Source organism: Psychroserpens sp. BH13MA-6, from assembly GCF_052983595.1.
The window spans coordinates 115,343-173,013 of record NZ_JBRJGE010000002.1 but is presented as its reverse complement, the minus strand read 5'-3'; the positions used below and the strand labels follow the sequence as shown (position 1 = coordinate 173,013).

The 57,671-nt window shown below is 37.0% G+C and carries 47 protein-coding genes (2 of these 47 running past the window's edge); 12 read left to right on the top strand and 35 right to left on the bottom strand.

The features are described from left to right. From ACU8DI_RS05320 to ACU8DI_RS05310, 3 genes are all read right to left on the bottom strand, one after another. Nucleotides 1-858, bottom strand: partial view of a glycosyltransferase family 9 protein gene (locus tag ACU8DI_RS05320; RefSeq protein ID WP_447111715.1) — the 5' portion only. The gene continues 198 nt to the left of window position 1, outside the view; the window shows 858 of its 1,056 coding nt (coding positions 1-858); it begins with the start codon at nucleotides 856-858; its stop codon lies beyond the left edge, outside the window. 65 nt (nucleotides 859-923) lie between these two features. Further along, on the bottom strand, nucleotides 924-2,054 hold the full coding sequence (locus ACU8DI_RS05315; protein WP_447111714.1) for a chorismate-binding protein: 1,131 nt from the start codon (nucleotides 2,052-2,054) through the stop codon (nucleotides 924-926). A 2-nt stretch (nucleotides 2,055-2,056) separates the two neighbouring features. After that, nucleotides 2,057-2,482, bottom strand: coding sequence for a PaaI family thioesterase (locus ACU8DI_RS05310; protein ID WP_447111713.1), 426 nt, complete (start codon nucleotides 2,480-2,482; stop codon nucleotides 2,057-2,059). Nucleotides 2,483-2,522: 40 nt separating this feature from the next. Between ACU8DI_RS05310 and ACU8DI_RS05305 the strand changes: the two genes are divergently transcribed. Further along, nucleotides 2,523-3,158, top strand: a complete 636-nt coding sequence (locus ACU8DI_RS05305) for an alpha/beta hydrolase (protein ID WP_447111712.1) — start codon at nucleotides 2,523-2,525, stop codon at nucleotides 3,156-3,158. A gap of 2 nt (nucleotides 3,159-3,160) precedes the next feature. After that, on the top strand, nucleotides 3,161-3,736 hold the full coding sequence (locus tag ACU8DI_RS05300; protein WP_447111711.1) for a GNAT family N-acetyltransferase: 576 nt from the start codon (nucleotides 3,161-3,163) through the stop codon (nucleotides 3,734-3,736). A gap of 14 nt (nucleotides 3,737-3,750) precedes the next feature. Here ACU8DI_RS05300 and ACU8DI_RS05295 read toward each other — a convergent pair whose 3' ends face one another. From ACU8DI_RS05295 to ACU8DI_RS05285, 3 genes are all read right to left on the bottom strand, one after another. Beyond that, the gene (locus tag ACU8DI_RS05295; protein ID WP_447111710.1) at nucleotides 3,751-5,022 is read right to left on the bottom strand and encodes a hypothetical protein; all 1,272 of its coding nucleotides are present in this window, start codon (nucleotides 5,020-5,022) and stop codon (nucleotides 3,751-3,753) included. A gap of 112 nt (nucleotides 5,023-5,134) precedes the next feature. Further along, complete coding sequence (locus tag ACU8DI_RS05290) at nucleotides 5,135-6,106, bottom strand: NAD(P)H-dependent flavin oxidoreductase (RefSeq protein WP_447112061.1); 972 nt, start codon at nucleotides 6,104-6,106, stop codon at nucleotides 5,135-5,137. 42 nt (nucleotides 6,107-6,148) lie between these two features. After that, entirely contained in the window at nucleotides 6,149-7,378 is a 1,230-nt protein-coding gene (locus ACU8DI_RS05285; RefSeq protein ID WP_447111709.1) for a class I SAM-dependent rRNA methyltransferase, read from the bottom strand. 215 nt (nucleotides 7,379-7,593) lie between these two features. On the opposite strand from ACU8DI_RS05285, the gene ACU8DI_RS05280 reads away from it, so the two are divergent. Further along, nucleotides 7,594-8,589 (top strand): hypothetical protein, encoded by a 996-nt coding sequence (locus ACU8DI_RS05280; RefSeq protein WP_447111708.1) that lies wholly within the window; start codon nucleotides 7,594-7,596, stop codon nucleotides 8,587-8,589. A 78-nt stretch (nucleotides 8,590-8,667) separates the two neighbouring features. Here the strand turns inward: ACU8DI_RS05280 and dnaK are convergent, their stop codons facing one another. Beyond that, a complete protein-coding gene (gene dnaK / locus ACU8DI_RS05275; protein WP_447111707.1) occupies nucleotides 8,668-10,584 on the bottom strand; it encodes a molecular chaperone DnaK in 1,917 nt (638 codons plus the stop codon). A 197-nt stretch (nucleotides 10,585-10,781) separates the two neighbouring features. On the opposite strand from dnaK, the gene ACU8DI_RS05270 reads away from it, so the two are divergent. Then, entirely contained in the window at nucleotides 10,782-12,206 is a 1,425-nt protein-coding gene (locus ACU8DI_RS05270; protein WP_447111706.1) for an L-serine ammonia-lyase, read from the top strand. Between the two features lie 12 nt (nucleotides 12,207-12,218). Here the strand turns inward: ACU8DI_RS05270 and ACU8DI_RS05265 are convergent, their stop codons facing one another. Next, complete coding sequence (locus ACU8DI_RS05265; protein ID WP_447111705.1) at nucleotides 12,219-12,674, bottom strand: nuclear transport factor 2 family protein; 456 nt, start codon at nucleotides 12,672-12,674, stop codon at nucleotides 12,219-12,221. A gap of 105 nt (nucleotides 12,675-12,779) precedes the next feature. On the opposite strand from ACU8DI_RS05265, the gene panB reads away from it, so the two are divergent. Both panB and ACU8DI_RS05255 read left to right on the top strand, forming a co-directional pair. After that, a complete protein-coding gene (panB, locus tag ACU8DI_RS05260; protein ID WP_447111704.1) occupies nucleotides 12,780-13,598 on the top strand; it encodes a 3-methyl-2-oxobutanoate hydroxymethyltransferase in 819 nt (272 codons plus the stop codon). 16 nt (nucleotides 13,599-13,614) lie between these two features. Further along, the gene (locus tag ACU8DI_RS05255; protein WP_447111703.1) at nucleotides 13,615-14,319 is read left to right on the top strand and encodes an RluA family pseudouridine synthase; all 705 of its coding nucleotides are present in this window, start codon (nucleotides 13,615-13,617) and stop codon (nucleotides 14,317-14,319) included. Here the strand turns inward: ACU8DI_RS05255 and ACU8DI_RS05250 are convergent. The 8 genes from ACU8DI_RS05250 to ACU8DI_RS05215 form a co-directional block, all read right to left on the bottom strand. After that, nucleotides 14,316-15,155 (bottom strand): sensor histidine kinase, encoded by an 840-nt coding sequence (locus ACU8DI_RS05250; protein WP_447111702.1) that lies wholly within the window; start codon nucleotides 15,153-15,155, stop codon nucleotides 14,316-14,318. The genes ACU8DI_RS05255 and ACU8DI_RS05250 overlap by 4 nt on opposite strands. After that, entirely contained in the window at nucleotides 15,089-15,805 is a 717-nt protein-coding gene (locus ACU8DI_RS05245; protein ID WP_447111701.1) for a hypothetical protein, read from the bottom strand. Before ACU8DI_RS05245 ends, ACU8DI_RS05250 begins: the two co-directional genes overlap by 67 nt. A gap of 7 nt (nucleotides 15,806-15,812) precedes the next feature. Beyond that, entirely contained in the window at nucleotides 15,813-16,331 is a 519-nt protein-coding gene (locus ACU8DI_RS05240; RefSeq protein WP_447111700.1) for a hypothetical protein, read from the bottom strand. A 91-nt stretch (nucleotides 16,332-16,422) separates the two neighbouring features. Further along, nucleotides 16,423-17,271, bottom strand: a complete 849-nt coding sequence (locus ACU8DI_RS05235; RefSeq protein ID WP_447111699.1) for a 5-oxoprolinase subunit C family protein — start codon at nucleotides 17,269-17,271, stop codon at nucleotides 16,423-16,425. Beyond that, complete coding sequence (gene pxpB, locus ACU8DI_RS05230) at nucleotides 17,264-17,995, bottom strand: 5-oxoprolinase subunit PxpB (RefSeq protein WP_447111698.1); 732 nt, start codon at nucleotides 17,993-17,995, stop codon at nucleotides 17,264-17,266. Before pxpB ends, ACU8DI_RS05235 begins: the two co-directional genes overlap by 8 nt. Next, nucleotides 17,992-18,726 carry a 5-oxoprolinase subunit PxpA gene (gene pxpA / locus ACU8DI_RS05225; RefSeq protein ID WP_447111697.1) on the bottom strand — a complete coding sequence of 245 codons (735 nt, stop codon included), beginning with the start codon at nucleotides 18,724-18,726 and terminating at the stop codon, nucleotides 17,992-17,994. Before pxpA ends, pxpB begins: the two co-directional genes overlap by 4 nt. Continuing rightward, a complete protein-coding gene (locus ACU8DI_RS05220) occupies nucleotides 18,723-19,934 on the bottom strand; it encodes an Nramp family divalent metal transporter (RefSeq protein WP_447111696.1) in 1,212 nt (403 codons plus the stop codon). Before ACU8DI_RS05220 ends, pxpA begins: the two co-directional genes overlap by 4 nt. Continuing rightward, nucleotides 19,927-21,054: a DUF2891 domain-containing protein gene (locus ACU8DI_RS05215; RefSeq protein WP_447111695.1), complete on the bottom strand. Its 1,128-nt coding sequence runs from the start codon at nucleotides 21,052-21,054 to the stop codon at nucleotides 19,927-19,929. Before ACU8DI_RS05215 ends, ACU8DI_RS05220 begins: the two co-directional genes overlap by 8 nt. Nucleotides 21,055-21,212: 158 nt before the next feature. On the opposite strand from ACU8DI_RS05215, the gene ACU8DI_RS05210 reads away from it, so the two are divergent. Continuing rightward, entirely contained in the window at nucleotides 21,213-23,366 is a 2,154-nt protein-coding gene (locus tag ACU8DI_RS05210; protein WP_447111694.1) for a tetratricopeptide repeat protein, read from the top strand. Nucleotides 23,367-23,379: 13 nt separating this feature from the next. Here ACU8DI_RS05210 and ACU8DI_RS05205 read toward each other — a convergent pair whose 3' ends face one another. The 8 genes from ACU8DI_RS05205 to ACU8DI_RS05170 form a co-directional block, all read right to left on the bottom strand. Then, complete coding sequence (locus tag ACU8DI_RS05205; protein ID WP_447111693.1) at nucleotides 23,380-28,581, bottom strand: SDR family NAD(P)-dependent oxidoreductase; 5,202 nt, start codon at nucleotides 28,579-28,581, stop codon at nucleotides 23,380-23,382. 11 nt (nucleotides 28,582-28,592) lie between these two features. Then, a complete protein-coding gene (locus tag ACU8DI_RS05200; RefSeq protein WP_447111692.1) occupies nucleotides 28,593-30,911 on the bottom strand; it encodes a pentapeptide repeat-containing protein in 2,319 nt (772 codons plus the stop codon). Nucleotides 30,912-30,914: 3 nt separating this feature from the next. After that, on the bottom strand, nucleotides 30,915-31,598 hold the full coding sequence (locus tag ACU8DI_RS05195) for a hypothetical protein (RefSeq protein ID WP_447111691.1): 684 nt from the start codon (nucleotides 31,596-31,598) through the stop codon (nucleotides 30,915-30,917). A 19-nt stretch (nucleotides 31,599-31,617) separates the two neighbouring features. Then, the gene (locus tag ACU8DI_RS05190) at nucleotides 31,618-32,841 is read right to left on the bottom strand and encodes a hypothetical protein (RefSeq protein ID WP_447111690.1); all 1,224 of its coding nucleotides are present in this window, start codon (nucleotides 32,839-32,841) and stop codon (nucleotides 31,618-31,620) included. A gap of 36 nt (nucleotides 32,842-32,877) precedes the next feature. After that, entirely contained in the window at nucleotides 32,878-33,225 is a 348-nt protein-coding gene (locus tag ACU8DI_RS05185; protein WP_447111689.1) for a hypothetical protein, read from the bottom strand. A gap of 48 nt (nucleotides 33,226-33,273) precedes the next feature. Beyond that, entirely contained in the window at nucleotides 33,274-37,311 is a 4,038-nt protein-coding gene (locus tag ACU8DI_RS05180) for a hypothetical protein (RefSeq protein ID WP_447111688.1), read from the bottom strand. Nucleotides 37,312-37,555: 244 nt separating this feature from the next. Further along, nucleotides 37,556-39,094, bottom strand: a complete 1,539-nt coding sequence (locus ACU8DI_RS05175) for a YifB family Mg chelatase-like AAA ATPase (RefSeq protein WP_447111687.1) — start codon at nucleotides 39,092-39,094, stop codon at nucleotides 37,556-37,558. Nucleotides 39,095-39,168: 74 nt separating this feature from the next. Then, nucleotides 39,169-40,698, bottom strand: coding sequence for a hypothetical protein (locus ACU8DI_RS05170; protein WP_447111686.1), 1,530 nt, complete (start codon nucleotides 40,696-40,698; stop codon nucleotides 39,169-39,171). A 199-nt stretch (nucleotides 40,699-40,897) separates the two neighbouring features. On the opposite strand from ACU8DI_RS05170, the gene ACU8DI_RS05165 reads away from it, so the two are divergent. Then, entirely contained in the window at nucleotides 40,898-42,367 is a 1,470-nt protein-coding gene (locus tag ACU8DI_RS05165; RefSeq protein WP_447111685.1) for an SLC13 family permease, read from the top strand. On the opposite strand, the gene ACU8DI_RS05160 is transcribed toward ACU8DI_RS05165, so the two are convergent. The 6 genes from ACU8DI_RS05160 to pabB form a co-directional block, all read right to left on the bottom strand. Continuing rightward, nucleotides 42,356-43,345, bottom strand: coding sequence for an aldose epimerase family protein (locus ACU8DI_RS05160; RefSeq protein ID WP_447111684.1), 990 nt, complete (start codon nucleotides 43,343-43,345; stop codon nucleotides 42,356-42,358). The two genes, ACU8DI_RS05165 and ACU8DI_RS05160, sit on opposite strands and share 12 nt — an antisense overlap. 6 nt (nucleotides 43,346-43,351) lie before the next feature. Beyond that, nucleotides 43,352-44,314 carry a YheT family hydrolase gene (locus ACU8DI_RS05155; protein ID WP_447111683.1) on the bottom strand — a complete coding sequence of 321 codons (963 nt, stop codon included), beginning with the start codon at nucleotides 44,312-44,314 and terminating at the stop codon, nucleotides 43,352-43,354. Between the two features lie 10 nt (nucleotides 44,315-44,324). Continuing rightward, entirely contained in the window at nucleotides 44,325-46,235 is a 1,911-nt protein-coding gene (locus ACU8DI_RS05150; RefSeq protein ID WP_447111682.1) for a CocE/NonD family hydrolase, read from the bottom strand. 63 nt (nucleotides 46,236-46,298) lie between these two features. After that, on the bottom strand, nucleotides 46,299-47,927 hold the full coding sequence (gene ade, locus ACU8DI_RS05145) for an adenine deaminase (RefSeq protein ID WP_447111681.1): 1,629 nt from the start codon (nucleotides 47,925-47,927) through the stop codon (nucleotides 46,299-46,301). Next, nucleotides 47,917-49,239, bottom strand: coding sequence for a tRNA lysidine(34) synthetase TilS (tilS, locus tag ACU8DI_RS05140; protein ID WP_447111680.1), 1,323 nt, complete (start codon nucleotides 49,237-49,239; stop codon nucleotides 47,917-47,919). The genes ade and tilS overlap by 11 nt, the downstream gene beginning before the upstream one ends. Nucleotides 49,240-49,285: 46 nt before the next feature. Further along, the gene (pabB, locus tag ACU8DI_RS05135) at nucleotides 49,286-50,578 is read right to left on the bottom strand and encodes an aminodeoxychorismate synthase component I (protein ID WP_447111679.1); all 1,293 of its coding nucleotides are present in this window, start codon (nucleotides 50,576-50,578) and stop codon (nucleotides 49,286-49,288) included. Nucleotides 50,579-50,663: 85 nt separating this feature from the next. Between pabB and ACU8DI_RS05130 the strand changes: the two genes are divergently transcribed. Beyond that, nucleotides 50,664-52,028 (top strand): DEAD/DEAH box helicase, encoded by a 1,365-nt coding sequence (locus ACU8DI_RS05130; protein ID WP_447111678.1) that lies wholly within the window; start codon nucleotides 50,664-50,666, stop codon nucleotides 52,026-52,028. 116 nt (nucleotides 52,029-52,144) lie between these two features. Here ACU8DI_RS05130 and ACU8DI_RS05125 read toward each other — a convergent pair whose 3' ends face one another. The 4 genes from ACU8DI_RS05125 to ACU8DI_RS05110 form a co-directional block, all read right to left on the bottom strand. Further along, nucleotides 52,145-52,975 (bottom strand): mechanosensitive ion channel family protein, encoded by an 831-nt coding sequence (locus tag ACU8DI_RS05125; RefSeq protein WP_447111677.1) that lies wholly within the window; start codon nucleotides 52,973-52,975, stop codon nucleotides 52,145-52,147. A gap of 18 nt (nucleotides 52,976-52,993) precedes the next feature. Continuing rightward, nucleotides 52,994-53,170, bottom strand: coding sequence for a hypothetical protein (locus ACU8DI_RS05120; RefSeq protein ID WP_447111676.1), 177 nt, complete (start codon nucleotides 53,168-53,170; stop codon nucleotides 52,994-52,996). Then, nucleotides 53,170-53,721, bottom strand: a complete 552-nt coding sequence (locus ACU8DI_RS05115; protein WP_447111675.1) for an RNA polymerase sigma factor — start codon at nucleotides 53,719-53,721, stop codon at nucleotides 53,170-53,172. The genes ACU8DI_RS05120 and ACU8DI_RS05115 overlap by 1 nt, the downstream gene beginning before the upstream one ends. A gap of 281 nt (nucleotides 53,722-54,002) precedes the next feature. Then, on the bottom strand, nucleotides 54,003-54,422 hold the full coding sequence (locus ACU8DI_RS05110) for a MotA/TolQ/ExbB proton channel family protein (RefSeq protein WP_447111674.1): 420 nt from the start codon (nucleotides 54,420-54,422) through the stop codon (nucleotides 54,003-54,005). A 189-nt stretch (nucleotides 54,423-54,611) separates the two neighbouring features. Here ACU8DI_RS05110 and ACU8DI_RS05105 point away from each other — a divergent pair, with 189 nt between their 5' ends. The 3 genes from ACU8DI_RS05105 (at nucleotide 54,612) to ACU8DI_RS05095 (ending at nucleotide 57,046) form a co-directional block, all read left to right on the top strand. After that, nucleotides 54,612-55,670, top strand: coding sequence for a sensor histidine kinase (locus ACU8DI_RS05105; protein WP_447111673.1), 1,059 nt, complete (start codon nucleotides 54,612-54,614; stop codon nucleotides 55,668-55,670). Then, nucleotides 55,667-56,383 carry a LytR/AlgR family response regulator transcription factor gene (locus ACU8DI_RS05100; RefSeq protein ID WP_447111672.1) on the top strand — a complete coding sequence of 239 codons (717 nt, stop codon included), beginning with the start codon at nucleotides 55,667-55,669 and terminating at the stop codon, nucleotides 56,381-56,383. The genes ACU8DI_RS05105 and ACU8DI_RS05100 overlap by 4 nt, the downstream gene beginning before the upstream one ends. A gap of 69 nt (nucleotides 56,384-56,452) precedes the next feature. Further along, a complete protein-coding gene (locus tag ACU8DI_RS05095; protein WP_447111671.1) occupies nucleotides 56,453-57,046 on the top strand; it encodes a hypothetical protein in 594 nt (197 codons plus the stop codon). Nucleotides 57,047-57,114: 68 nt separating this feature from the next. Here ACU8DI_RS05095 and lpdA read toward each other — a convergent pair whose 3' ends face one another. Continuing rightward, a protein-coding gene (lpdA, locus tag ACU8DI_RS05090; RefSeq protein ID WP_447111670.1) for a dihydrolipoyl dehydrogenase crosses the window boundary here: on the bottom strand, nucleotides 57,115-57,671 show its 3' end. The gene runs 844 nt beyond the window's last position; the window shows 557 of its 1,401 coding nt (coding positions 845-1,401); its start codon lies beyond the right edge, outside the window; the stop codon is at nucleotides 57,115-57,117.

Genomic DNA, 57,671 nt, shown 5'->3' with positions numbered 1-57,671 from the left:
CATTACGGAAGCAATTTCACGTATTTCCTTACTGTAATAAGTAGTTGCCTCAAACTGTATTTGCGACACATTTTCAATCGGTAATATCTCCAAGATTTTATACTCAGGAAATTCAACTTTCAATCGTTCATAAAAAGTTCGCCACCATTCAGTACTGTAACATTTCGTTCCTGTAGCAAATGTAAAAATAGCTAAAACTGGTCTATCATCATTGACAATTGACTTTAAAATGGATGCGCCTTGTTCTATTTCAGATACTGTTAATTTTAAATCCAGAGGTGGCAAATACTCATCAGTCATGGGAACTATCTTACTCAAATAATATCTTAAGTCGTAAATGGGTCCAATCGCAATATGATCTCTGTTAGCAAACGGGACCTCATTATTTTCAGGTGAGCCACCAAAAATTTTATGTTTGGAAATGGCGAGTTTCGTGAGCAAACGTCCGGAAGATGAGCCTTCAACTGCATTAATAACCATGTCGTATCTACTGAACTTAACTTTTATCCACAATCGTATATATTTGATAAGCTCGTTAAACGGTTTTCTCGGTAATGCTAAATATGCTCGCACCGAGGTATAATTTCCAAACACAATAGGAGCCAAATAGTCTCCTTTAACTAAAATGTCTATGCTGCAATTCGGAAATGTGTTCGAAATTTCTTCAATAAGTGGTGTTGTCAAAAGTAAATTTCCCAATCTGTGATTTGGCCGAAGTACTAAGACTGTTTTCACCTTGTCAACATCCAAGGATTCTGTGGGTTCTAACGGACGACGATTTCCAACGTTTTTTGTCAGCGCAAACATGACACGACGTCTAAAATCGTTGATGGTTATTTTATTTATTTTAGGTGTCATGCACTTTATGAATTAGAATAGGAATTTGGATCTCTTTGAAACGTTTCTACCGAGCAAGATATAATCTACAGATTGAAATCACAAGCTAAAATCTTTTTAATAGTCTGTGATTTATTCACCGTTTCTTCCCATTCTTGCTCAGGAATTGAGTCTTTTGTAATGCCACCACCAACATACACAAGGGCCTTACCTTTTTTAAGTTGCATGCACCTCAAATTCACAAACAAATCACTAACCGTTCGTCGGGAAGTATACGCGTTATTTTCTATATTCCTGCGGTTCGTATTTCTAGATTGTATTTGGTGCATATTTAATTCTCCTAAAAAACCTGTATAAAATTCACGGTCATAAGACTCATTATTTAAAATAAATTCTTTGGATATGTCTTTAGGCATACCACAAACAGCCGGTGTTGGGTGAAGAGCTTGAATCACTTGCTTTGTTCTCCCTGTTTTTAATAAGCCTGAAATTTCTGATTGTAAATGGCATAAAGCGCCAGCTCTTACTGTTTTAGCAGTTGAAATGGCGATTTTTGATGTGTAAGGTTCTAAGACTGAAGCGATATAATTGGTGACTATCTCCTGCTCTTCTTTGTTTTTCGAATCCCATTCAATTGTGTCATCGCTTTTAAATAATTGGGTTCCTGCCAATGCCATTGTTTGGAACTGCAGACCATGAAGCTTTAGCAGAGTTTCTGGTGTAGCTCCTAACCAGAGTCCAACTTTTGGATGAAACCATAGGTAAACAAAGGCGCTAGGATATAATTCCAATAAACTTTTAAATAAAGTCATCGGATTTTCATCTGAAACCTCTACCTCTTCAACTCGCGATAATACAACTTTTCTGAGTTTTTGTTCTGAAATCGCATCAACCGCTTTTTTTATCAAATTTAGATGCTGTTTTTTGGAGGTCTCGTTTTCTAAATCTGACGAAGGCGCCACTTTAATGCCTTCTGAAATGTCTAAATCTGCAGTGTTCTGAATGCAGTCTTCAACTCGCATTACAACCGTGTCATTTTGGTCATCGAAAGGTGCAAAAACAAAACCGCTTTCACTCAAATTAGTACTAATACGTAGATCATTATTTTTCTGAAAGAACGTGTGTATTTTAGTATCATTTGACTTATTGTAAGCCACAAATGGCAACTCTTTTTGGTATTGTAATTCTAATTGATCGAAAAGTTCTTCCAGCAACATACTTATTTCTTTTTGGGAAGAGATATGGTAGACAATCTACAAATAGACACTAAATTGTCATTATCATCTGTCACTCGGATATCTAATAATTGGGTTGTTCTTCCTTTGTGTAAAAAAGTCGCTTTCGCATACACATAACCTTCCCGAACACTTTTAAGGTGATTTGCAGTTATTTCTAAACCTCTCACAAATTTATTGTCAATATCTAAAAAAATATGTGATGCAAAACTGCCCACACTTTCGGCTAAGGCTGCTGTTGCTCCACCATGTAAAACACCATCTGGTTGATAAACAGCACTATTCACAGGCATTCTAGCTACAAGAAAATCATCACCATAGTCTACCATCTCAATATTTAAGGTTTCCATAAGTGTATTTTTACTCGCTGCGTTGGCCTTTGCTAGAACTACTTCTTTAGATAATTGCATAGAAATACTGTATTTTTAAAGTCGATAACAAAAGTACAAAATGAATTCAACAGAAAAGGAAATTTCTTATAACATCCATAATAGTTATTCCACTTTAAACACCTTAACATCTAAAACCAAAAACATCTGGTTTGTATGCCATGGCATGGGGTATTTAAGCCGGTATTTCTTAAAGTATTTTAAGGGGTTAGCACCCGAAGAAAACTACTTCATCGCACCACAAGCTCAGAGCAAGTATTACATGACTCCAAAATTTAAGCACGTTGGAGCTAGCTGGCTCACCAAAGAAAATACGATCATGGAGACCGAAAATATTATGAACTATTTTGATGCCATTTTTGATGCTGAAATGACCACTCAAAAGACCAATCTAATCGTATTCGGGTATTCACAAGGTGTGAGTGTGGCCATGCGTTATATTGCTAAACGGCAATTGCAATGTGACCAGCTGATTTTACATTCTGGTGGCATTCCTAATGAACTCACTAAAAATGATTTTGCGTTTTTTAAGGGAGCAACCTCACTCATATATGGTACCGATGATGCTTATTTGACAGCGGAGCGAATACATCAGGAACGCATGAAAGCAGAAATGCTTTTTGAAAAACAATTAACGATTATTCCCTTTGAAGGCATACACGAAGTAAACACCCAATTAATACAACAATTTGCGTAATTATGACACAGATACCAACGTTAGAAAATGAGCGTGTTTTATTATCACCCTTAACGTTAGACAACTACGAGTCCTTATTACCAATTGCTAAGGAAAAAGACCTCATCTATTACTCGCCTAGCGATATTTCTACACCAGAGAAATTAAGAACCTATGTCCTGACAGCCATAGAAGGCCATCAAAATAAGGATACACTTCCCTTTATCATATACGATAAACTAAAAGGGCAATATGCTGGAAGTACGCGATTTGGACTAATTAACTGGAAAAATCTTGTATTACATATTGGTTGGACGTGGATTGGCGGTAATTTTCAAGGAACAGCATTAAACCAACATGTCAAATTTTTAATGTTGAAATATGCTTTTGAATCCTTAGATTTTGAAAAAGTAGCATTTAGAATTGATGAGCGCAATCAGAAATCGCGAAAAGCCGTCGAAAAAATAGGCGCGCAATTAGAGGGCATTCTCAGACGTGACGTCTTATTAAAAGACGGATTTAGACGTAACACTTGCTGTTATGGCATTTTAAAATCAGAATGGTCTGACATCAAAGACCAGCATTTTAAGTCATTCTGATAAAAACAACTACTTTAATTGCAAGAAAAGCATTCCTTCAAATATGCTGGTAGTTCTAAATCTTCAGAGCCTTTTAAAGCTTCTTTAACCTTACCTTTTTCATCAATATTCTTTTTAAATGCTTTGGCATAGATCACCAATTGGTCTCGTCTGTGTTTGATTTTATCAGTGATTGATTTCCCGTGTAAGTCATTGAGCTCCTTCGTCCATACCGTCAAGGCGTCATCGATAACATCATCTGTTAACAGCAATTGTAACTGTTCAGCTTGTGCCACAAATTTTTCTTCAGGTGTATCAATTAAAAAATAACGATCAAATGGATAAACCAATCCAGGCATAAAATCAATGTCGTTCTTAAATGGTCTGAGTTCTGGAACCACATATTCATTGGTCATAATAGATGGTACAATTCCTTCCGTATTAAAAAAGGCATTATCCCTATCACCTGCAATAGGATAAGCTACTAAAGAATCCGTCCTACGCTGAACCGCCCAGCCCCATTGTTTGGTATGTCGATCCCAATCGCCAATAAGCAAATCAAAAAGTCGGGATCTAATCAAAGTATTTTTGTCGATGCGCACTGGTATATCAGATTCCAACTTCAATTCTTGTAAATCTTCGGTATCTAAAAGTTCTTCAATTTCTGATAAATGTGTCCAATTTACGTCACCTTCTGTTTCATATTCTAGTAAGAACAAGCGGTTACCGTATTTTTCGTTATAAGAGTTAAGCGCTTTTTGTTTCGGAACAAATACAGCTTTTGGGTGCGTATGTATGACGTCTGCTGCTTCCGCCAATTCAGCTACTAAAATTGCAGCGTAAGGGTGTTGAGCAGAAATACCATCCACAATGATGTTTTCAAGTCCGAGTGTTTTTGCAAATTCTGGCACCAAGGGTTCCGGATCTTTATTGATGCTTCTTAAGGTATAAATAATACCATTTTTGGATTGCAATTTTAAGGAGTGGGTTTGCTTTCCTCCTCCTTCTTTTAAAATTGTCACACCTCCGAAAAGCGTATCTAAAAACAAGATAGGTACATTGACAGGTGTCGACCATGCGTCCCGATATTGTTCGCCTTGAACCACAAGTTTAATATCATCTGCGTTGTATAAGGTACTCGCTGCGACTAATACAGAATCATGTGATCTAAAATCAATAGTGTTAACATCATCATGATTGAGAATGACACAGCGTTGAAAACTCTTGGAAGTACTCGATAGCGACCAATATAACAATCCAATTGCTATAACTAAAATACCAACGAAAATGAGGAGTGCTTTTTTCATAGATGGTTATAAGGTAAGCAAATCTACAATAATACAGCACATCTTCTTAACGCATAAGAAGGAAGGATTAATTGAAATGGTAAATTAAAGACAGATAAAAAAAGTGTCTTAATTATATAGGTTCATCGACAAATTTAGAGACGATATCCTTAACAGGAAGGATTTCCTTAGTATGTTCTATACTAGGTCCAGCAACCCAAACCGTCTTATACGTCGCCTTTTTAGCAGCATTTTCTGTAGCCTTCATTCCGATTGAAAAACGAATCATTTTGACCCATTTTTTGAGTTTTCGGTTTTTATTTAAAAGGTTTTCTATCCAAGTTGATTTTGTACCTATCTTCTGGACATATGGCGTATTAATAACCGTACAAGGCGTTCCAGAAATTCGTTGTGTCATCACAATATCGTCGGCACCATAGTCTACACAAGCTTGTTTATATTCATCAGTCACACCAGCTTCAACTGAGGCAATAAATGGACTCCCAACAGAAACCCCTTCGGCTCCATAGCTTAACATTTTGTCCATATCAGCTTTACAACCTACACCACCTGCAGATATCACTGGAATAGATAAGTGTTTATTTAATTGTTTTATCAATTCTTCAGGTGATAAATTACCGCGATGACCTCCAGCTTCATTATTAACTGCAATTGCCGCGTCTGCACCTAAACTTTCCACTTTTTTAGCAAAATGTAAGTCCGTCACATCACAAAACACTTTAATTCCTACCGCATGAGCACTTTTAATAGTTTCTTCAGGACTTCCTAAAGACGTAATAATAAAATCACAACCCTCTTCACATAAGACCTCTAACTGTCCTTTATATTTGATGTTCGACTTATTGACTATCAAGTTAAATCCGAAAGAACCACCTGCTACTTTATTCGCCTTTAATTCACGAATGGCCGCTCTTAGTTCTTCTAGAGTTCTATAATTTAATGCTGGAATACAACCAGCAATACCAGATTTCATTGCCTCTGTCACCATAGCAACATTAGACACTAAAAACATGGGTGCTTGAATTATAGGATATTTAATCTTTAGTAATTGCGTGAGTTTCGTGGTCATGACTATCGTTTTAATCAACACAAATATAACAAATTATTATGCACGCATAACAACTGTTTAACTTTGAAATCGATAATACCCACATTTCAAATAAGCGCCTTCCGTAAAGCTAATAGGATGATCCACATCGTGCTGGGTCTTTTCCTCAATATTAAAGGGTCGACCACTCATCTTTAGAGATTGTTCACAAACATCATAAAAAGCTCTTGCTGATACGCGAGATGAACAAGACGCTAATACAAGCAAGCCCTGCTTATTTGTCAATTGCGCTCCTAATAAAGCCAATTGTGCGTATTTCTTTTTAGCTAATGAAACCTCTGTTTGTTGTTTGGCAAAACTGGGAGGATCGATGACCACAATGTCATATGTTTTTCCATTGTGAATTAACGTATTCATTTCCTCAAAAGCATCACCTACAAGGGTATGATGTTGACCGCTAAAATTATTTAATAAGGCATTCTCTTTCGCAATTTCCAATGCCTGTCTGCTAATATCTAAACTTGTGACTTCTTTAGCGCCATTACTTAAGGCATGAACAGAAAATCCTCCTGCATAAGAGAACACATCTAAAACTGTTTTATCCTTACTTAAAAGTCCAACTTGCCGTCTATTCTCACGATGATCTAAGAAATAGCCTGTTTTATGACCATGAATCACGTTAGCAGAAAACTGAACACCATGCTCTATAAATTTAACCACTTCGTGTTCTAAACTTCCGAAAATCACTTGTCCGTCATGAAAAGGATGAGAAGCGGACTGTTCCAGACTTCTACTCAACCTCATCACGACGGTCTCGCAATGGCTAATGTCTCTCAAGCTAGATATAATAGTTGGTAAATACGGTAACCAAATTTCAGAGTATAGCTTTACCACGAGTACTTTATTATAAACGTCTGCAATGAAAGATGGAAAGCCATCATTTTCTCCAAACAACAATCGGTAACTATTGGTATTTGTTTTAAGAAGCCTGGATCGTTTGTCAAACGCCGTTAGAATTTTATTATGAAAAAATTCGGAATTTACTATGGCTTTCGTTTCAGCGGAATGGATCATCTTTATTCGGATGGGTGATTTGGCATCGTACAATCCTAAGCCAATGACTTTATTTTTATTCTTGCTAAAAATGATTGCTAAATCACCAGTTTCTGCGTCTTCATTTATTTTCACAATACTATTTGAAAACACCCATGGATGACCTTTAACAACGTGCTGTTCGCCCTTACTGTTGAGCTTCACAGCCAAACGCTTTGGGGTAATATTCGTTAATGATGTGAACCAATCTGACATGTGAGCAAAATTCTATCTTTTTTAAAAAATAGTCACTATTTATTCTAGTTTTATTTTCTAGGTTGCCATAACTTTTAAAATTATGATCGCTAATAAAATGACTCCAAATCAAACTAAACAACTTCTTTTCAGCGTTTTAAGTCGTATTTCATCTAATATATTGCATTGTCATGGTTCTGTTGGTTAATTTGGACCAACCACAAATCAACCCAAAGATGTATACAATCAAAAAACCTTCCATCATTATCATCATTTTTTTACTTGGATTAACTATTCACGCGCAAGTTGGAATTGGCACTACCACACCAGATGCTAGTGCTGCACTGGAAGTCAATGCTTCAGACCAAGGATTACTAGCTCCGAGAGTCGCACTCACTGATGTGACGAATGGCACCGCACCAATAAATTCACCTGCCACTGGACTATTGGTTTACAATTTAAATGCGGGAGTTACTGGTGGCTCTGGTATAGGCTTCTATTATTGGAGTGGATCACAATGGGAAAAGTTAATTACAGCAACCGTTGTGGACGATTGGAAATTAACTGGAAATACAGGTACAAATCCTGCAACCGACTATATAGGCACGGCAGATGCTCAAGATTTGGTCGTTAGGACCAATAGTGCTGAGCGTATGCGCATTCAGTCAGATGGTGACGTCGGTATCGGTACAAATAACCCTGTTCATGATTTAGATTTAACAGGTGATTTTAGAATGCAAGGTGATTTTATCAATCAACAAACGATTAGAGCCTATTCAGCAACTATACAAAATGTTCCCTTTAACAATGGTATTATCACACCACTAACAGGCACAGTAGCTGCCATTACAATCACAGATGGCAATGGCGTCAATAATTCTGCCGTTTTCATTAGTGCATTTGCTCGTGTATTTGGTGGTAGTTTAGATGGCACTAGCAGTTCATTGGGAGGCTATTTCATGATATTACAGCGTGATGATAATCCTGGATTTACCTCACCAACAAATGTGACCTATACCTCAGGAACTTGCTATATAGAAACACCTAATGGAGCTACATCAGCATCCATTGGTTTTGGTGGAGGTGGTCATGTGAGTTATTTAGACATAGGCCTTACCGCGGGAACAACCTATTATTATAGACTAGCTATATACACGAATGGTGTAGGAATTACTAATGGAACCTACGATTTATACCAGCGAAGTGTCACCTTATTACAGATAAAACAATAAAGAGTTTATCAAACATATTTTAAAAAAAAAGCGCAACCATTTCTGATTGCGCTTTTCAAATGTTAAGCAATTATATAATTATTTGACTTCTTCAAAGTCAACATCTTCAACGTCACTACTTTCATCGGCAGCTTGTCCTTTCGCACCAGCACCAGCATCTGTTGGACCTCCTTCTGGAGCACCTTGAGCTTCAGCTTGTGCTTTATACATTTCTTCAGAGGCGACTTTCCAGGCTTCATTGATTTTTTCTAAAGCAGGCTCAATAACAGCCACATCTTTAGTTTCATAAGCTTTTTTCAACTCTTCAAGCGCTTCTTCAATAGGCTTTTTCTTATCATCAGATAATTTATCACCAAACTCTTTCAATTGACTTTCCGTTTGGAAAATCATCGCATCAGCTTGATTTAATTTATCAGCAGTCTCTTTTGCTTTAGCATCCGCTTCCGCATTGGCTTCCGCTTCTTGCTTCATTTTCGCAATTTCCTCTTCAGTTAATCCTGAAGACGCCTCGATACGAATGTCTTGCGACTTTCCAGTTGCTTTATCTGTAGCAGATACTTTGATGATACCATTGGCATCAATATCAAAGGTCACTTCAATTTGTGGGACACCTCTTTGTGCAGGTGGAATACCGTCTAAGTGAAAACGACCAATGGTCTTATTATCTGCTGCCATAGGACGCTCTCCTTGCAATACGTGAATCTCAACAGATGGTTGATTATCTGCAGCTGTAGAGAACACTTGTGATTTCTTAGTTGGAATTGTCGTATTCGCTTCAATTAACTTCGTCATCACATTACCCATAGTTTCAATACCAAGAGATAGCGGTGTTACGTCTAATAAAAGAACGTCTTTCACATCTCCTGTTAAGACACCACCTTGGATACCAGCACCAAGCGATACTACTTCATCTGGATTCACACCTTTACTTGGCGCTTTTCCAAAGAATTTCTCAACAGCCGCTTGTACCGCAGGAATACGTGTTGAACCACCTACTAAAATCACCTCATCAATATCACTTTTAGAAAGTCCGGCTGCTTTTAAAGCAGACTCACAAGGTTCAATAGTTCGTTTTACTAGGTCGTCAATCAGTTGTTCAAATTTCGAACGTGTTAAGGTACGTACCAAGTGTTTAGGTCCACTAGCTGTAGCCGTTACATATGGCAAGTTAATTTCTGTTTGGGCAGAAGATGACAATTCAATTTTTGCTTTTTCAGAAGCTTCCTTAAGACGTTGTAAGGCCATAGGATCTTTTCTTAAATCAATACCTTCCTCAGCATTAAATTCATCAGCTAACCAATTGATAATCTTTTCATCAACATCGTCACCACCTAAATGCGTATCACCATCTGTAGATAACACTTCAAAAACACCGTCTCCCAATTCTAGTATGGATACATCATGTGTACCACCACCAAAATCAAATACCACGATTTTTTGGTCTTGTCCTTTTTTATCTAATCCATAAGCTAATGCTGCTGCAGTAGGCTCATTGATAATACGTCTTACTTTTAAACCAGCAATTTCACCAGCTTCTTTCGTTGCTTGACGTTGTGAATCATTAAAGTATGCAGGAACAGTAATTACCGCTTCATTCACATCTTGTCCTAGATAATCCTCAGCTGTTTTCTTCATTTTCTGAAGAATCATGGCTGATAATTCTTGAGGTGTGTACAAACGACCATCAATGTCTACTCTAGGTGTATCATTATCACCCTTTACTACTTTATACGGTACACGTTCTGCTTCCTTTTTGGATTCAGAATATTTATTACCCATAAAACGTTTAATAGAATAAACTGTTTTAGTTGGGTTCGTAACTGCTTGTCTTTTTGCTGGATCACCAACTTTGATTTCTCCACCTTCTACAAAGGCAATAACCGAAGGCGTTGTTCTTTTACCTTCAGCGTTTGGGATAACTACTGGCTCATTACCTTCCATGACGGAAACACACGAGTTGGTAGTTCCTAAATCGATTCCAATAATTTTACTCATAATGTTATATTTAGTGTTTTAATTTCCGTGTTAGCGGAAATGTTATGTTCATTTTAATTTCGTAATGTATATGTCAATGATTATGCCATGACAAAAAGTATGACATGATGTCATTTTTTGTCTTTTAAAGTTTTAAATAAAAATTATTGTAATCCTAGTAAACACATTATCTTTGGCGTACTAAATCGATTTCGTAAATGGAGTGTATTTCTGTCTTTGACATGCTCAAGATTGGTGTTGGTCCGTCAAGTTCTCACACCCTTGGTCCTTGGCGAGCTGCCGAACGTTGGATTAAGGAATTGAAAACGACCAAAAAATTTGATAAGGTTGAAAATATAACCGTAGATCTCTATGGCTCTTTATCATTAACTGGAAAAGGGCACGCTACAGATTATGCAGTCCTACTTGGTTTGAGCGGTGCCGATCCCGAATTTATTCCGGTGGATACCATTGATGTGATTATCTCTTCGATTAAAAATACCAAGACCTTATTATTTAATAATGAGGTTCCCATGCCTTTTGATATAAAAACGGACATCATTTTTAACCGAAAGTTTTTACCCTTTCACGCTAATGCCATGACCTTCTCAGCACATATAAATGGGCGACGCTATAAATCGACCTACTACTCTATTGGTGGCGGATTTGTGGTACAAGAAGAACGCAAAGTATCGAAGGCTAATAAAATCATATTCTATTGCACATTTCCTTATCCCGTTTCTACGGGTAACGATTTGCTGAAGTTTTGTAAGGATTTAAATTTACCCATTTCTGGTGTTGTCCTAGAAAACGAAAAATCAATCAAACCTGCGGAACTCATAGATTCTGAACTGAAACGCATTTGGGATACGATGTTAGAATGTATGTATGTGGGTTGTCATACTGAAGGGAATCTACCTGGAGGACTCAATGTAAGACGTCGCGCTTACGACATGCACCAAAATTTAAAAGGCAATAAACCATACAGCAATCCTGTAGAATGGTTAAACGCCATTAGAGATACGGAAGTGAAGTTTCGTCAAATCCTTAAATGGGTTAGCTGTTTTGCCTTAGCTGTAAATGAAGTCAACGCCTCTTTGGGACGTGTCGTTACTGCTCCTACTAATGGCAGTGCTGGTGTAATTCCTGCAGTGCTCATGTATTATTTAGTCATTGAAAATCACGATGGCAATTTTGAAGACATCAAACGTTTTTTATTGGTGGCTGGTGAAATAGGAAGTATTTTTAAGAAAGGAGCTACTATCAGTGCAGCCATGGGTGGTTGTCAAGCTGAAATTGGTGTCTCCTCAGCGATGGCAGCTGGCGCGTTATGTGAATTATCTGGAGGCACACCTGAACAAGTATTGGTAGCGGCTGAAATTGCCATGGAACATCATTTAGGACTTACTTGCGATCCAATTGGTGGCTTGGTACAAATTCCGTGTATTGAAAGAAATGCCATGGGAGCTATCAAAGCCATTAATGCTTGCGAACTCGCTTTAGATACGGATCCTAAAAACGTTAAAGTACCTTTGGATAAAGTGGTTAACACGATGTGGGAAACCGCTAAAGACATGAACACGAAATACAAAGAAACTAGTGAAGGTGGTTTAGCTGTTGGTGTGCATTTGAGTGACTGTTAATAAACGGCTTAATTAAGTATCACAATCTTGATGTCTAGTATCTACTAAATAAATGATTTTCCAGACACCTTCCGATTTATACAGTTGAAAGGAATTGACGCCACAATGACTTAATTTTTCATCTAACCAAAATTGATAGGGTGTCCAAACTTGGGCCATATCACCATCCACCTGAATCTTATAATCCAGAAGTATCTCTTGAAATTTTCTGTCTTTTGGAATACTGACAATAGATTTCAAAAAATCATGGAAGGGTTCTGTTTTCAATAAAACTTTACCAATCCTATCTTTACCTATGGATTGCATTTTGATGTCTTTTTCAACCGTACTTAAAATCAAGGTGCTATCCTGCTGATGGAATCCTTCAAAAAAACGATCTATGGTGGCTTTGACTTGATCACTTTCAGAAGATTGGGAAAATGCAAAGCATGTCGATAACAGCATTGTAAAAATCAGGACGTGTTTCATGGCTTTTAAATTTCCGTGAAATTATAAAATTATTAGTTTTTAAGCCTTAGAATAAATAAAGTTTAACAAATCTCTGTATTTTTACCAATAATTAATTTCCAAAACATGTCTGTAGCTAAAAAAGATTACAAAAGAATTACTGTAAAATCACTCATCGAGATGAAGCAAAATCATCAAAAAATATCGATGCTTACAGCTTATGATTATACCATGGCAAAGATTGTGGATGAAGCTGGCGTTGATGTGATTTTAGTTGGAGATTCAGCGAGTAATGTCATGGCTGGTCATGAAACCACCTTACCCATTACCCTCGATCAAATGATTTATCACGCCTCGTCAGTTGTACGAGCCATTGATAGAGCCTTGGTTGTGGTTGATTTGCCCTTTGGAAGTTACCAGAGTGATCCTAAGGAAGCGCTTCGCTCTGCGATCAGAATCATGAAAGAATCTGGTGGTCACGCTGTTAAGATGGAAGGCGGTAGAGAGGTGAAGGAATCCATTAAACGCATTTTAAACGCCGGAATTCCAGTGATGGGTCACTTAGGACTCACACCACAATCTATATACAAATTTGGAACCTATACCGTTCGGGCGAAAGAGGAACAAGAAGCCCAGCAACTGAAAGATGATGCTGTCATGTTAGAGAAAGCTGGATGTTTTGGCATCGTACTCGAGAAAATACCTGCTAAATTGGCACAGGAAGTAGCCGAAAGCGTCTCCATTCCTGTAATTGGGATTGGTGCTGGTGTTGGTGTAGACGGTCAAGTTCTAGTGTTACATGACATGCTTGGTATGACTCATGAATTTAATCCGCGTTTTTTACGTCGCTATATGAATTTATACGAAGAGATGACCAATGCTATTGGTCAATATGTAACCGATGTTAAGTCGAAGGATTTCCCGAATGATAAAGAACAATATTAATCTAGAATTTTAGTACTTGTCTAAAGATAAAATCCTTTCCAACGCTTCCAATCTCAAGGTTCTTTATGAAGACAATCATATCATAATTGTCAATAAACGTGCTGGAGATATTGTACAAGGTGACAAAACGGGCGACACTCCATTGAGTGATGTCGTTAAGGAATTTCTAAAAAACAAATACAACAAACCAGGAAATGTGTATTTAGGTGTCGTTCACCGTTTGGACAGACCTACAACAGGTGTTGTGCTATTTTCAAAAACGAGTAAAGCGTTACCCAGACTCAACAAATTGTTTGCCGATAAGAAAACTGACAAAACCTATTGGGCGATTGTAAAAAATGCACCCAACCCTTCAGAAGGCACCTTAATCAATTGGTTAAAGAAAAATCCGAAAAATAATAAGTCAAGTGCCTACACCCACGAAATTAATGGTAGTAAAAAGGCCATTTTGCATTACAAAACCTTAAAATCTTTAGAGCGTTATACCTTGCTTGAAATCACTCTAGAAACTGGAAGACATCACCAAATTAGATGTCAGTTGGCACACATTGGATCACCTATTAAAGGGGATTTAAAATATGGTTTTGATCGCAGTAATCGCGATGCTAGTATAAGTTTACATGCGAGAAGATTAGCATTTATTCATCCCGTATCCAAAGATCAGATTGACGTTATTGCACCACTACCCGACGACCCTATTTGGCAAGCCTGTGAGCATTAATTTTCAAACGGATAATTAATTCTTAATTGTACGCCTTTATCGGGTTCAGACGTTAAACTAAAAGTCGCACCAAGCAATTCTGCCCTGCTTCTCATGTTAATAAGTCCTGAGCCTTTTTCAGCTGTAGACAAATCAAACCCATTACCGTCATCTTGAGCCATTATAACTAATTCATCGTCTTTATAATCTAAAACAACCTCAATCATATCGGCTTCAGAATACTTGACAGAGTTTGAAAAAAACTCTTGTAGAATTCTAAAAAGAATAATCTCGTGCTTTTTATCGTTCAACTCTCTAATGTCTCCAACAATTTTTAGTTCAGCACTTTTAAATTGCAATCGTTTAGAGCGGTCAAGTTCATTCAAGATGGATTCTTTAAAACCCATATTCAGTAGCACATCATTGTTTAGGGATTTTGATAGTGCTCTAACTTCACTCAAGCTATCTTGCACAATCTGAGTGGTCTCTGCTATACGGTCTTGAGCCTCACCTGTTACTTTAGAACCGAGCATATTCAGTTGCATGTTCGCATAAGCTAATAATTGTCCGACATTATCATGTAATTCTCGGCCAATATGTTTTAACGTTTGCTCTTGAATTTCGGATTGCGTTCTGGATAATTCTTCATCAAACTTCTTTTCCCTTTCTACCTGTTCTATTAACAGCTTATTTTTTCGCTTTTGAAATGTGACAAAAAATAATATGACCATGACAGAGAGTAATAGCAGTGCGAATATAACATAAGCGATAAAAGCAATCTGCTCTTCGTTTATTGCTTGTTCTTGCTCTTGTACAGCGCATAACAAAACCCGAATGCAAAACATAAGTAAGTACATATATTAATAATTAACAATAGGATTCTTCTGAAGTCCACAAACTTCGTGTTTACCGCTTTAAAATAATTATCAAAAATAAAGAGTGGTGTCACACAAATGTACCATAAAAATAAGGCAATACTGATATAGAAAGACGCCAACTTGTAATATTCTAAGAGAACTTCACTATTCATCAGTTCAATAAAATATAAAATCACATAAATGCTTACGATTACCGAGGCTAAAATAGCATCATAGGGCAAAGTAGTTGTAAAAAACGCATCGGTGAACGTATAGAATATTAGCGCAAAAAGCGTGTATAATACGATAATCGCTCGGATCAATACTTTAAACGACGGTTTGCTGAGCAAACCCGAATAAAACACACCTAAAAATCCGATAGTTAACAACGAGTAAATATTATACAACCAGTGGTTACTACATAACAAACTATTTTTTAGATCAATAAACCATTGTTTGTCATAGTTGTCTTGCATGAGATGAGAATACCCACCAATCAATTCCACGACAAAAGTCATCCACAGATAAAAGACAAATATCTTTAGAACGGAGTTCGGTTTTTTTTTTAAATAATAACTACCAGCCAACGCCGCAATGAGCTCAACGGACTTAGTTAGTACTGAATAATTATTTATTAAAAAATCTTTCAAATTCTAGTTATTGCGGATAATTGGCACTTGGCGGCTCACCACTACCTCCTTTATTAAGACCTCCACCATTAGGAATATCATTATTCCCTTGAAATGACATATGCAACACGTTTCCTTGAGAGGTGTTTTTATAACCTGTAGGTACAAATAAATAGGTAGAATATCCTGGAACACCTTTAGAATCTGGATAGGCACCTGGATAAATTCTTACACCAGTCATAACGTAACCTAGACTATCAGCTTGATTTTCAGCAATCGTTAAATAATCTCTCACATCCTGAAGCGCATACCATGAAGATCTGTTATCACCAAATTCTGTGTTTGGGAAAATGGAATCACTAATGAGATCATATCTCGGATTATAGGCTTGAGTTAACGCTGATATTTGACCTGCATCAATATAGCCCTTAGGGTTTCTTGGCACCATAGAGTCTACCATGTCTTCTTCGTTGTAATTGGCACAGAAATAGTACATTGCGGCAGCCCCTAAGATAATCCCTAAAAAAAGTGTTACTAAATTTTTCATAATTTGAATGGTTTTGAATTAATGCGAGTGTAATGTATTGAAAATCTTAATACAAAACCATGATTTTTGTTAAAATCGAAGTTTTTTCTTACTAATTTTTACGTTTTAACCGAATCTTACTGCCAAAAATCTTTTGAGACAATCGGTTGATAGATGCTTCCTCCAATTGTAAGATTCTCGGGTATCCACCTGTGGTTTGGCAATCTCTCATCAGAATGATCATTTGCCCTGATGGCGTTAACTGAATAGTTCCTGGCAACACCAATGATGTAATAATATCCTGCAGGTCATTGCTGAGAGTTTCTTCAATTTGATATGCCATACGATTGCTCTTATTGGATAGTGTGAACGTTGTACGAAACAACCATTCTTGTTGTATTTGATTCAATAACTCAAATTCTGGACCTTTATATACTTCTAAAATTTCAGAGTTAAAATGAAGGTCATTCACTGCCACCGTTGCATAATTTGGTGGTTGCTTTTTCTGAGCTTCAGCTATTTTAATTTTCGCACCTTTCGAAAGTTGACTACTTTTCGTAATCGTCTGATACATGCTCCTACTCCCTAAAACTGAAGGCGTTAAAAACCCACCAGCGATGGCAATATAAGCTCTACAGCCATATAATAGCTTTCCGAAACTAAGTATTTCCCCTTTCGTGATAAAAACACACTGGTTATTGGCAATTGGCAGATCATTGATTTTCGGACTGATGTTGGCTCCAGAAATACATAATTGTGTGTCTATCTCAAATTGAAGCTTTGGTCCAGTAGCTATAATTTCAATAACGGCTGCATTTAAGCTGTTTCCTAATATGCCATTTGCTACTGCTGCAGAATATCTGTCCATAACTCCTGAAATCGGCACACCATATTCGGCATACCCTAGGCGTCCAAGATCCTGAACCGTATCCAATAAGCCCGTTTTCAATACCTCAACCATGGATCAACTCAAATTTAAGTTCATAAGATTGCTCATTAATGCGTTGTTTGATATGCTCATACGCGTCTCGGCTTACAGGTTCAAACTTTATGCAATCGCCTGCTGAAATCATACAAGGTGGCGACGTATTCGCATCAAAAAGTTCGATCGGTGTATTCCCAATAATATGCCAACCGCCAGGACTCACATTTGGATAAATACCCGTTTGATTTCCACCAATAGCAACAGCTCCTTTTTCAATGCGAGCTCTAGGTGTTTTTCGTCGTGGCATAAACAATCTTTCGTCCAAACCACCCAAATACAAAAACCCTGGCAAAAACCCGATAAAAAAGACTGTATACACAGGTGCGGAATGCCATAAAATTACATCGTCAATTGACTGATTATTTTGTGTCACTATGTCATTTAAATCCAACCCAAACTCTGCGTCATAACAGACAGGAATCTTCCAAAGTTTTGAACTTAATACAATTTGGTTTTTTTTCGATGAATAGAGGTCCTTTAATCGTAAAATTTCATCATTGACATTATCAATAGTTAACTTATAATAAATTAATAATGAATTATATGCATTGTTTATATAAACTATTTCTTTAATATTATTATTTAATATATAATTTTTAAAAGATAAGAGATCCTCCAGAATATTTTTGTCAATTTTTGCTGGCCAAGACACCAAAATCGCACGTTCAGAAAAGCGTTTATAATGCAGTTGATAACTCATAAAATTCGTATGTTCTTCTCTTGTAAAATCTGCGTTAATTTATTCAAATTCTCAGCGGCATTTTTATGATCACCGTGAACGCAAAAAGTAGCTGCTTTTATTCTTAATGTCTTGCCATTAATAGAGGTTAATTGTTGTTTAGAAATGATGGAATTTATTTGACTAAACATGGCTTCTGGTTCAGTAATTAATGCATCGTCATGATGTCTAGAAACGAGAGACAAATCATCATTATAATGCCTGTCAGCAAATGCTTCATATTTAACAATCACTTGATTTTGATGCGCTATTTTAGAAACTACAGAATCGTATGGAGCAAATAACTCTAATTCCTTGTCAAATAGCAGCAAGGTCTCAACAATGATCTGAGCTATTTTTTTATTCTTCACGGCCTCGTTGTACAAAGCGCCATGAGGTTTGATATGTTTAACTTTTGCGTTTTGAGATTGTGCGATATCATAGAATGCTGTCATCTGATTAACAAGAGATTTTTTCAAATCCGTTAAGCTAATGCTCATTGTTTGCCGACCAAAATTAAGTCTATCTGGAAATGAAGGATGCGCACCAATATGGACATGATGCTCTTGAGCCAGGTTCACAACTTGGCGCATCGTATCCTCTGTTCCTGCATGACCACCGCAAGCAATATTACACGAAGAAATCATTGGCATGAGTTCTTTTTCATTACCTATTCCCTCTCCCATATCACAATTGATATCAATATGCTTCATAATAATTCAAACACTTTTAAAATACTCTTAACTCCTAGAAATATTGAAATACCTAAAATGAACCATCCAATGCTATTTTGCCATAACGAATTTTTAAACTTACCGAGTAAGGAAGACTTATTCATCACCCATAATAAGAAGCCAGCAATCAAAGGCAATAACAAACCGTTTGCTACCTGAGCAAATTTGATGATTTCAATGGATTTAAAACCCACAGAGGAAAATACAACACCTAGTACTAGCACAAAAATCCACACAGCTCTAAATCTTCTAGAAGACATACTATCGCGCCATCCCAAACATCCTGAGGCTACAAATGCAGCAGCTAGTGGTGCCGTGATAGCACTTGTAATTCCTGCAGCAAATAAGCCCACAGACATAAACACTGTGGCATAATTTCCAAACAAAGGTTCTAAACCTTTGGCTAGATCCGCTGCGCTGTAAATTTCTGATGATGTAATAGCTGCAGCGGCAATAACAATTGAAATTGATACCATTCCACCTAAAATAACAGCCACAATCGTATCCCGTCTTACATGCTTTAAGTCGGAAGTATGCTGCCATTTTTCCTTTACTAGAGAAGCATGCAGAAATAAGTTATAGGGTACTACGGTCGTCCCAACAAGCGCAATCACTGTTAGAATAGAAGTTTCAGACAATGAAGGTATAAACATGCCTTCTATAATTTTTGAAATATCAGGTTTGGTCATTATGGCAGTAATTAGAAAAGAAATACTCATCAAAATCACCAATGAAATTAAAGCCTTCTCTAAAATTTTATAATTTCCAAAGTACAATAAAACAAAGGCTATTCCGCCAATGAGCAGACTCCAATAAGGGATGGTGTTTTCTTGAGTTCCAGTTAAGGTCATCAAGCCTAAAACACTACCACTGATATTTCCAGCCTCGTAAGCTGCGTTACCTATGACTATGGCAGAAAAAACTAAAACCACCGCAAAAACCTTTAGTAAAGGGTGAGTTATTTCGGTTCTTATAATTTCAGAAAGCCCTTTCTGCGTCACCAAACCTAATCGAGCCGACATCTCTTGCAATACAATGGTCGCCACTACCGAAAGTAACAAAGCCCAAAGTAAGGAGAATCCAAAATTCACACCTGCCAAAGTACACACCGTCACGGTGCCTGGTCCAATAAATGCTGCGGCTACTAAAGGACCTGGTCCAATATTTTTAAACCAACTCCTAATCACGATCTACCGAGTTTAACGCATATATAGCGAAACTACCTAACCAATGTCCGCCTTCATAGCTATCTCCAACAATACTTGGTAGCGAATAATTGATATGTTTATTCGCCACATTTTTAAGGTGAGCATAGGCTGATAAACCCCTAGCAATTTCGTTTAGGCTCCAAGCTCTAGAAAAATTCACACCGTCTAAGTGCACTAATTTGCCATCAGTCCTATCACTCACTTTACCAGTCTCTAAACTGAAGTTTTTATGTTTTAACTGTGGAAGAAAATCGTTTAACCATTTTTGAAATGGTTCTTTTGGTAAAACACGTTTCATCAAAGCCGCTTCTTCTAGACAAGGCGATAGAAAATCAAAACCACTTGGCTCCCATGACAACGGACAATTATCATCATTCATATAAAAATCTTTGGCACGTTGCTCTATGAGTTGAGACAATTCTTCATTACCAACGGTAATAGCGTAGTCGTAAGCAAATGAAAGCCCGAATGCCGTATTTGGATGCTCTCCAACGCGAATTGGATAATTAAGTTTCGGAAGAAATTCTAAATATTTTTCTACAATTAAATTCGTAAGTGGCTGTAGTTGATCTTCCAGAGTTCTGGCGAGAGGATCATCCCAGGTATGCAGTTCTTCCGCTAGCTTCAAAAGCCATGCCCAACCATATGTGCGTTCAAATGAGGTATTGTACTGTCCGAAAAAATAATTCACTTCAGCTTCTATATGTGCTTTAGACATGTTCTCTAACAACATTCGTTTTGCATCATCTGCGAGATCCATCTCAGGAAATTGTTTTAATAAACTTACCAAACTCCAATGTCCGTGTACGGCAGAATGCCAATCAAAGCAGCCATAAAAAGCTGGGTGCAATTCTCTTGGCGTTTTTAAATCGGTTTCACTCCCAATCGTTTGGTTTAACTTATTAGGATATTCCGTTTGGATGCAATGTATGGGCAATTGGGCCAATCGATTCGCTTGCTCCAAATCAATTTTAGGAACAGCTGCGATTTTAACCTCTTTGGAAGTATCTTCTATGTCAGAATTTATGGTCCTCTTTTTATCTGAAGACGTGCAACTTAATGCCATCAAAACAATGACAATCATGGAATAAGTTTTCATATGAAAGGCTCTGTAGTTATCAAGTAAAAATACAATTTAATTATTCAGTGCTATAACTTTTAACGCGTGTCTAATACTAATTTGACAAATAATCTTATATTTAGATTTGTTTAAAACACCTACGTGTAACGATGACCCAAGCATAAACTACATAAAGCATGTCAACCGAAAATAATAGACAAAAAAAATGGTTAAAAGTCTTGAAATTCTTTGCAGCTTATCTAGTCGCTGCGTGGACATTTCTTCAATTTGTCGATTGGGTATTAAATCGTTATGATATTTCACCATATTGGGTAGATGTATTACTCTGGTTATTTATAGGGATTATTCCGTCACTCTTAATATATTTTTATCATCAAGAACGCCTTAATAAACTGATTTTTAAGCGTCGTGAAAAAATCATCATTCCTTTAAATATTATTTTACTGGTTATGACCTTATATTTTGGTTTCGGAAATAGCGATTTAGGGGCCACTACTAAGGAAATTTCCTTTGAAAACACCGAAGGTCAATTGGAGACTAAAAGATTTACTAAGGAAGAATTTAGAGTGGGAGTTCCTATTTATGGATTTAATCAAATATCTGAAGATAGCACCATTTCTTGGATGCGATATGGCATTGGAAAGTTATTGTTGGAGGATTTACTTCAAAACAAAAACTTAAGTCCTGAGTTTATGTTTTTAACCAACACAACCACTAAAATTAGAGAAGCCTCTTTATTCAATGAATTCTATATCGACGGAAATTACCAGAAAATTGGCGATAACTACGAAATCACAACCTTCATAAGAAAAGCGACAAACGGCAAAGTCATAAAACAACAACTATTTAAAGGACCAGACATTCTTAAATTACTCGACGATATAAGCGCCTACATTACCTCTGAATCAGGATTTGTTGAAAGCAACAATCTTAGATATATTGATTTACCTATTAATGAGTTCATAAGTAACTCCTTACCTGCTATTGAAGCTTATACCAATGGCGATTATAAAAAAGCCTATGATATCGATTCTAAGTTTGCTTTGGCCTATTTAAAGGAAGCCGAAAGAAACAGAAACTACAACAAAGGCAAATTGGAAACCCAAGATATTATCGATAAGGCTGCTGCTTTAAAAAATAAGCTCCCATTGCAAAAACAACTTGAAATATCTATTCAGCGCAACTTGGCATATGATAACTACGAGGAAGCTGAAAAGCTTGTGAAATTACAATTAGAAGTTGATCCTAATAATGATTTTTATAATCGTGTTCTATTTTCAATATATGGTGAAACTAAAAATACAACAGCGTTTTTAAATACAGCCGATGCCTTATTTAAAAATGACCCTAATGCCGAAACTGGTATCAACTTGAGTAAAGCCGCACTTGTCAACGGTGAAGACCAAAGAATTTTAGACGAAATAGGCACTTATGAGATGATAAATCCAAGAGTTCGAGCACTAAAATTAGAGCCTTTACTATTTCAAGGTGACGTCAATTCCGCCGAAAAACTCTTTAATGAACTAAAATTAACTTATCCTGAATATAAAAACCGAAGCAGAGCTTATGATTCGATATTTACTTTCCTAAAGAGTGATGCTTACCAATCTAAAAATCTTGAACAGTTTGTTGGACTCTACAGATCCGCTAACAATGAACAAGTCAAAGAATACTGGATTGAAAACGACAGGTTAATTCAATATGTCAAAAACCAAGATATGTCTGCGTTTTTACCAGCTGGTAAGCATGCTTTTGGTGGTGGTTTTATTTTAGAGACTACTTTTTATACCGAACTAATAAAAGATACTAACGGTAAACCTATAGGATTAAACACCTTTCAATTTAATTGGAGTAACACCATTAATCGCTTATATTGGAAAATTGATGCTTCTATTTCCAAAGCCAATGAAGCGTTTGAAAACAACAACTTAGAAGCGGCCGAAAAGCTCTTTGAGACAGCTATTGAGAATAACCCAAAACATGTGTATTTAAAAAATATCTTAGAACACCTTGTGTACTTAAGGACAAAAAATAGCGATTCTTTACAGCGACAATTTAAGCGTCATTCAGGAAGGTATGGCCCGAGAAATTTCTGGGTTGAAGACGGGAAATTTTATTACAAAAGAAAAGGAAATACAGCCGATTTGGCAAGAGTTGAACTTTTACCAATTTCAGAAAACAAATATATCGATCTCACAAGGTTGAGCACTATCATGGAGTTTGAACCTTTAGATAATGACACGTTTGCTTCCTTCGCTCACAGCTTTAATACGAACACTTGGGAATGGGAAGTCCTCAAAGATGAAACCAATTTTTTCACTAAAGAGTAACACAAGGATGAAGCTATGACATACTCATAGTTAATTCATCATTCTTCTTAAACTCTACGAAGGTTTTGATATCTGATATGCTCATATCATCGTTGAGTTGATCTATAGTGATGTCTACGCCAAATTCGGTTCTTATAAATTCAGAAATGACAACAACAGATAATGAATCGATATGATAATCACTCAAACTTGTTGCAATATCAATGTCTGCGATATCCATAGCCAGCAAATCTGCTACTTCTTCTAACAATCTTAATTCCATATTGGATTGGATAGCTTTATTTTTAGAATTGACGTCTGTAGGTTCTGATAAATGCACATAATTCTCTAAAATTGAAGCACTATTTTTTTGATAACCGATAAACCTTTCCCAGTCAACTTTTTGTATAATAACTTGAGCTTGCGTATTAAAAAACACAGTATCCAATGCAGCAATACCTTCGCGCTCTGTTAAGGCGATAATCCCGATTTTCTCTAAATGCTTTTCAAACCCTAATTTAGCCACCATTCCCGACTTCCATGCACTCCAATTTATGGTTAGTGCGGGCAATCCCATACGCCTTCTAAAATGTGCCAATGCATCTAAAGTTGAATTTGCAGCCGCATAATTACCCATACCTCTATTTGGAAAACAACTAGCAACAGATGAAAAGAGGATAAAATGCTCTAGTGGTACTAGCTTGAATAACTCATGTAGATGCCAAGCTCCTAATAACTTAGTGTTAACTACCTTATTTAAAGAGTTGCGATCAGTCTCAACTAAGAGTTTGTCATCAACCACGCCAGCAGCATAAACCACACCAGCAATCTCGTTAATTGGCAATTGATTTTTCAAAATATTGATAGAATGATTCTGTGATAGATCTACTGTGACGACCTCAACATGAGCGCCTTGCATCCTTAATTCATTAACAAAACTATTTTTCTCTGATAGCATCTCTTCCTGATAAGGTGAACTGGTTGTTAAAATAAAGTTCCTAGCGTCATTGGATAACATCCAACGGACCACTTCTTTCCCTAAAGCTCCAAAAGCACCTGTCACTAAATACGGTAAAGACTTGCTGAAGCTCACATCAGTTTTTTTATTCGATGTAGCCACGTGACTTTTTAAACGCAATTTAAACCACTCGCCATTCCTAATAGCATATTGATTCTCAGTGGTTTTTTGTGCGACTACCGAAAGTACATTCTTAAAATCTTTGATACTTTCTATATCTATAATGCCACCACTATTTTCTGGAAACTCCTGATTGCAAAAGACTCTAGCCATTCCCCAAAGCGCATTTTGAAATGGATTGTATTTTTGCTGTGATAATGGTTGTGCATTCTGACTTACAAACCAAACCTTACCTTTAAACGCTAGCTCCTTGATTGTTTGACTTAAAACCACCGTCGAGTCACATATTTTGGGAATCACATCAGATGTTGATGCCACATTCAGAGCAAGACAATTTATCACCAACGCATTATTGGGAATATTATCAAAGAGGTCAAGCATTATTTTTTGCTTTGAAGCTAAGGACTGCTGTTTTGTAGTTTTGTAGCAAAGTACTGAAGCTTTGATATTAAGAGACGTTACTTCTTTAATAATCTGCTTCCGCAAGGCTTCCTTATCAACAATAATTACCACCTCACTAGCAAGTGTCTTGTTCAGACTTTTAAAGATATGTGGCTCCCATTCTAGAGTACTCACAAGGTCATCTATATCCTTTTGAAATTTTAAATCTTCCTGACTTTTAGACAAGGCCTGTGTTTTAAAATTACGAAAAGTACTTATCAATTGCCCTTCAGCATTATACAATGAAATATGATATTCTGAAGTATTCACTGTCTCTTGAATCAATTCAGAAGTAGCGAACATCTCAGGTGTTGGTTGCCTGTAAACTTTAACTTCACCTATAGACGTTGGTATTTGAAAGGGAATAGGATTGAATTCGAAGTTAAATCGGCATGCTAAAGCACTATGAAATGCCATATCTAAAACCACTGGATGTAATTCGTATTTATCGTCACACAGTTCTGGTGGCACCACAATGCTGCATTGACTTGATTTGCCATCAGAAATAAATGATTTTACACCTTGAAATTCAGGTCCGTAACCATACTTTGATTTAGAGAGTAAATCATATAATAATTTACCATCCGATGTGTTTCCTTTCAAATGTTTTTCAGCAAAGACACTTGTGGTACTTTGGTTTTTAGGTAAGCATCTGTAATGTGCTCTTGCCGCTACAAAAAAGTCTTTAGGATATAATTTTTCTGTAACATAAATGGTTACTATTTTTTCCTTTGTGTCTAAACATACTTTTGTGAAAAAACTAGACTTAAAGGATAAACGCACCAATTTTTCAAAAGTCAAATGTTCAATAGCAAATTGTGAATTGGGTAATACCTGATTTAATGCAGATAACACAAGTTCCACATAAGTCGCTCCTGGTAACAAATAGTCGCCTAATATTTTATGCTGATTTAACCAAGACAATTTTGAGGTAGACCATCGTGCCTCCCACTGATTTTCTTGCTCTACTAATTTTGTCCCCAAAAGCGGAGCTGCAATAGGCATCAATCTGCGTTGTTTACTTAATTCTGACTCATGCCAAGCCGTTGTTTTTAACCATGGATATGTTTCTAATTGGACAAAACTTCCATGTTTTACTATCGCTTGCCAATTTAAGTTCACTCCAAACTCATAAATAGCAGCTATCGTACCGTACAGTTGAAATGCGCTTCTTTTGACTCGATTGAGTATCAATGAAGGTGTGTTTTTTGTTATTTTTCTGAGATGCTGAAGCAACACTGGGCTATCAGAGATTTCAAGAAAAGAGCATTGTCCCATGTGATCTTTCAATATCTTCGATATCGTTTCTTGAAATCGCACAGGACTTTTTAAACTATCTTGCCAATATGTTTTAGCCATTTCTGCACTTTCAACTTGTTCTCCTGTGACTGAACTATATAGTGTTATACTCGCTGGTTTAGGATGTATCTTTAATGGTAGAAGGTCGCTGTCATTCAGCCCTTGAAACATGTGTTTGTGATGAAATGCTTTCTTACTTGGTAATTCTTTAAATGCCATATGATGCCTCATTAAATCAGCAGACAGTGTCTTTAAAGCGCTCTTTGTTCCAGAGACACTAATACTATCTAAACTATTATAGGCTGCAACAGAAAGACTACCATTAAATTTATGAATCAATTGATAAGCCTCGGATAATTTCCCCATTAAGGAAATCATACCACCAGAATTATCGATTTTATGAACCAATGTGATACGATGATGAATGAGTTTCAAGGTGTCCTTTAAATCATAAACGCCAGCCGCATAAAATGCCGCAAATTCACCAGCACTATGACCTACTACGGCATCAGGCTTCAGCCCCAGACTTTTAAATAAAGCAATTAAACTCATTTGATGAAAAGAAATAGCGATTTGCAAATGGTGATAATCTTTTATGATCTCGTCTGGTTTTTGTTGATCTAAAACATCCATCATTGATTCACCAGATATGATTTGATAGATCCTATTACATTCATCATAAGCCTTTCTAAAAACAGGTTCACCATGATACAACTTTTTGCTTGAACCGTAAGTTGTGCCTCCCAATCCTGAAAATACCCAAATCATGCTATGTTCAACAATAGACTTCAATGCGTTTAATTCGTTATTGTGCAAGATCTGTTTAAGTTGTTGATTAAGGTCTTGTTTAGTCTCAGCAGACAGCAACTTTCGGTATTTGAGATGCGCACGATGATTTGCAAATGTATAACACAGGTCATCTGCAGATTGCGACTGAAGAGCAGTCAAACAATTTGATGCAATCGTTTCAAAAGCCTCTTTAGAATTAGCTGAAATTGGCAAGAATAATCTTTTGTCTTCTGGCTTTCTTTTTTTATTGACAGACATTAATTTTTGATCATATGCTTCAACCAAAACATGAGCATTACTACCACCATAACCGAAAGAATTTACACCGCCAATTAATCGACCTGAAACCTGTTTTAGTTCATGAGTTCTTAATGGAACTTGCAGATTGAGTGTATTAAATGGAATATTCGGATTTAAAGGAGTAGCATGTAAATTTTTAGGGATTGCTCTGTGTTGTAAACACAGGATTGCTTTCATCAAACCAGCAACACCTGCTGCTGATTCCGTATGTCCAATGTTACTTTTACAAGACCCAATTAAAAGTGGTTGACTTTTGTTTCGGGCTTGTCCATAAATATGACCGATTGAATGTGCCTCAATGGGATCACCTACAGATGTTCCTGTTCCATGAGCTTCCACAAAGGCTACCATATTGGGTGTTATTAATGCGCTATCACAAGCCTTCATCATGGCCGATTTTTGAGCATTTCCATTTGGCAATGCAATACCGTGAGTGGCACCATCTTGAGTAATTGATGAACCAATAATAACGCCTTGTATTTGGTTTCGATCTCTAATCGCATCTTCCAATCTTTTTAAGATAACAACACCTACACCTTCACTTCTTACATAACCATCAGCGTTCTCAGAAAAGGAATGGCATCTTCCTGTCTTCGACAAAAATCCTGTTTTGGTTTCTCCAATCATAAAATCTGGCGTCAACATTAACATGGCACCACCACCTATAGCTAAGTCAGAATCTCTAGATTGCAAACTTCTACAGGCTTGATGTATCGAGGTTAGTGACGCCGAGCATGCCGTATCTATTGACATAGATGGCCCTTTAAAATTAAAGGTATGTGAAATTCTATTGGAGAGCATGGTATTAGTCATTCCCGTAGGCGTGTATACAGAGTACACCAAAGGTTGCAATTGCTGTATGAATTGGTAATCTGCTGTAAATGCACCCATAAAAACACCAACCAATTTATCTGACCATTTGGTAATATCCATACCGCCTTGTTCAAATGATTCCCAAACAACTTGTAAGGCAATACGTTGTTGTGGATCCATAGAATTCGCTTCGTTAGAAGATATGCCGAAAAAACCATAATCAAAACTTTTGATATCTTCAATAAATCCCGCTTGAGGACTCACAATACTTCCTTCTTGTGTCCTATCGCTATCATAAAAATAGTCATGGTTCCAGCGGTCTCTCGGAACATCAGAAATTACATCTACGCCCTTTTCTAGAACATTCCAAAAAGCAGAAGGACTATCAATTCCACCCGGAAAACGACACCCCATTCCAACGACTGCAATAGGTTCATATGTTTTATTGTTTGACATCTTAAAAGTGTTTATCCCCAGCAGTTACTGCATACAGGAGGTGATGGCGGTAAAGCCGCAGTCATTAATTCTGAAAAGCTCAAATGGTTATTTAATAGTTTCAATTTCATTCCTGATGGACACGTAGTATCATCATTCATTTGATCTAACATAAGGGCTGTTTTTCCAAATGATAAAGGTGTTTGTTGCAATTGTCCCTTGCTGTTTTTTTGTAATATAATTATGGGAGTAGCTCCGTTTATTTTGATACTCTCCAAACCATTTTCATCTAAAAAATACACCAATTTGAAATTACCATACCCAACCTGACTATCATCATTTTGGTCTGTATTGAGAATCATCCATTCTTTGCCAGGTGTATTAACTTGGACTTTGGCAACAGCGGATAAACCATATCCGTTATTCGTAAAGAGATCCTTAAGCTTTGAGTCGAGTGTTTCACTATCTAATGCTATTTTATAATTCGCATCAATGTTAAACAAGGGCACACCATCATCAAGAGCGTAAGCAGCATTGGTTAGATTTGCAAAGTTGACATTTGTTTCAATAAACTCCGTACTTTGCATCATAGCAAAAGCAAACGAAGTTGGCTTCAAATCGGAAGAAGGACTCAACGCTGTTTTATCAAATTTGGTTCCTATGAGATTTGCAAAATCAAAATTTGTCCCTTGAAGTAATGCTTGAGTAAAAACCATTCCCAGAACATTTGCATTTGAAAAATTAGCCAAACTCAGGTCAGCACTTTTAGCGCTAGCAGAAGCGCCATACCAATGTGCTCCGGACAACTCTACAGCGTACATATTCGCTTGTTCAAAATTAGCATTTGGCATGTATGCATTTGACAGTATAGCCGCATTAGACGTCGCAGTTGTCTCTTGTACTAATAGAAAATTTCCATTCTTGTTTACCTGATATTCTTGGTTCACAGTCAGTATTCTCCATATGGAACTCGGTTGTATAATAAGCACTTTTGAATTTGAAGGAATTTTAAGTGGCAATCCCGTTAGTGATGCAGGTACATGACCATTGTTTAAATCTCCCATATCACTTAGAGAAAGTTTTTGCAATGTCTTTTTTGCGCCTAACTGAGCTCCTGGACACTGTATACTTTGCATAATAGCGTTAGACAAATTAGAACCAATCATGGAAACAGCTCCTGTAATTGTTGCGGAGGTAAGGTCTGCAAAAGCTAATTGTGCGCCATCTAAAATAGTATGGTCTAGTTTCACAAATTGCATGGAGGCTTTTGCGAATACAACATCCGTGAGATCATGACCTGTAAAATCGCAATGATCTAACTGAGCTCCCATGAAGTTTGTGTTTGAATTCATTTTAATTTTAGTCAAATCATGTCCTGTTAATTTTGAGCCAATTAACAAGGCATCACTAAAATCGACGATTGTTTCTACACCCACGGCATTTGTGAAATCGGTGTTTATCAAGGTTGCTCCTTTATAAGTTGAATTATTAACAAGGGCATTACCAAACTGACAACCAACCATGGAAGCATCTGTAAAGTCTGCTTGCTGAAGATTCGTCTTGTAATTGTTTGGATTTGTAGGGGCGTTAAATTGTGCAAGGTTAAGCACGCAACCATTTAAAATGGAAGTATTTAACTTAATATATTGCATATTGGTTTTAACGAATGAGCAATTGGTAAATGTGAGTCCATTGGCCACACATAAAGAAAGGTCGGCATCATCAAAAATAGTGTTCTGGGCAGTACATCCATTCAAATTATTTTCTGATAATTTCGCTGAAGTAAAATCAGCATAAGATAAGTCTGTTGCCATAAAAGCAATCTTAGTCAGGTCTAAATGAGAAAGGTAGACACCTGTTAATGGATTACCAAGTGTACTCTTCTGACGCTTCATATCAGCAACACTGTCGGTAATTTTATTGATTGCAAATTTAGCGGTGTCTGGTGGTGTTGTCGTGTTTTTAGGAATCCGTTCCAACGTCATCCCGTTTACGTTTAAATAATAATCAACACCACTCACCGACTCGACTATATAAACATTAAAGTTATCAATCGTTACAAATGAAAATTGAGAGAGTGATATATCATTTCGTTTTTTATTGGAGACATAGTCATCTCCATAACTTAAATATTCCCAATTGGGTCCTTGCATTATAAATCCAGATGTCAAATCTCCATAGAGATTGAACTGCTGATTATCGGCAGGAGCATTAGTATTTCCAGCGGCCATAACAATATCGTTTTTATCTTGCTCCTTTGTCAAGCTTATCAGGTATTGACCGTCTTGAGTATTAAATGCATATTTACCCACAAATTCCGCTTGAGCTATATTTTCAATTGCATTCTTCATGAACTAACATTTTTGGGTGACGACCACATTCGAATTTCCTGTACCACCATTTGTTGAGTTACCAGCCTTTCCTGTGGCTCCATCTTGACCTTTATTGGCAAAACTACCATCATAATTTCTTCCGCCTTGACCACCCATTCCTTGCATACCAGCAGTACCACCTTTAGCACCGTTACCGCCAGATGACTTAGCCGATATTGGATTTGAAATAGAACTTTTACAATACGTGATAACAATTGCACCACCATTTCCTGCGTTTCCTGCATGTCCTCCATTTCCACAATCACCTGCATTACCACCTTTACCTCCATAAACCTCAAGATCTTTATGACTTGGTTTATTAATCCCTGCATTGCCGCCGTTACCGCCATAACCTGCTGCACCGCCATGGCCACCCATACCTGCATTACCACCTATACTTCGGACCACCAGCTCAGAGTCAGAACTAATGTTGTTTATTGAAAGAGAAAAATACTGAGCATCTGTAGCATGACCGCCGTCTTCGCCGTTGGTGCCACTGGTACCATTTTTTCCATCCGTCCCGTCTGTTGCAGGTACATATTTTGAGAAAAAAGGTTTTCTTCCATTCGTTCCATTAGAACCTTCAAGACCATTTAGCCCATGAGTACCTTGATTTCCATTGGTACCATCATGACCTTTAATTAAAATATCTATATTTTCTGACATAACTTTCTAGTTTATATGATTATGATATGGGACTCCCATTAATGATGACTTGACCAGGTGTTCCACCTTTGCCGCCATCCTGTGATTTTCCTGAAGCACCTGGTTTTCCATTAGGGTTCCCAGTGCCATACTTGCCAGGTGTACCAGCACTACCTCCTTTTCCGCCGTTAGCTTTCTGTGGCGATAATTGAAATTTTGGACTTCCTGAATTATAATTGATGTATACTTTTTGACCATTTCCACCATTTCCTGCTAATCCGCCATCTCCTGCATCACCTCCGTTACCACCTGGTCCTTGTGCACCTTTACCACAGGTCCGGCAACTATCACCTCCAGGTCCACCAGGTCCGCCATTGCCACCATTGCCACCTCTACCGCCATCACCACCATTACCACCAATACTACCTACTGTAAAATTTCCTTCCATTACAGGAAATGAAAAATTAATAATTCCACCTTCACCGCCATCACCGCCATCACCACCTTTAGTGGCACCTGTCCCATCACCACCTTTACCTCCAGCGCCAGCATCATTACAACCATGCTTTCCGTTTTTTGAGGCATCAGGCCCTTTACTTCCTGGCCCTGCATCACTACCATTACCACCAACACCGCCATCACCACCATCACCACCAATAGACAATAGTGTAACGGTTGAAGGCGTGGTTGGATCTGCCGAAATCGCCTCTTTTGAACTTACTTTTCCAGGTCCCTTTGTTACTATTTGACCACCCGATTCTACCGTAATTTTATCAACGACTAAGGCAATTGGCTTCTCGTCGGTCCCTTCTAACTTCAGTGGTTTTCCAGGTTGTACATTAATGTTATCGGCCGTAAAAATTGAGACTTGCATAGGGAACCGTAAATCATTGATTGGACCTTCCCAAGAATCCACCTTGGTAGAATCACCAAAAACATATTCACTCATGGCATTACAAATATGAGGGTGAAAAGGATCTGTTATGGCTTCTTTCAGAGTATTTAAATTTGGTGGAATTCTTGAAGCATCTGTAATCACATTTCGAGCCATTGTATTTGAAACACCACAAAGTTCTTTTAATGTTTTTACATCTTTTACTGTGATAATCTCTGCTGGAATATGAGATTTACTAGGATCTGAAGACAACACAAGTCCGTCAGGATAATCTCCTGTATTATAAGAAGTTGTGCGTTCTGTCGCTTTTTTAACACCAAGTGCTGTTAGATTAGAAATGTCTTGTTCAAAGTTTGCAAATTGTTGCATGATCTTATGGTTTTAATTAATAACTTAGTAATGATTTTATTTGATTAATGTCTCCACTGTAATAAGTGCCGAAGCATAACATATTATTTGACCTCCATCCTGAAATGTCATCGTATCAAAATGATAGGCCACAGGCGTATTCTTGTCTTCAATAATGAAAGGATTTTCTGGTGTGATCAGAATATTTTTTGAGGCGATAACTTCAAAGGAATCTGGAAAATGAGCTTGCTCTTCCTTCGAAATATCCGTGAGTTCAAAATAACGTCGCTTTGCATCTTCTGAATTAATTGTGGTTTTCTCTGCCTCCAGATTGGCAGTAAATTCATTACTACCGTCTACCTCTAGTAGTTTTAGTAGTTCATCATAACGATTCATATCTTTCATTTTTAAATGATTTTATTTTTAATTGTTTGGCCTTGTTAGGTCTCACTTTCAGGAAGGTATGTTGTATACTTCAAGGTTGGTGATGGTCGTGACAATGTCATAAGTTTTATTATTTCCTATGTCATCGATGGTCCAATGTTCTCCTTTTTTAAGCGTCTCAATAGTTGCTGAACTCGATAATGTGATACCATGAGGGGCCAAAAGATTACCGATATTGGTTAAATCACCGCTATCAAAAGTCTTTGCATCGCCCAGATCTAATTCAAATAATGGCGGTGTCGGTATCCATTGACTTATGGATGGTTCTGTTCGACCATTTGGACCTGATAATTTCTCGAAGTTTAAAGTAAATAAGTTTCTGAACGTGTCTATTGCCAATTTTCCAGCAGCAATGTGTTGCATATTGGTTGCACCAGATAACTTTTGATCTGGTGTTCTAAACAAATGTTTGCCCTCTGGCGTATAAACATCCATCACATACGCGTCACTCGATATAGTCCCTTGAGAAGCATCACCAATAAAAGCAAGCACGTACAAATAGCCTTTACTTTCAATGGCGACATCACAATATGTTAGTTTCTCATTATTGGGATTAATTGGGAAATATGACAGATATTCTGAAACGACCAGGTCATTACCTGATTTCTCAATAAGATAAGATTTAGCTCCAGCCAAATCTTTTAACTGCCATGAATTATTCTTAACCAAAATAATAACCTGAGTTTTATTAAATTGATCATTGACGCTAATTTTACCTCCTGAAAGAGTTAATATGTAAGTGTTATCTCTTGTTGGATCAGTTATGTTCCATTGACTACCGGCTGTTATTACTGTAACTTTTGTTGAATCTTTTGAAGATGTATCAATGGATCCATTCTGGTTTCTCTCATAAGCAAAGTAAATCATGTGATCAGAAAAAGCATTCACAATAGTATCGTCTAATTTAGCGGCATCCAGCACTGACACCAAGCTTCTATCAAGATCAAATAAATGTGCAGAATTATTATCTAAGAATGATTGAATCAATTGAGCTGGTGCTACTTTTTTATCAAGCTCAGCCGCCATTGAAGCACCACCAGTAATCGTAAAGAGCTGTTCTCCTGTGAAGGTTGGCGCTGGATTTCCTTTAATATCAAAGGCTTGTACTCTTTCACTTATGGACTCAAGCACCATGATTTTTCCATCTGGCGCTATGGATAATGCAATAGGTCCCAGCATTAAGCCTTCTTGAATACCCTTATTAGAGACGACAACAGCCGCTGGTGAATCAGAATCAGGCACTGCCGTTTTAGGAAGTTTTAAAATTTGCATTCTATGAGAACTGTAATTCACGGCTACGATATAACCATTAGGATGTACGACCATAGCATCGATATCACCTAAAGTGAATGTCCCATAAGAAAGACCACTATCCAAATCAAAGTCACTCTTACTATTGAGCAAGTCTACGTGTCTTAAATAACCTATGTCGCCACCTTTGGTGTCAAGCACAAAATTAAGCTCACCTATTTCAGTCGCTGTACCACCATATAAATCATAAGCAATACCAGGTTTTGTTTTAAATCCAAAGGAAGGAAATTTAGCAATATTCAAATCAGTCCCGCCTTTTAGCTTTATGGAATCAGGATCTTGTAAAACCCCTAGGTTTTGAAACACAAACATTTGACCTGAATCTATTGGACCATCTTCAAGAGGAATGTTTTCGCCACTTGCTTGCCATCCATAACCTATCATATAGGCAGACCTGTTAATTGTAAGACCTGTTAACTGCGCTATATTATTACCCGTATTTGAAGGATTTAAACTGCTTAAAGTTTCTGAAGGAATAGTTGCACCTTCAGATGTTCCCCACCATTTGTGTTTGTTATCAGTGGTATCAAAAATCATCTTTTGCATAAAGTTGTACTGCGTATCTTGTGTTAGTGGTACGAGAAGTTCAGTAATATTTCCAGTGCATGTCTTTTTACCAGAAGCAACTGTATCTGGTTGTGCTTCAATCCAATCACTTTGATATTTACCACATAACCAACCATTTTTAGAATAAATTCCAGCCGTTATTTGAAAGGAGCCACCCCATGGCACGATAAAATCTTCAACGATAGCTTGATTTGAAGAACCACCTTGCGATGTTAAAGGCACCTGACCTTTGGCTTCAAATCCCGTACCGTTTTTATAGTTGACTAAAATGCGATAATTGTCTCCAACTGCCGGCCATATTGCTGTTTGCGGCTGCCCTGAAACACCATGTTTCGGATCTGGATGCAAGGTGAAATCCAAAGTCATTTGTCGTTTAACTTCAATTTCAATAACGGCAGGTGACGATAAAACTTCTCCTAAAGAAACTGCTAATTGAGCGGCATCTAAAGCAATAGAAGCTATTCTTGTGGCAATACCAACATATGGAATAGCATTCGCAATTTCAGCAGCTGTAATCTTTAGCATGATTTGCTTCAAAATCAATTCAAACCCCTTTTTAATAATAATTCCAGCAATCAAACCTCCAAAAGTCCACAGGGCTTTCTTTAAACCTTTAACTGCCGCATAGCCGCCAAAAGCGACAGAACCGCCAGAAAATCCTACGCCTGCTGCAGCGGCAATATTATTGGTGTCTTTTATAAATTCTTTATACCACGTAGAACTGGTTACTGCTGCGCCTGCCACCATAAAGAATATGGGAATCCCAAAATTGAATATTCCGGTTTCAATAAAACCAGGCCAGACAATATTTTTATCGTAATTGTAAGTACCAATACCTCCAAAAAGCAATTTAGCCGACTTAGCATCGTCAGGCCACACAAAGTCCATTTTTGTAGGATCTGTAGGCATAGGAATCCCCATAATGGTATTCACATTAGAAATCATTTCTAAAAACTTTTTTTCATCCGTTTCAAAAATGGAAGGAATTGAAACAGGCTTCCAACCCGTTGGATTCTTTATTGGTTTTTTAAATTCTGTATCTGTATAAAATTCAACATAGGCACCTACTATGCGCGAGAAGTTATTACCAATATCTATTGAGAAATTGTTTTGATCATCGAATGTAATAGAACCTTGATCTGCCGTAATACCATGTGTAGAGGTATTTGGCGCCACGGTCCAGATACCACCTGGTTTTGTAACAGCGAGTTCTTGGAGCATAAAAGCCTCTCTAGTGGCTTTATGTGTTGGAACTTGAGTTTCGGTGTTGGCTTTGTTATAAGATGCTTGCCCTTGATCTACAGACCAGGTTTGATTTTGAAACTGAGTATCATTTCGGGAAGTTTGAACAGGTTGCGCTGCAGCTGCAGCCAACCATGATTCCGTTTCACTAGTAAGTTCATAAGTTAATAAAGGATCACCAGCTTTTCTTTTATCAATATCAAACTCGTAAGTCATCCCTTTGTTTGTATCAGGATTAACTGGTTGTACAATCCTAGCATATCCGCTGGTTTTTGTGGCTGGACCTTGTGATTGTATTGAGTTTTTAAGCAAGGTCACGTTATTAATCTGTCTGATACTATCAGGATCCGATTTTTGTAACGGATACACATGCTCATTCATCATAGCCTGAAATGTCATTGGCTTATTGCTCATCACGGATGGGTGCTGTCCAGAGAGGGTCTTAGCAACATCCAATGGCCCAAGCACATTGAATTCATCCATCATTAAATTGTGAACATCAGAATTAGATACCTTTGTTTCAACACCATAAGCATGAAGTATATGACTCTGAACAGATGCACCATGTTTCTCGCACAATCGTTTCATATATGCGTTATGATCTTCATTATTCGCCTTATATGACATATGGTATAAATCCGGTAAGTGGTTATCACCATCATGTGGATCATACTCACCAACCACTTCAATCATGGTCAAACAATCCTTATGAAAATGTTTCTGAGGTACTTGAATAAAATGCGTAAGTGCTGTGGGATTTTCAGAGAGTAAATGTTTACAAACTAAATTTTCTTTGGCTGCATCTTGAAGTGTTTTTTCAGTGTGTAATTCAATTGGCGCGATACTCCCTCTAATTTTCAAATAAAGCGTCTTATTTTCATAACCTGAAACATGATTAAAATCGAAGTGTAGTGTGTGTGTGGACATGTGCTTAATATTTTATATTGATATTAGTAAGTTGCGATCTTAATCTCCATTAATAGGATTTCCCTCAAAATATTAAGGTTAATTAAGACGATATAAATGTCTGATTATTAAGCGATTATTTGTAGAGTACAAATACCTGATTCATAAATACAAGTAGAATTACCTAATCCAAATCCAACAGGTGAGATCTGAAAATTTAGTAAGGGCAAGATTTAAAATGAAATTTTAAGAGTGGTCGTTATAATCAACCCAACCAACCTTCTCTATCCATGCTTCGATATTGAATGGCCTCGGAAATATGTGCACCAGTAATGTGTTCTGATGCTTCCAAATCAGCTATGGTTCTTGAGACTTTTAGAATGCGATCATAGGCTCTGGCGGAAAGGGATAACTGTTCCATAGCCGTTTTTAAGAGGATTTTGGACGAAGGTTCCAATTGACAGTATTTTCTAATTTGCTTAGAGGTCATTTGAGCATTATAATGCACGGAACTAGAATCTGCAAAGCGTTTAGTTTGTATTTCCCTAGCTGCGGTGACACGTTTTCTAATAGTTACAGACCCTTCCCCTTTTCGCTCATCAGAAAGTTTATCAAATGGTACAGGTGTTACTTCAATGTGAATATCAATGCGATCTAATAAGGGTCCTGAGACCTTACTCAAATAACGTTGCATTTCTGCTGGCGAAGACGTGACAGGTGCATTGGGATCATTAAAATAACCTCCCGGACTTGGGTTCATACTTGCGACCAACATGAAGGACGATGGATAAGTCACCGTGAATTTCGCTCTCGAAATCGTCACTTCACGATCCTCTAGAGGTTGGCGCATGACTTCTAAAACTTCTCTTTTAAATTCTGGAAGTTCATCAAGGAAAAGCACACCATTATGCGACAAAGAGATTTCTCCTGGTTGTGGATAACTCCCTCCACCAACCAAGGCCACATTAGAAATTGTGTGATGTGGACTACGGAATGGTCTCTGAGCCATAAGTCCAGAATGTGCTTTGACGCGCCCTACTACCGAATGTATTTTGGTAGTTTCCAAAGCCTCATGCAAGGTCATTGGAGGTAAAATGGAAGGTAATCGCTTGGCCAACATTGTTTTTCCGGCACCAGGTGGACCAATCAAGATAATATTGTGACCACCAGCTGCCGCAATTTCCATGCAACGCTTAATACTTTCCTGTCCTTTAACATCACTAAAGTCAAATTCAGGAAAATTTAAATTATTGTAAAATTCTTCTCGCGTATTAATGACGGTTGGTGCTATAGGGACATCACTATGAAAATAATCAATCACCTCTTTAATAGTGTCTACGCCATATACCTGTAATCCTTCTACAATAGCTGCCTCGCTAGCATTTTGCTTTGGTAGAATAAATCCTTTGAAACCTTCTTCTTTAGCTTTTACCGCAATAGGTAACGCGCCCTTAATTGGTTGCAAATTACCATCTAAAGACAGCTCTCCCATAATTAAGTAGTTTTCAAGGTGTTCTGCCTTAATCTGTTTTGAAGCAACCAAAATACCAATAGCTAATGTGAGGTCGTAAGCAGAGCCTTCCTTACGCAAATCGGCAGGCGACATATTGATTATTATTTTTTTTCCTGGAATCTTATAGCCATTATTTTGAAGCGCGGCTGCAATTCTAAAATTACTTTCCTTAATGGCATTGTCAGGTAAGCCTACCAAATGATAACCAATACCAGAATCTACGTTCACCTCAACCGTTATGGTGGTTGCTTCAACACCAAATACGGCACTTCCAAAAACCTTTTTAAGCATGTATAGAATATTTACTCAAATATAGATAATATTCTATAAAAATGACGAGAATCGCATTGAAATCAATAAAATGCTTAATAAGTGGTCCAACTGGTACTCAAAAAACGTTTGGGATTGACATGGCTGATGAGGTAAAACAAGTCTTCTCCTATATAGCTTCTCAAGTTTTGGAACAAGGCTTTTTCAGTGTTTTTTTGTGCGACAACATAATAATCTGTGCCAAAAAGAATCTTATCCTTCACCTTATCATCTTGAAGCAGATATTTCAGAAGCGGAAATAATTCTTCATTAAAAATGATAAAACTTATATCGGTATATACACCGTCATATTTGATCATCAAATCGTAAATTATAGACAACCAACTAGCGTTCCACCAAATGGTTCGGGTACTTCCATGATTCAAGGTATTCTTGATTTTTCTATTGAAATAATCGACCCTAGAACTATGGGATATGTTATTATTATAGTTATTCCAATTATCCTCAGTATAACGCAGCCATTCTTTAGATCCACCAAAATGTGCTAAGCAAATCTTTAGTTGACTCAAATCGACTGTCTCTCCTAAATAAGCACTCAATAAATCTTTATCCAACAAACAATGATAATTGAGCGGATGAGAAAAATTGGTCGTAAAATCAAAGTTTTTAGTCTGTGGCAAAGGCATTGGAATGGGTCCTTGTTCCTTTTTCTTCGTATATTTTAAAATGGGATGCGTGTCCCATTCCTTTTTCTTTTTACCTCTAAAGAATACGGTACCTTCTATACAATGGGTTGTGATTGGAATTTGGTGTTCCTGGGCAAACTTATAGGTATCTATTAAATGCTTATCAAATGGATAATACCCCAAAGCTGGATATAGTTTAATACCGTGAAAATTTTCTCTAGACAAGTTACGTTTTACATAAGCCTGATATGAAAAGCCGTTGATATTAATCGATGGATCCACAATGCGTCTTGGATCTACAAACACAAAAGGCAATAGTTGATCCTGATTATTCTTTTTAACTTTCAAGAGCTCATCTAATTGTGCCATGTAATTGGCAATGGGTTTCCCTGCCTCCATATAATCCATATCCATAGGCAAGACCACGAACTTTGTGTTGGTATCATAAGTTTTTTCTAGTAAATCGAAAACTTTACGTTGACCTGATTTACTGTAAGTCGCATAGCGACCTATTGTTGTGAATCGCTTAAATGCCGCTTTGCTTTGCTTGCTAAACAAATTGCTTAAAGCCAATATATTAATGAGCATTTTAAATAGCCATTTGCAGAAAAACAGAAGCAAGGTATACAACCAATACAACACACGGGTAAACTTTAGAATGTCCAAAAAGAAGTGTTTTACCTTATTGCATTTATGTATAAAACGCTTGTAATTATTATTGCGATACGTTAAATTTAAATAATACCATTTAACCACTTTCATGGTAATCACCTGGTACAACACAGGCATGATTTTCTTTCCAAAATTGTTTGGTACATGGTCTATGGTGAAGGTATGTGTATGACAATTATAGACGGTATAATTCTTTGGAATGTTACCTGTACTCGAGGTGGATTGTTCTGGTGCTGATTCCATCATATCATTTAGATTGCCATACATGTTATTGTATTGACAGAGGTTGTATTAGTTGAAATTTCAGATTAATTAATTCATTAGCCAGTAATGCAAGGGAGGATTTAAAATTACAAAAAAGTTTCTATAAATACCTGCAAAATTTAGCCCTCTAGAAAATTTAAACCAGCAAATTGAAACATTATACTTGTAAATTTTTATCTTAGTTGATTCAATCACTTTGTCAATGAACCTCACCAAACGTATTGGCTTATTTCTAGGCCCAGCGCTATTTATTCTGATTCTTTTATTTTTTAAACCTGAGGGTCTTTCTCCTGAAGCGAATGCCGTTTTAGCTACGACAGCTTGGATTGCTGTTTGGTGGATTACTGAAGCCATTCCAATTGCAATTACGGCACTCCTACCTATAATCTTATTCCCGTTATCTGGCGGATTAGATTTACCTGCTACTACGAGTGCCTTCGGACATAAATACGTGTTTTTATATTTAGGCGGCTTTATCATTGCGATTGCCATTGAGAAATGGAACTTACACCGACGTATTGCGCTTAATATCATCAACATTATAGGAAGTGACGTCAAGAAAATTATTTTAGGGTTTATGCTTGCCACAGCTTTCCTATCTATGTGGATATCCAATACAGCAACCTCCGTCATGATGTTACCAATTGGTATAGCCATCATTAAACAGCTCAAGGACAATCCAAATACCCTAGAGAATGAAAACCGCATTTTTGGTAAAGCGCTCATGTTAGCCATCGCTTATAGCGCTTCTATTGGAGGTATTGCCACGTTAATTGGCACACCTCCCAATCTTGTTTTGGCTGGTGTCGTTTCTGATATTTATGATTACGAAATTACATTCTCGCAATGGTTTATGTTTGGTTTCCCTATCTCTATGGTCTTGCTTTTTATTTGTTGGAAATATCTCACACGCTATGCCTTTACGTTTAAACAGACAGAATTTCCTGGTGGAAAAGCGGAAATCAAACGACTTTTAAAATCCCTAGGACGCATTAGTTACGAGGAGAAATTGGTGGCCATCATTTTTATGCTTACGGCCTTTTGTTGGATTACTCGTTCCTTCTTATTACAAAAAATACTACCTGCTCTTGACGATACCATCATTGCCATGGCGTTTGCAGTCGTCTTGTTTTTAATCCCATCAAAGAGTAAAAAGGAACGCCTTATCAATTGGGAAGAAGCGGTTAAAATACCTTGGGGAATCATATTATTATTTGGAGGTGGTATGGCTTTGGCCAAAGGCTTTGAGACGAGTGGATTGGCCGAATGGATTGGCAATCAAATGACTTCTTTGGCTGGTATTACAACCATACTGCTCATTTTTCTGTTAGTGGCTTCTGTCAATTTCTTAACCGAGATCACTTCTAATTTGGCTACTACAGCCATGTTACTCCCTGTATTAGCACCAATGGCTTTGTCGGTAGACATTCATCCTTTTGTGCTTATGGTAGGTGCTGCAGTAGCGGCATCCTGCGCTTTTATGTTGCCTGTTGCCACACCACCAAACGCGGTTGTTTTTGGATCTGGTTATCTAAGAATCCCTGATATGGTAGGCAAAGGTGTTGTGATGAACGTCATTTCAATCGTGGTTGTTACGCTCTTCGTTTATTTTTTATTACCCGAATTGTGGGATATTGTTGTGGTAGGGTTTCCTGAAACTCTAAAGCAATGAAAATTTGAAACAAGTGGTATTCTGGTAAAGTTCTCCCGGACTTAAAATTGATGACGGAAAATTCATGTGATTAGGCGCATCAGGAAAGTTTTGCGCCTCGAAACAAATGGCTGGATAATCATCAAACACGAGGCCTTCCTTAAAGGAAAACTGATCAAATGCCTTTGGCGTAAAAATCACCAACGCTGGTTGATCTGTAAAAACCGTCATTTCAATTCCTGTTACATCAGAAGATAATATAGCAGCTGCTTTATCAACATCAGAATTCAGAACAAAGGTATCATCATATCCATCAAAGTCTTGACGACCTATTTCTGACGGCTCTTTTCGATCCATTTTGTTCGCTGTTGTTTCTAAAAGTATTCCTGTAGGCATCTGCTGTGAATCTACTTCTAAATACTGATCACTTTGAATTTGAAGTTCATGACTCAAAATACTTCCTTTTCCATTGAGATTGAAATAAGCGTGATTGGTCAAATTCACATGTGTTGGACGATCTGTTTCTGCCTTGTAAGTGATAATGAGCTCATTGGAAGCGGTGAGCTGGTAAGTCACTTTAACTTTTAAATTTCCAGGATAACCTTCCTCCATATGATCACTAACATAAGTGAGTGTCATTTGCGGGTTGTCATCTCTAATGACAGCATCAAAATCCCAATATTTTTTATCAAATCCGTTGAATCCACCATGAAGATGTATACCATGCTTCAACGACAAATCATATGACACGCCATCGATGTTGAATTGCCCATTGGAAATACGACCTGCATAGCGTCCTATTGAACTTCCTAAACAGCGATTTAATTCCAAATAATCAGATTTTAGATAATCTAAAGGCGAAGACAAACCCACCACTACTTCAGTGAGACTGCCCTGCTTATTGGGTACTTTCAGACTTAAAATAGTGGCGCCAAAATTGGACACATGGAGTTCCATGCCGTTGGAGTTCGTAATAATAGCGGTTTTTAAGGTAGACATTTATAGTTAGGTAAATTGTCTTGAAAATTCTAGAGCTCTTTTCTCGTTGTAATATACATTGTTCTTTGAAACAAACCCAACATGACCACCATATTTTGGCATTTCTAAAAATAAATTGTCGTTAGTCTTGGCAATTTTTACTGGATAACACTCGTGTGATAAGAAGGAATCATTCAAGGCATTAATCAATAGCGTTGGCACCTCAATAGCCTCTAAGTATTGAAGACTACTTGATTGATTATAATAATCCATCGCATCCTTAAAGCCATGCGCTTTTGAGGTATAAATTTCATCAAAATCTCTTAAAGTCTTGATCGCTTTGATATCCTCTTCAGAAATTTGTTCTGGAAACTGCTGAAGCTTTACCTGTAATTTTCCAACTAGATGTCTTCTAAAATTAATAGCAAAAGCTTTGTTTTTAAAACGGTGTAATTCTTTAGCAGATCCATTCAAATGCACTGGAACTGAAACGGCAATGGCTGCTTTTATAGTCTCTGGTCTGGGCCTGTTTTCGCCGAGATATTTCAAGGTGATATTGCCACCTAAACTAATGCCCTTAATATAAATTTTTTGATAGTTTTTTTGTTGAACGCAATGTTGTACTACATCATCCAAATCATCGGTAGCTCCAGAATGATAACTGTGGTAAAATCGATTGCCTTCGCCACTACAGCCTCTAAAATTAACGGCTACAGCATCTATCCCATTGTCGTTGAATAGCTTTGCTGTTCCAGTGATATAGGGTCGTTGTGCATGACCTTCCAATCCGTGTAATAAAATAATAACAGCATCGGAAGAACTTTTAGCATAGCTCCAATCCAAATCCAAGAAATCCTGATCCCGTGTTTCTATCCGTTCGCGTTTTTGTTGAATACCACGAACCTTTCGATATAAGCCTGAGTAAACAGTTGCCACAAATCCATTCCGAAACAGGATGGGTGGTTTATAATGAACATCCAATATTGGCATGAAACTTATCTTATTTTAGAACCGTAAACTCAATAGAAGAATCGTTAAAGACTTTATGAGTCTGCGTTTTAAAATCTTCCGCCTTAGCGTCAAAAATATTGTCCACATAGGTTTGCGGATTAGCGTCAATATATGGGAAGAACGTACTCTGTACCTGCACTTGAATTTTATGTCCCTTTTTGAAGGTATGGAATACATCCTGTAATTTTAAATTAACGGCTGTTTTTTTATTAGGAACGAATGGTTCTGGCTCACTCATACTATTTCTGAAACGACCACGAATCACCTCACTTCTTACCATCATGTGATAATTGCTAAGTTTTAAATGATCTTGAACATCTTCAGTATCTTCTGGTGTTTTTGTGTCTCCAGGAAACACATCAATGACTTTTACAATCCAATCAGCAGCAGTACCTGTCGTTGATACATTCAATTTAGCCATGATGTCACCAGCCAAAGTCATGTCCTCTTCTAAAATTTCCGTCTCAAAAACCAAGACATCAGGACGACGTGCTGCAAAGCGTTGATCATCGGTCATAAATTTTCTAGGCGTAAACACCACTTTGATATCTTCCGAATAAGGTACAGGCTTTTTAGGATCACTAATAAAATCAGAAGTTGCGATCATGCGATTCGCCTTTTGAGTTAATCGTTCATAAGGCTGCATGAAATAAGTCGCCTTCTCAGTATTTTTAGGAGGCCAAGAATCAAAATTAACCCACTCTTTTTTACCCGTATCAAACATATGTGCTTCAGGCAACTTCGTATTACCGTTAGCTTCACCTTTCAGAAAATGATTAAAAAAGGGGGTTTCAATATGTTTCTGAAAGTCATCTGAAAGACCATCACCAAAATGAATATTCCCTACCACTTGTCGGTCTCGCGTTCTCGCCCAATCGCCATGGCTCCAAGGCCCAAATACGACTGTATTATAATTATCACTATTGTTCTCAATGCTTTCATAGGTTGAAAATGGGCCGTATAAATCTTCAGCATCAAAAAAACCACCTACAATCATCGTTGCTGGTTTTATGTCCTTTAAATGCTGGATAATACCTCTACTTTGCCAAAACTCATCATAATTTGGATGCGTTTTAATTTGTTCATAAAACACATTATCAGGTCCGTAGTAGGCATCAAGATTACTCAAAGGACCAGCATCCAAAAAGAATTGGTATTGATCTTCAGTCCCTATATCTGGAAACTCGTACCACGCTTCTTTCACAGGTTGGTCTTTCATATAACCAAAAACAGATGTTGCTCTCCAATAACTTAACAAGAATGCGCCATTATGTATAAAATCATCGAAATAGAAGTCGCCTATACAAGCTTGTGGTGACGAAGCTTTCAATGCTGGATGATTAGACAACAAAGAATAGGTCGCATAAAAACCTGGATAGGAAATTCCCCAAGTTCCTACATTCCCATTATTATTCTCTACGTTGTTAATCAACCATTCAATGGTATCATAGGTATCACTCGCCTCATCTGTTTGGTTGCCCGTTTTGTTGGGAATATACGCTCTCATATTATCATAAACACCTTCACTATTCCATCGTCCGCGAACATCTTGATACACCACAATATTGCCTTCCTCCATCAAATATTTATTTGGTGATATCTTCGTTTTATATTCATTTGCACCATAAGGCCTACAGCTGTAAGGCGTTCGCATCATGAGTATAGGATAGGTTTTGGAGGTATCTTTTGGTGTATAAATCGTGGTGTGTAATTTAATACCATCACGCATTTCAATCATCACCTCCTTTTTATTATAATGCTCTTGAACGTAAGTATCCTCAGCGGTTTCGACAGTAGTTTCAACGGTAGTTTGAGATGCACTTTCTTCCGAAGGTATATTTTTTTTACAATGAGTGAGCATGACTGTTAAACATGCTAAAAGAAGTATCTTTCTTATCATAAGTCTTAAAGTTTAGAATGCTTAAAGATACTTATTATAACTATTAAATCTAAGAAAGAAATGTTAATGCACTTCGAGCGAAGTAAACTTAAAGTCCTTACCATTAAATAAACCTTTATCACTCAGTTTTAAGGCTGGTATGACGAGTAAGGCCATAAAAGATAAGGTCATGTAAGGTGCTTTTAACGGACTCCCGAAGGATTTAGCCATACGGTCTAATGCTGCATAGGATTTCCCAATCGATTCGCCATCTTGGTCACTCATAATACCAGCCACTGGCAAGGGTACGATTAATTCCTCAGTATCGGAAACAGCGCAGATACCTCCTTTATTTTCGATAATCAGATTTACAGCTTTGCAAATCATGTCATCAGAGACACCAACGGCAATAATATTATGAGAGTCATGACCAACCGAAGACGCGATAGCGCCTTTTTTCAATCCAAAGTTCTTAGTAAAAGCTAAGGATGGCATATCGTTATTATAACGATTAACAACCGCCATTTTTAGAATATCCTTGTCAGTATTTGAGACTAAGTTTTCCTTATCGTAGGTGGCGTCTGCAATTAATTCATTTGTCACCAGTTGTCCTTCGTTAGCTTCAATGACTCTAATTTTTTTGGTGTGAGACGGTATTTTAAAATCTGAAATATCCTTTTTCTCAGTATTGAAATTATTCAAGTTCTCAAAGGCGACAGACTTTAACTTGGAACTACCATTTTCACTCACTAAAGTTCCATTGATATAGGTCTGAAGGACCTTAAAATTCTGGAGGTTTTCAACCACAATACAATCGGCAAGATCACCTTCTCGTAATAGGCCTACATCTAAATTGTAATGCTCAACTGGGTTGACACAAGCGACTTGTAAGACTTTAAAGATATCCATCCCTTTTGCTACAGCTCTTGCACAAAGCTTATTGATATGGTCAATAAGTAAATCATCTGGGTGCTTATCGTCACTACAAAACATCATGTGGTTATAATGTTCTGGTAAAAGATCTATCAAAGCCTCAAAATTTTTAGCTGCACTTCCTTCACGAATTAACACTTTCATTCCTTTTTGCAATTTCTCCAGACCTTCTTCAAAAGTAAAACACTCATGATCGGTTGAAATTCCAGCGCCAATATATTTACTAACATCATCTCCCACTAAGCCAGGTGCATGCCCATCAATAGGCTTATTATAATACTTGGCCCATTCCAATTTTTTCATGACCTCTTGATCCTCAAACAAGACACCAGGATAATTCATCATTTCCGCAAGGTATTTGATGTCTGGGTTGGCCAATAACTGTTTAATAGCGTCTGAATCAATGGTCGCTCCGGCAGATTCAAACGTTGTGGCTGGCACGCAGGAAGGTGCTCCAAAATTAAACTTAAACGGACTTAGTTTTCCATTCTCAATCATAAAGTTGACACCTTTAACACCAAGTACATTAGCAATCTCATGAGGATCAGAAACGCTTGCTACCGTACCGTGATTTACAGCAATTTTAGCGAATTCTGTTGGCACCAACATCGAACTCTCAATATGTATATGTGCATCCACAAAACCAGGTAATATCACCTGTTCCGAATCGTGTTGTTGTTCTTCAATGGCCACAATTTTGCCTTCGGAAATGCTTACTTCGCCCTTAAAAATGCGTCTGTTCTTTATATCGACAATTTGTCCTCGCAGTTTATGACTCATTCGTTTCTAATGTGATTTTTAAAATTTGGGATGTGTGTTCAGATACTTTAAATCGGTCGTCGGCACGTTCACCAACAAGCCAGACGATATGGTCACCAGAGGTCAGCACCACCGCATTTTCCTTTTCCACTAAGGTGTACTTTTCATCTTTAAAATACTTGCTTAACTTCTTTTTTCCTCGCATTCCAAATGGATAAAACGAGTCGCCATGTTCCCAATGCCTCAACAATAATGGAAACACCAATTTATTCTTATCGACATAAATGGTATTTTTGTTGGTGGTTGTCACCGCATCAGCTTCATCAAAAAACAATATCCCTTTAGAAATGGGTACTTTGGTGTCATTGTCTTGTATTTCCACAGCATCAAATACAGGCTTTTTTAGAGCTGTTAATATCAAATGATCCCGATCTTTAATCAAACGGTGTGTTTTTGACATCACAAATTTGCCGGAATTTGCCTCTAATAAGTACATGACATCATTCCACTCGGTAAAACCGTAATCCTTAAAAAGTTCGTAGAGATATGCTCTTGGATTATTCACAGTTTTAAATTCTGAAATCTTGAACTTAACTTGATTTTCATCAATTGATTCAATCGCCTTACTTTCAAATTCAAGCATCCGATCTGCAACAATATCAGCGATATCATTTAGATTTGAAAGGGTATTCTTAAAATTTTGAAGAAACTCCTGTCGTCCTTCCTTGAGTGTGGGAACAACATGATGTCTTATATTATTTCTCAGATATTTATCTGAAGCATTACTGCTATCCTCACGCCATTGAAGTCGGTGTCTTTCTGCATAATCTTCAATGTCACTTCTTGAAAAGATGAGTAATGGTCGTACAAGGCGATGATTGATCTCAGGTATACCTGTAAGACCATTAAAGCCTGTTCCTCTCGTTAAATTGATTAAGAATGTTTCTAGGTTATCATCGGCATGATGGGCTGTCAGTATAAAATCAAACCCTAAATGCTCTGATAACTGATGGAACCAATCGTATCTCAATTGTCTGGCTGCCATTTGGATGGACAGTTGATGTGTTTCTGCATAGGCTTCCGTATCAAAACTTTCAATAAAAACCTCAAAGTTGAACTGTTCTGCCAAATCCAAAACGAAGGCTTCATCTGCATCGCTTTCTTCGCCACGCAGATTAAAATTACAATGGGCTAAGGCGACATTCAACTTTAAGTCATAACATAAATGTGCTAGAACCACGCTATCCAATCCTCCAGAAATAGCTAGAAGTAATTTACCTTCCTTGAGAAAATCTAGGTGTTCATCAATATGTTTACTGAATTTTTGCTCCACAAAATCAAAGGTAATTCTTAAAATGTGTAATTACTAAAAAGTGTTATTAATTCTCTAGAACCTCTCGCATTGCCTTGGCTTTCACAAGACACTCTTCGTATTCCTTATTTGGGTCACTCTTTGCTGTAATGGCACCTCCAACGGAATAGGATACATAGGCATTTGTCGCATTGTAAAGGATGCTGCGAATCACTACATTAAAATCAAAATCGTTGTTTGGAGAAAAGTAACCAACAGCTCCAGAATAGAGTCCGCGTTTGGTCTCCTCCAAGTCCTCAATAATTTTCATCGCAGAAATTTTAGGAGCACCCGTCATACTGCCCATGGGAAACGTCGATTTTATAATCGCGACCGGATGCGTTGTTTCCTCAACTCTAGAAGTCACTGTAGATATCATTTGATGAACCTGTTCGAAGGTGTAAACCTTACAAAGCTCCTTGACGTTTACGCTTCCCTTAACCGCTGTTTTAGACAAATCGTTACGAACTAAATCCACAATCATCACATTCTCACTTCGTTCTTTAGCATCTTCGGAAAGTTGCTGTTTTAGGTGTGCATCGTCTTGTTTATTTTCAGACCGCTTAGCCGTTCCTTTAATAGGTTGTGACGTGATATCCAATCCAGACTTTTTGATATAGCGTTCTGGTGAGGCTGACATCAAATACTTGTCATAAATTCTCATAAAGGTTGCAAAAGGCGGCTTGGATATGCTATTGAGCTTGTGATACGTATCTAAAGGATGAATATGGGTATTCTCAGCATAAAACTCTTGACAGAAATTAGCTTCATAAATATCACCTCTATGAATATGAGCCAACATCTGGCGCACTTTATTAAAATAATTCTCCTTATGAATTCGCAATTTAATTTTTACAGGTTCTTGGCAAATTACCGTCTCCACAAGCACTTCTTCCGCTATAGACTTTAAATCCTCATCAAGCTCATCGGACACAAAATTAAGATACTGCATCTCTAGGACATGTCCTTTGAGCAAAAACACTTTTTTAGGTTGAAAAAAGAATAATTCAGGAAACCCTAGACCATCAAAATTATTGGAGCTTAGCTGTTCAATATCGTTTTTAAGATCATAGGATAAATAGCCAAAAATCCAGTCATTTACAGAAGACTGATACTCCTGCAATTGCTGAAAAGCATCAAAGTAATCCGTTTGAAATACCGTGAGCGCATCAACCGCCAAAACCGCGTCATAAGCAGAAAATTCTTGTTTGTGATCATTACTATCTAGCCAAACGACTTCATCAAATTGTTGGCTCCAAGATAGCATCTGCTTCTTGAAAATTTCAGGATTGGAAATATGTTTGGTTGCGCTTGTTCTCAATACTCTCAAATGTATCGCAAATTTGCGAATTAAAGCTGTCAATAACAAGTATGAATATCCGAAGTAAAAAAATTACCTTTGCAACATGGAAGATCAAACGACTTTTGCAGATTTAAATCTGAACACACCTTTGTATAATGCGCTTGGTGATTTAGGTTTTGAATATCCCACACCTATTCAGGCGCAAGCTTTTAATATTGTTGCTTCAGGTAAAGATGTGGTTGGTATTGCACAAACAGGTACAGGTAAAACTTTTGCGTACATGTTACCGATTTTACGTCATTTGAAATACTCAAAGCAAGATAATCCGAGAGTACTCATTTTAGTACCTACTCGTGAACTTGTTGTGCAAGTTGTTGATGAAATAGAAAAATTAGCTTCCTACATTAATGTCAGAGTTTTAGGTGTTTATGGTGGTACCAATATTAATACTCAAAAGCAAGCTGTTGCGCAAGGACAGGATATTATCGTCGCTACTCCGGGACGTTTATTCGATTTAGCCGTAAGTCATGTGCTTCAGTTAAAGTCTATACAGAAACTTGTCATTGATGAAGTGGATGTGATGTTAGATCTTGGGTTTAGACACCAATTATTGAATATTTTTGATATTCTTCCAGACCGTCGTCAAAATATTATGTTTTCTGCAACCATGACAGACGACGTTGACGAACTTATCACTAATTTTTTCATTAAGCCACAGCGCGTTACCGTTGCTGTTTCTGGAACACCGCTTCATAATATTGAACAGTCGCGTTACAATGTGCCTAATTTTTACACCAAAGTCAATTTATTGGAGTATTTGTTAAGTGATAACACAGTGTATGATAAGGTTTTGGTGTTTGTCGCCTTTAAAAAATTGGCAGATAAACTTTTCGATGAATTAGAAGAGCGTTTTCCCGGACAGGCTTGCGTCATCCACTCCAATAAGACACAAAATTACAGACTAAGAAGTATCGAACAATTTCGATCAGGAGAACATCGCATTCTCATTGCGACCGATGTTATGGCAAGAGGTTTAGATATTGAGAATGTTAGCCACGTTATTAATTTTGACACGCCTAACTTTCCAGAAAATTATATGCATCGAATAGGTAGAACAGGAAGAGCAGAGCAACAAGGTCATGCCCTCACCTTTTCCACGGAAAAAGAACAAGAAGCCATTAAGGAGATTGAAAATTATATGTCTAAAAATGTGTCATTGTTGAAATTCCCTGATGCTGTAGAAGTTTCCAAAGAGCTTATTGGAGAAGAACGTCCACAAATTAGAGAGCGTAACAACCCAACTAAACGCACTGACGAAGACAGCGCAGGTCCCGCTTTTCATGAAAAGAAAGACAAAAATAAGAAGGAAAACTTGGGTGGCTCCTACAAGTTTAAAATAGCCGCTAAATATAAGAAACCAAAAACTAGAGGCGACAAAAATTACAACAAACGAAATAAGCGCAAATAATACGACTTTCAAGATTTATACGCCTAAAAAACCCTTTTCAAATAAATGAAAAGGGATTACAGAATGCCTGAGCAAACTAGACGTTATGAACATAATTAATTTATAACCCTAAGTCTCTAGTCTACTACCTTTATATGGCTTTCTACAATATCTTTAACGGGTACTATCACTTTTTTACCTTCTGTGTTTTTTAATACCACAGAAATATTATTGATAGAATCAATCTCATAGATTTCCTCCTGAAATTCAATTCTTTTACCAACCTCGAACGTTTTTCTAGTGTAAAACGTTTTAAGCAAATCACCTACAGTTTCTCTTGCTCCTAAACCAAAGGCTAAGGCAAAAGCCAATAAAAATGCGGCAAGAATCATGGTGAGATTACTCGTAATAATATCCGTATTAACGCCTGCTTGATTTAAAGCTGTTATGGATATAAAAATTAGCAAAAGGAAAAACACAATCTGGCTCAACATTTTACCTCCTGATAAATCCATTGAATCAAAGAAGGATCTCAGTCCTTTCTTGACAAAATTTGCAAAAAGAAGTCCGAGTGTAAAAATTATAAGTCCTACGAACAGCTTTGGTAAATAGCTTAAAAAGTCACTGATTTTTTCAGATAAAATAGTTAAATCTAGCATATCAGACACCATGATAAGCAACATAATATACATGAGCCATTTGACGAATGTTGATACAATTTTGACAACATCAAAATTGAGTTGTTTCCCTTCTACGATTTCAATCTCGTTTAATTTATCATCAATTTTATGCGCTTTGGCTAACACCAATGCCTTTTTGATGATTCGCACGACCAATTTCGTAACCAACCATCCCACAACGAGCACGACCAGTGCAAATATTAATTTTGGAAATATTTTGGATATCTCAGTCCACATATTGGAAATAGATTCCATCGCAGAATCTTTTAAGCTCGTAATTTCATTCATGACATTCTAATTTTGCTCTTATTTTTTATCTCTTTTACTCATAACTGTTTCAATCACATCCCCTAAATTATAGGAAAACAGCTCAGCTAACTCCATAATTAACTTGGCGATAGCAATATCGTTCATAACCTTGGCCTTCAGTTCCTCTGGAACCGATTTCAATGGCTTATCGAGATCTTTAAAAGGATTTTCCATCAGTTAAGGTTATTAGCGTAAACAGTTAACAATTTATCTTTAGCGCGCTTGACTCGCATTTTTACAGCGCTTTCTCCTATTCCTAAAACGCTCTCAATTTCCTTTATAGAAAGGTTGTCTTGATATTTTAGTAAAAGGATCATCTTTTCATCTGGTGACACTAAGTCTAAGGCTTTTTTGAGTTTATCCACTCTCATGTCACTAAAGTCAGAGTACTCATCATCATCAGAAATATTTTCAATATCTGCATAATCCACCGACTGTTTCTCGAACTTCTTCGCGGTATTTCTAGTGACATAATTCACACAATGGTTATACGTAAAAGCGTACAGCCATGTAGAAAATTTTGACTTTCCTTTAAAACTAGACAATTTCACAAAAAGCTTCAAAAACACATCTTGCGTTAGATCTTTGGCTTCATCACTATCTTTTGCAAACCCATAGCATTTGTTGTAAACTAACGACGCAAAACGATCATACAATATTTCAAATAGCATTGTATCATTGTCTTTCACAATAGCACTCACCAGATCTTCGTCTGATAACTTCAAAATGTCATTAGAGGGTTGCAAAAAATATTAGATTGACTTTTATAGTTTATTGTAAGACACGTGTATCCATGGTAAGTCACACGAATTTTAACACATCCATTAAATTTAATAAAATTATCTTTCTAAAACACTAAAAATCAGACATAAAAAAAACGAACAACATTGTTCGTCTTTTTAGTCTTTAGCAATTTCAGATATCCACTACAAATACCAAAATAGCAAAAAAAGAGGCAAAGGCCTATATTGACTCATGGTAAGTAATCAGCAGGCTTTAATGTCTTTTAAGATACCTCCTCTGGCTTTAAGGTTAATCTTAAGATCATGATACCGATTCTGGCAATCACAAAGGTAAACAATCCAAAGGTTGCTGTTAGCAATGACACCTTTAAACCACCGGCAAACATTTCAGGACTTGGGTTTCCTATGGCTTCAATGGAATCGAAAGCAGATATTAAACCCAAAACAGACCCTAAAAATCCCAAAACCAATCCCAATAGGCTTGAGTCTACGGTTAACTTAAGCATTTTTCTGGCTTTAGCAACTGATTTCTTCGCTGCCATAAATCCTATGACAATAAAAACAATAGATGCTAACAAGCATAGGAGTATAAGAGACATAAATAAAGGGCCTCCTTCCACAAAAATATTAGCTAAAATAGCTAGTCCCAACACTTTTGTAAACGCAATAATTAATGTATTCATAATAATAAATTTAGTTAAACATGCTCAAACATAAAAATTAAACCAGTCGCTTTTTTTTCAATGCGACCAATAACGAATTTAAGGATGGTTATAACAGTTTCGTCAAATAGCTTGCTAATCCTGTCATTTGTCTCTAATTCTATTTCTTGAATAAAATTTATAGTAATATTGTAATACAGTATATGTATCATGTTCTCCAGAAAAGCGATAGTTCATAAAATCGGACAAATAATATTACACCTCCTCTTTTGGATTGGTGTCTTATTTTTTTACACCTATTTTTTTGGTGTCAATAGTGCGGATTTCGAAAACACACTCAAGTTCTCGCTTTTTCTCATGCCGATAACCATCGCCACTACCTATGTTGCCACATACATTCTTATCCCAGAATACCTCATCAAAAAAGCGTATTGGCGATTTGCACTATACAGTCTTTACACATTTATTATTTCAGCCTACTTAATTGCCGTTTCTATATTTTTCAGTTTGATTTACCTATCAAATTTCGAATATGCCGAAATGAATCCTTCCACCAAGAATATTATTTTTATCAGTACCGCTGTGTATTTGGTTGTTGTGGTGGTAAGTGCTTTTAAATTGTTGAAATTAAACATTCAGCAAATTTCAAAAACGAGACATTTAGAAACCAAAATATGGGACACGCAGTTGAAGCTAAAAGAGCAGGAACTCAATTATCTCAAGATGCAAATCCACCCACATTTTTTGTTTAATACATTAAATACCATGTATGGTTTTGCATTAAAAAAGGCAGATCAAACGCCAGACATGATTTTAAAGCTCTCCAACTTACTGGATTATTTATTGTATCAAGTAGAAAAACCATTGGTATTACTAACCGAAGAACTATCTCATATTGAGGATTATATCGCTTTAGAGAAAATGCGATTTAATGATAAATTAGTGATCCAATTCAACAAACACATAACCCATGAAGACGTAAGTATTGCACCCATGTTATTATTGCCATTTATAGAGAACAGTTTTAAACATGGTCGTATTAAAAACGGAAGATTAACCATAGCTATTAATATTGAAGCCGCTAAGGATATTATTAAATTTACCGTTAAAAATTCCTGTACTGAACAAGATAATTCAGATCAAGGTATTGGCTTGGAAAACATTAAAAAACGATTGGATTTATTATACCCACAGCAATACCAACTTGATATTCAAAAGCAATCAGAGACCTTTGAAGTCCATCTTGTTTTAACACCTAAAAACACATGAGTAAATCTGGATATATATCGTGTTTGATTGTCGATGATGAAGCCATCGCTCGAGAAATTATAGCTACCCATTTATCTCATTTTGATCGGATAAATATTGTGGCCAGTTGCAGTAGTGCTGTGGAGGCATTTCAACATATTAACACTCATAATATCGACCTAGTATTTCTGGATATTAATATGCCACAAATTTCAGGTATTTCTTTTGCAAAATCCATTAATCGGGATATTAAGGTGATTTTCACGACCGCATACCGTGACTACGCTGTTGAAGGTTTTGAACTCAAAGCCGTAGATTACCTCTTGAAACCTATTTCGTTGGAACGTTTGGAAAAAGCGCTTCAGAATTATTTTGAAATATATGGCGATAATGCAAAAAAGACCAGTTCTGAAGCTTTTGAATCGGACTTTATGTTTGTGCGTTCTAATCGGAAAATGATTAAAATTGATTACAGCGAAATTATCTATATTGAAAGTTACAGTGATTATTTAAAAATTCATTTAGCTTCACAAACCATCGTCACGAGAGAGACCATTAGTGCCATTGAAGCCAAACTGCCTAATCACCTTTTTTTAAGAATCCATCGCTCTTACATTATTGCCATCGCTCATATTCAATCTTTCACGAATGAACACATCAATATCCATAACATTGCCTTACCCATGAGTAGAAGTTATAAAAAAGAGGTGCTTAATCATTTAGAAAAATTTTAGATACCGTTCAATATTTGCTAAATTTATTCGTTGGAATAGTAATTGCTATTTTTGAAAAAAGTCTGCTTAATGAACGAATACCTACACAAAGCGATTCCTAACTTAAAACCTTTTGATTTCGGACGTGATCACGACGCACTCTTACTTAATAAAGAATGGGTCTTGGTGAATGGTATCTCGAAAAAGAAATCCATTTACACTTTCAGAAAAGAAAACATCCTTGAAATCACACGAAAAGAGTCATTAATTGAAACCACTTGGACCATCAACATTAATAATGTGTTTACCATTGAAACAGAAGATGGGTTAATAACGGTGAAGGCTTACTTTAAGGACGATGATGTATTGGTTTTAGATCATCAAAACAAAAAGGAGTTTGCCTTATTCATTAATACAACGAATCATGAAAATGACCTAAATTCCGTGGCTGATGTACAAAATTTTTTAAAAGAAAAATACAAGCAGAAAGTTACTAATCTTATTTACGACCATGAGTTTTACTATATCGAAAAGTCTAAGGAATTTGGTCCATTTACGGTTGAAGAGCTTTCAGAAAAAGTGAAGCGAGAAGAAATTAGCGTGTATTGCTTTGTAAGAGACATCAATGAATATGATTATAGCCAGCGTTTGAGAATATATGATTTGATCAAAGAACTTGATTAAATCAGCTAATAAAATAAAAAAAGCGAACTAGTTAAGTTCGCTTTTTTTATATCTTACTTTCAGTGTCATTACACATGTAATGCACGATCATCTGTAGCTGCCAATGCTGCTTCTTTTACCGCTTCTGCAAAGGTTGGATGTGCATGAGACATACGGGAAATATCTTCTGCTGATGCACGATATTCCATGGCTACAACCGCTTCAGCGATTAAATCGGCACAACGCGCTCCTATCATATGAATCCCTAAAACTTCATCGGTTTTCTTATCTGCCAGAATTTTCACAAATCCATCGATGTCACCACCAGCTCTTGCGCGACCTAAAGCTCTAAACGGGAATTGACCTGTTTTATAATCCACGCCCTCCTCTTTTAGCGCTTCTTCTGTTTTACCAACAGCAGCAACTTCTGGCCAAGTATACACCACACCAGGAATTAAATTATAATCGATATGAGGTTTTTGTCCTGCTAAAGTTTCAGCTACAAAAACACCTTCTTCTTCCGCCTTGTGTGCTAACATTGCTCCTTTTACCACATCTCCTATGGCATAAATATTTTTCACATTAGTCTGCAAGTGCTCATTAACTTCCACTTGTCCGCGATCATTTAGTTTCACGCCAGCTGCTT

Excerpts from the sequence above, each read along its gene's own strand:
- ACU8DI_RS05315 (WP_447111714.1), bottom strand. The coding sequence starts at position 2,054 with ATGTTGCTGGAAGAACTTTTCGATCAATTAGAATTACAATACCAAAAA.
- ACU8DI_RS05310 (WP_447111713.1), bottom strand. The coding sequence starts at position 2,482 with ATGCAATTATCTAAAGAAGTAGTTCTAGCAAAGGCCAACGCAGCGAGT.
- ACU8DI_RS05305 (WP_447111712.1), top strand. The coding sequence starts at position 2,523 with ATGAATTCAACAGAAAAGGAAATTTCTTATAACATCCATAATAGTTAT.
- ACU8DI_RS05300 (WP_447111711.1), top strand. The coding sequence starts at position 3,161 with ATGACACAGATACCAACGTTAGAAAATGAGCGTGTTTTATTATCACCC.
- ACU8DI_RS05295 (WP_447111710.1), bottom strand. The coding sequence starts at position 5,022 with ATGAAAAAAGCACTCCTCATTTTCGTTGGTATTTTAGTTATAGCAATT.
- ACU8DI_RS05285 (WP_447111709.1), bottom strand. The coding sequence starts at position 7,378 with ATGTCAGATTGGTTCACATCATTAACGAATATTACCCCAAAGCGTTTG.
- ACU8DI_RS05280 (WP_447111708.1), top strand. The coding sequence starts at position 7,594 with ATGTATACAATCAAAAAACCTTCCATCATTATCATCATTTTTTTACTT.
- dnaK (WP_447111707.1), bottom strand. The coding sequence starts at position 10,584 with ATGAGTAAAATTATTGGAATCGATTTAGGAACTACCAACTCGTGTGTT.
- ACU8DI_RS05270 (WP_447111706.1), top strand. The coding sequence starts at position 10,782 with ATGGAGTGTATTTCTGTCTTTGACATGCTCAAGATTGGTGTTGGTCCG.
- ACU8DI_RS05265 (WP_447111705.1), bottom strand. The coding sequence starts at position 12,674 with ATGAAACACGTCCTGATTTTTACAATGCTGTTATCGACATGCTTTGCA.
- panB (WP_447111704.1), top strand. The coding sequence starts at position 12,780 with ATGTCTGTAGCTAAAAAAGATTACAAAAGAATTACTGTAAAATCACTC.
- ACU8DI_RS05250 (WP_447111702.1), bottom strand. The coding sequence starts at position 15,155 with ATGTACTTACTTATGTTTTGCATTCGGGTTTTGTTATGCGCTGTACAA.
- ACU8DI_RS05240 (WP_447111700.1), bottom strand. The coding sequence starts at position 16,331 with ATGAAAAATTTAGTAACACTTTTTTTAGGGATTATCTTAGGGGCTGCC.
- ACU8DI_RS05235 (WP_447111699.1), bottom strand. The coding sequence starts at position 17,271 with ATGGTTGAGGTATTGAAAACGGGCTTATTGGATACGGTTCAGGATCTT.
- pxpB (WP_447111698.1), bottom strand. The coding sequence starts at position 17,995 with ATGAGTTATCAACTGCATTATAAACGCTTTTCTGAACGTGCGATTTTG.
- pxpA (WP_447111697.1), bottom strand. The coding sequence starts at position 18,726 with ATGAAGCATATTGATATCAATTGTGATATGGGAGAGGGAATAGGTAAT.
- ACU8DI_RS05215 (WP_447111695.1), bottom strand. The coding sequence starts at position 21,054 with ATGAAAACTTATTCCATGATTGTCATTGTTTTGATGGCATTAAGTTGC.
- ACU8DI_RS05210 (WP_447111694.1), top strand. The coding sequence starts at position 21,213 with ATGTCAACCGAAAATAATAGACAAAAAAAATGGTTAAAAGTCTTGAAA.
- ACU8DI_RS05205 (WP_447111693.1), bottom strand. The coding sequence starts at position 28,581 with ATGTCAAACAATAAAACATATGAACCTATTGCAGTCGTTGGAATGGGG.
- ACU8DI_RS05200 (WP_447111692.1), bottom strand. The coding sequence starts at position 30,911 with ATGAAGAATGCAATTGAAAATATAGCTCAAGCGGAATTTGTGGGTAAA.
- ACU8DI_RS05195 (WP_447111691.1), bottom strand. The coding sequence starts at position 31,598 with ATGTCAGAAAATATAGATATTTTAATTAAAGGTCATGATGGTACCAAT.
- ACU8DI_RS05190 (WP_447111690.1), bottom strand. The coding sequence starts at position 32,841 with ATGCAACAATTTGCAAACTTTGAACAAGACATTTCTAATCTAACAGCA.
- ACU8DI_RS05185 (WP_447111689.1), bottom strand. The coding sequence starts at position 33,225 with ATGAAAGATATGAATCGTTATGATGAACTACTAAAACTACTAGAGGTA.
- ACU8DI_RS05180 (WP_447111688.1), bottom strand. The coding sequence starts at position 37,311 with ATGTCCACACACACACTACACTTCGATTTTAATCATGTTTCAGGTTAT.
- ACU8DI_RS05175 (WP_447111687.1), bottom strand. The coding sequence starts at position 39,094 with ATGCTTAAAAAGGTTTTTGGAAGTGCCGTATTTGGTGTTGAAGCAACC.
- ACU8DI_RS05170 (WP_447111686.1), bottom strand. The coding sequence starts at position 40,698 with ATGTATGGCAATCTAAATGATATGATGGAATCAGCACCAGAACAATCC.
- ACU8DI_RS05165 (WP_447111685.1), top strand. The coding sequence starts at position 40,898 with ATGAACCTCACCAAACGTATTGGCTTATTTCTAGGCCCAGCGCTATTT.
- ACU8DI_RS05160 (WP_447111684.1), bottom strand. The coding sequence starts at position 43,345 with ATGTCTACCTTAAAAACCGCTATTATTACGAACTCCAACGGCATGGAA.
- ACU8DI_RS05155 (WP_447111683.1), bottom strand. The coding sequence starts at position 44,314 with ATGCCAATATTGGATGTTCATTATAAACCACCCATCCTGTTTCGGAAT.
- ACU8DI_RS05150 (WP_447111682.1), bottom strand. The coding sequence starts at position 46,235 with ATGATAAGAAAGATACTTCTTTTAGCATGTTTAACAGTCATGCTCACT.
- ade (WP_447111681.1), bottom strand. The coding sequence starts at position 47,927 with ATGAGTCATAAACTGCGAGGACAAATTGTCGATATAAAGAACAGACGC.
- ACU8DI_RS05130 (WP_447111678.1), top strand. The coding sequence starts at position 50,664 with ATGGAAGATCAAACGACTTTTGCAGATTTAAATCTGAACACACCTTTG.
- ACU8DI_RS05125 (WP_447111677.1), bottom strand. The coding sequence starts at position 52,975 with ATGAATGAAATTACGAGCTTAAAAGATTCTGCGATGGAATCTATTTCC.
- ACU8DI_RS05120 (WP_447111676.1), bottom strand. The coding sequence starts at position 53,170 with ATGGAAAATCCTTTTAAAGATCTCGATAAGCCATTGAAATCGGTTCCA.
- ACU8DI_RS05110 (WP_447111674.1), bottom strand. The coding sequence starts at position 54,422 with ATGAATACATTAATTATTGCGTTTACAAAAGTGTTGGGACTAGCTATT.
- ACU8DI_RS05105 (WP_447111673.1), top strand. The coding sequence starts at position 54,612 with ATGTTCTCCAGAAAAGCGATAGTTCATAAAATCGGACAAATAATATTA.
- ACU8DI_RS05100 (WP_447111672.1), top strand. The coding sequence starts at position 55,667 with ATGAGTAAATCTGGATATATATCGTGTTTGATTGTCGATGATGAAGCC.
- ACU8DI_RS05095 (WP_447111671.1), top strand. The coding sequence starts at position 56,453 with ATGAACGAATACCTACACAAAGCGATTCCTAACTTAAAACCTTTTGAT.